This is a genomic window from Acinetobacter sp. YH12105, assembly GCF_013419095.1.
Taxonomy (GTDB): Bacteria; Pseudomonadota; Gammaproteobacteria; order Pseudomonadales; family Moraxellaceae; genus Acinetobacter; species Acinetobacter pseudolwoffii.
Genome location: NZ_VPAU01000007.1, coordinates 1 through 57468, shown reverse-complemented (window position 1 = coordinate 57468; position 57468 = coordinate 1). Strand labels below are relative to the sequence as shown.

The following is a 57468-nucleotide window of genomic DNA, read 5'->3' as shown; positions in this document are numbered from 1 at the left end:
TCGACCCTCGAGACCTTGCAGTATTCTCTCAACCTGATTCCCGTCAAGCTGGCGGCTTTGCTGCCAGACTTTTTGGTACTGCCAGTTCCTGAAGCCAATCAGCGGGTGATTACCCAAATTGGTGGGCGCTTGTTGGTACGAGAGGCAGAATATATCGGCCAGTCGCTGGATGATCTGAGTCTGTATCTGGATTATCAGCCCAAAGATTTGCATTATAAAGTTAGTAATCTGAATCAGGATCAGTTAAGTAGCCTAGAAGCACTGGTCACACAGGAGCAGTTAGAATCTTTTCAGTATGTCCTTCCTGTATTGAAAAAACCCAAACAACATGCGTTTAATGTATTGCCCAAAGCTAAATCTGAAGGTGCCATTTCCGGTTACTGGAAAGCATGTGCAGCTGTATTTCTGGGCATATTAGTCTTACAGTTTAGTTATGATGCGGTGCGCTGGTATCAATATAAAAAAGTGGCAAATCAGACCGCTGCACAGGCCGTTGATCAGTTCAAGTACTGGTTTGGGCAAAATTATCCGGTCACTGAGCAGAATATCAAAAGCCAGTTTGAAGGGCAGTTGCGTCAAAGCCAGATCGCCGATACACAGGCATTACAGCTGATTAGTCGGATTGGACCAGTCTTGATGCAGAACCAGATTGTGGCACAACGGATCAATTATGATGCGTCTGTGTTGAGTATGGAGCTCAAGGCCAATTCATCAGATACGCTAAATGCATTGACCAAGCAATTGGGTCAGCAAGGCTTTAAAGTGGAGCTGGGGAATATTCAGGCCAGCGGAACAGGTGCCATTGGGCTGGTGAGGGTGCAATAATGAAAGCCATCGAAGCGCTACAAAATCGCATGGATCAGTCTTTTGAAAAAATGAGTGATTATCTGGACAGTCTCTCGGCACGTGAACGGGTATTGGTGATTTTTACCACTATTTTTGTAGTTGTGGCTGCGGTCAGTTCAGCACTCTGGTATATGCATCAGGCAGCAGACACCCAGCAGAAACGTTTAAATCAGCTGAAAGATACCATTGTCTGGATGCAAAGTAATGCAGTCACCATAAAACCTGCTGGAGACATGCAGCTGGATGCCGCAGAGAAAGTACAGCGGGTGGCACAGCAACAAGGTCTTTCGGTTGCATCCCAGCAAATAGATGGAAAAATTCAATTGGCGGTCATGCATGAAAATTATGCAGTTTTGGCAAACTTCCTGACTCAACTGGCACAAATGGGTCTAAGTGTTGAGAAAATGGAACTAAATAATGAAGCAGGACAGATTAAATTAACCGCGACCGTGCAATAAACGGTAAAAATAAAGATTTGCAAAGCATGGTTTTTTTGTCAGCCTATGCCTATAATATGCCGACTTAAAAAGCAGTAGACTTTTCTAGATATGTTGTATTCTCTAGCCCGCCCTTTGTTGTTTTCTTTAGCACCAGAGCGTGCACATGAGCTGACACTATCACTATTAAAATCATCCCATAAAATGGGCTTGATGCGTCAAAATGTTACTGCAAAACCTGTAACCTGTATGGGAATCGAATTTCCCAATCCAGTAGGGCTTGCGGCAGGTTTAGACAAAAATGGTGCTTATATTGATGCCCTTGCTGGTCAAGGTTTTGGTTTTATTGAAATTGGTACCATTACGCCGCGACCGCAAGCAGGCAACCCTCATCCGCGTTTGTTCCGTCTGCCGCAGGCCAAAGCCATTATTAACCGGATGGGTTTCAATAATGATGGTGTAGATCAGCTGGTCGAAAATGTCAAAGCTGCCAAATTTAAAGGCATTCTTGGCATCAATATCGGTAAAAACGCTGATACTCCGGTAGAAAAAGCAGTAGATGATTACCTTATCTGTTTAGAAAAAGTCTATAATTATGCGTCTTACATTACCGTCAATATTTCTTCTCCCAATACCAAAAATCTGCGCAGTTTACAAAGTGGTGATGCACTGACCGAACTGCTTGAAACATTGAAAAACCGTCAGCTTGAATTGGCGCAGGAATACCAGCATTATGTACCTTTGGTCCTTAAAGTAGCGCCTGATCTGGACGAAACCGATATTGCCTTTATTGCCAAGCAGTTACTGCAATTCAAGATTGATGGTCTGATCGTGACCAATACCACACTGTCACGTGAAGGGGTGGAAGGTCTGGCGCATGCAGAGGAGGCAGGTGGTCTATCTGGCGCGCCAGTCTTTGAGAAAAGTACCGCATGTCTGGCTGCATTTGCTCAGGTGTTAAAAGGACAAATTCCCTTGATTGGTGTGGGTGGTATTCTTTCAGGCGCAGATGCTGTTGCCAAGAAACAGGCAGGTGCCAGCCTTGTACAAGTTTATAGTGGCCTCATCTATACTGGACCTGAACTTGTAAAAGATTGTGTAGACGCACTTTAAATCCTATGAATGCCATTGATATCTTTCTGCTGATTATCTTGCTCATTGGAGGGCTCAACGGTTTGCGTCAAGGATTTATTAAAGCCTTTGCGAACTTAGTGGGATGGATCTTTGCCCTGATTGTTGCGGCAAAATATTCAACGCTACTTGCGCCGTCTATGGTTGCTCTGAGTACAGATCCAGTCGTACAAAAGATAGCAGCCTTCGCCTTTATCGTCCTGTTAATTGTGGTTCTGACCTGGATCGTCACTGCGCTTTTAAACCGTATTTTAAAGAGTCTTAAACTGGGTCCACTTAACCGTCTGGCAGGTGGTGTCTTTGGTAGCCTGAAAGGCTTGCTGATTGTGCTGATTACCATGCAAGGCATTGGCCCGTGGGTAGAAAGCTCACCGCACTGGAAACAGTCCAAGTTTATTCAAGCCTTATTGCCTTATGCGCCTTGGGCGACTCAAATGTCGAAAGACGCCGCGAATGGTGCACTACAACATATCAAGCCTGAAGGGACATCGAAACCTTCAGCTGTATCATCTGAAACATCGTCCAAATCTGGAGCTGCAGATGAGTCTACAAATAATCCTTTTTATTAATCCTAGCTTGTCTGCGAGGTTGCTATGTGTGGAGTAGTTGGTATAGCTGGTAAATCACCCGTTAACCAAATGTTGTTTGATGCATTAACGATGTTACAACATCGTGGACAAGATGCAGCTGGGATCGTGACATGTGATGAAGGGCGTCTGTTCCTTCGTAAAGACAATGGGATGGTGCGTGATGTATTTCATACCCGTCATATGCGTGCCTTGAAAGGAAATTACGGGATTGGTCATGTGCGTTATCCAACAGCCGGTTCATCGAGCAGTGCAGAAGCACAGCCATTTTATGTGAACTCGCCGTATGGAATTACCTTGGCGCATAACGGTAATTTGACCAATGCCGAAGAAATTCACGATGACCTGTTCAAAACTGACTTGCGTCATATGAACACGGATTCTGATTCAGAAGTGCTGCTAAACGTGCTAGCGCATGAATTGCAAAAACATGGCAAATTGGTGCCGACTTCGGAAGATATTTTCCACGCGGTAACACGTGTGCATGAGCGTTGTAAAGGTGCTTATGGTGTGGTAGCAATGATTACCGGACAAGGTCTGGTGGGCTTCCGTGATCCGAATGGTATCCGTCCACTGATTTACGGTTCACGTGAAACTGAACAAGGCATGGAATATATCATAGCTTCTGAATCGGTTGCGATTACTGCGCTGGGCTTCAAAGTTGAGCGTGATATTCAGCCAGGTGAAGCGGTATTTATCGATTTACAAGGTAATTTCTTTACCAAGCAATGTGCGACCAATCCTGAATATCGTCCATGTATTTTTGAATATGTGTATTTTGCCCGTCCGGATGCCATTATTGATGGAATCTCGGTGTATAAAGCACGTCTGAAAATGGGTGAGAAGCTGGCGCAAAAAATTCTGCGCGAGTGGGGTGAAGAGCATGATATCGATGTGGTGATTCCGATTCCGGATACTTCACGTACTTCTGCATTGGAACTTGCCAACATGCTGGGTGTGAAATTCCGTGAAGGTTTCATGAAAAACCGTTATATCGGTCGTACTTTTATTATGCCAGGTCAGCAATTGCGTAAAAAATCGGTACGTCAAAAACTGAACCCGGTTGAGCTTGAATTTAAAGGTAAAAATGTACTATTGGTCGATGACTCGATTGTACGTGGTACGACCTGTAATGAAATTATCCAGATGGCACGTGATTCTGGCGCGAAAAAAGTCTTCTTTGCTTCTGCAGCACCGATGGTGAAATATCCAAACGTGTACGGTATCGATATGCCGGCAAAATCAGAGCTAATTGCCTCAGATCGTAGCGTCGAAGAAATTCGTGAAATTATTGGTGCAGACCGTTTGGTGTTCCAGGATCTGGAAGATTTAAAAGATGCAGTTCGAACCACCAAAGTGCCAGATCTGAAAGATTTTGACTGTTCGGTATTTGACGGCGTTTATGTCGCGGGTGGTATTGATGCGCAGTATCTGGATGATCTACAGCAAAAACGTAGTGACAGTGCCATGAAAGAAGGGAATTACATCGATGTGAATATCGATGCAGCTTCTGTGGATTTAACTGGCGTACGTGAAGTCTAAGCGCTTAAAATCATCATGAAAAAGCGGGAATTTCCCGCTTTTTTGTTTTATGATGAACCCATTGAAAATAATCTTAACTAGGGTTCTACATTGCGCAACGTAGGATATGATTTTATAAAAAACAAGAATATCGTATTGCCTGTAAGCTTCTGCTTGATTGCTGTGCTGTTAACTATTTTTATTATCAATACCGTTGTTGGTCTATTCGTTTTTTATGTTGATTCTACCCAGTCTATTTTCTGGCATATGCTCAGTCCTTATCTGATTGCGTTGCTGTTATGTGTGATGCTGATCTCGGTCATCTATGAATTTTATCTTTTCCGGAATGGCGGTTATTCGCTGGCAAAACAGATGGGTGCGCGCCGTCTCAGCCCGATGGAAAGTATTCCTGAGGAAAGTGCGGCACTGCAAATTACCCAGCAGCTGGCCGATACCTTTTTAATTGAACCTCCGGCGGTGTATGTACTGCCCGATGAAGTTGGAGTTAATACGCTGACGGCGGGTTTTAGCCCGCGAGATACCGCGATTATTCTGACTTGGGGTGCGGTACAAACTCTGGATAAAGTCGAGCTGTATGGTTTACTCAGTCACGAATTTAATAAAATTCTGTCGGGTGAAACTGCGGAAAATACCCGCTTAAAAATTTTGTATAGCAGTTTAACCACCTTTAGCCAGTGGGGCAGCAAAATTGCCAAATCTGGTTTCTATCGAACTGATATTCGACGTGAAAATAAGTTTGAAACCTTTTATGTCGCAATTGGCGCAGTAATCTGGCTGATTGGCAGTTTGGGGGTATTGATCACACGCTTTATTAAATATATTTCACTGGGTGGACGCACTTTTAAGAATGACCAGAAAACTCGCCGCCTGATTCAAAATGATGCCAATATCCAGACTTTACTCAGAATTCATGTGCATCATTCCGGTTCGCAAATCTATAGTGAATATGCCGAATCCATTTCCCATATGTGTTTTGCCAATTCCTTGAGTCCGCAAAACTGGTTGAATATTCACCCAAATATTAATCAACGAATTTATGAATTAAATCCTGCCCTGATTCAGGATTTGCAGCTCGAGAACTTGAAGAAACTCAAGAATCAGCCTTTATTCAGTTTATTTCGTTCTCTGGAAGAAGTGGTGCCCGAGACTGCGATGAGCTGGAGTTCGCCACAGCCTCTGCCGTTGTTGCGTCTATCTCCAATCAGCTTTGCAATTAAAGATGCGATCAAGCCACTGAATCCAGAGCTGCGGCTGAGTATGCCGCGTCCGGAGTTGCTTGAACGTGCATTGCAGACGGCGACCGGCTCGCGTGAAGTCATGGTTGCCATTTTGATGATTCGTCAATATCGTGAATTTATTCCGACTGAGGCTGAGGTGAGCCGCGCCATTGTAGATTCACTGCTGAATCTGGATGGGCGGGTGCATATTTCGATTTTCCAGCAAGCTTGTAAGAATATTGGCGGGATGCCCACCACAGTTGCACGTCAGTTTTTGATGAAACTGGCACGAATTATTCAGGAAGATGGTGAAATTGGCTTGCTCGATGCCTTATTGCTGGAATGTGTCAAATATGAACTGAATCTATTGCCCGCACATATTCCAACAGCTTTGGATGAAGTTAAGCCCCAGATTGTGCGTCTGATTGATGCCTTGTTGCATGTGCAGCAGATTAATAGCGGAAACCAGCTTGAGGTTCGCGAACGCATTTTAAACCGGATTTTGTCGGCTCGAGAATTGGACTTATACAATGAAATTTCTGATGAGCCGATTGATCTGGCGGAAATTCTGAATGATATTGCGGGACTTTTACTGCGTGAACGTCTCGGGATTTTGGGTATCGCAGAAGCCTGTTTGTGGAGCGACCGTATTGTGACTCAGGACGAACTGGATGTGATGGAACTGCTTTATTGGCGCTTGGGTTTTGAGGCAGAGCAGATTATTCAACAAATGTTGAAGAAAAACAGTTTAACCATTATGTAAAAAAGAAGACAACAATTCACAGTTTGAAACTGCATCTGTTATAACAGAGGCAGTGATTTAATTGAGTATTAAAAGTACAGTTTTTAGCAGGCAGATCGACTTTGTATTAGAATCCATCAGGATAAAAAAGAAAAGCGGAAAAAGTTCGGCAAAGTAGAGGCAATCCGGCTAAAATGTTCAGCCTGAAATTGGTGATGATGAAAAGATGATAGGGCATCAGCGTGACATACTGGCAACATTAGGAATTGATCTCTGGATTCCTAGGGACAGCGCATGTCAGCCACATCAGGTCTCGATCTGGCGTGATCAGGCCGCACCAGAATTTCACAGTGACATTGTCTTGCCTCAGTCCAAGCAGCCCGAGGTATTTACAGATCTATCAATTCCTGAGCCGGTTATTCAACCCGAAGCTGAAGTCATGCCTGTGGTATCAGTGCCCACGCCAGTACTGGTTCAGGAACAGCGTGAAATCATACAAATTCCGCCATTTAGTTTGCAGATTTTAAGTCTGGCCTATTGCAGTATTGTGATTGATGCGACTGCAATGACTGAAGAAACCCAGAATTTATGGACGAATATCCAGCGTGCAGTGGTCAGCGAGTTTTGTGAGCTGAACTGGCCATTTCCTTGGGCCAATGTTCAGGATGGGCGCGGTGTGGACTCTTATATTCAGGGTTTTCTCGATGGGATGAGTGCCGAGAAAAATATTATTTTTTTGGGAACTGTACCTTATATTTCAAATAGTAAAATAATCCAGTTGGCTTCTTTACAGGAAATGCTAGATCAGCCAATTCTGAAAAAATGTTTATGGCAGTTTATGCAAAATAGGTCTGCCAGCTTGAAATAATATGAGTTTGGAATAAAAAATATGAAACAAAAAGTGGTTGTATTTAGTCAGATCGATGCTGATATTCAAAATAAACTTGAACAACATTATGATGTCGCTTATATACAACCCAAGTTAGGCGATGTGAACCGGCAGCTTTTGCAGGAGGTTCAGGATGCCGATGGCATGATTGGTGCAGGTCGATTGCTGAATCGTGACAATCTGGCGACTGCCACCCGGCTTAAAGTCATTTCTAGTGTCAGTGTCGGTTATGACAACTATGAACTTGATTATTTAAATGAAAAAAATATCTATCTCAGCCATACCCCGCATGTACTGACTGAAACCACGGCAGATCTGGCTTTTACATTGCTGATGTCTGCGGCACGTAAAGTGGCCTATCTGGATCACTGGACCAAACAAGGACAATGGCAGCGTACTGTTGGTGAAGCACAATTTGGTCTGGATATTTTTGGAAAAACTTTAGGTATTATCGGTCTGGGTCATATTGGAGCTGCAGTTGCACGTCGTGGTTTTTATGGTTTCAATATGAATATTTTGTACCATAACCGCCGTGAAAAACCAGAATTGGCCCAAGGCCTGAATGCACAGTATTCTGACTTAGATGAACTATTACAGCGTTCCGACTTTGTCGTTATTGCGGTTGACTTAAATGCTGATTCCAAAGCGCTGATTACAGCGGCTGAGTTGGCAAAAATGCAACCACATGCGGTATTGGTGAATATTTCACGTGGCTCAGTCATTGATGAGCAGGCTTTAATTGACGCTTTAAAAGCCAAGCAGATTTTTGCTGCTGGTCTTGATGTCTATCAGAAAGAGCCTTTAAAAGAATCTGAATTATTTCAGTTGGACAATGTGGTTACATTGCCACACGTGGGTTCTGCGACGACTGCCACCCGTAAAAAAATGGCCGAATTGGCCTATCAGAATCTGGTGGATGCTTTAGAAGGGCGAGTGCCACGCTATGTGGTTAATCCTGAGTTTCAATAATATTAAATAACATTTTCTTGCGTATATGCCCATTTTTCAATGCTATATTCAAGGCAGCTTAGAACAATAGATTTAGAGATTTTTCATTGAAACGATTGGCGTTGGCGTGTGGCTTAACGATGTGCATGGTGACAGGGCATAGCTCTAGCCATGATTTTAATCAAGCGACTGCACACTTTTCTGTGCCTGATATTGGTACAGGCGTGGGTTTACTCGATCAGCAAAAAGAAAGAATGATCGGTGAAAAAGTCTATCGCGAAGTGCATAAGCAAATGCCAGTCATGCAGAATCCATGGCTGGAAGACCAGCTGCTGTCGGTATTTTCTCATATTCTCAGTCAGACTCAGTTACAACAGCCCATTGGTTTGCTGGTGATTAATGATCCACAAATTAATGCTTTTGCTGTGCCGGGAGGGCTGTTTGCTCTTAATGCTGGTTTAATCAATTCAGCCCGAAATATGGATGAAGTGGCGGGGGTGATGGCGCATGAAATTGCACATGTCACACAACGTCATTACAGTCGCTCTCAAGATGCTTTTAAGGGGCAGGGTTTGCTGGCATTGGCCGGAATTCTGGTCGGGGCATTGGTGGCCTCTCAGGCGGATGGTGATGCGGGTGCTGCGGTGATGATGGGTTCGCAAGCCGCGTTGATGGATAAACAGCTGACTTATAGTCGTAATCAGGAGCGTGAAGCAGACCGAATTGGCATGCAATATATGTATCGTTCGGGCTATAACCCGCATAGTATGGCTGACTTCTTCGAAGTCATGCATCGCTCGACCAGTCGCTTAAGCTTCCTGCCGGATTTCTGGTTCACCCATCCACTGACGACTGAGCGTATGAGTGAAGCACGTTTGCGTGCCAATCAGCTGCCTGCGGTCAAACCTAAGCTGAATGATCAGGACTTTGAGATTATCAAATGGTATAGCAGGGTGCTGTCTCACCAGACCAGTGAGGAGCAGCTCAGTTTGATGAATCGGCAGAATAATTTTGCCGGTCAGCTTGCTTTGGCTGCCTACCAGATACAGCAAAGTGATTTTCAGGCCGCACAGGCTGCTTTAGATCAGGCGAAAAAGCATAACCAGATGCATCCTTTATTGGTCTTGTTTCAGACTGATATTTACTTAGGTCAGAACCAGTTGAATGCAGCGCTGAAAAGTGTGGCTTCAGCAGCGCGAATCATGCCGGAAAACCGCGCGCTCAATTATAAATATGCAGAAGTCTTGATTCGTGCCCAGCAACCAGATCAAGCTAAACAGATTGTACAAAAATTTTTGAATGCCAATTCCCGCGATGTGAGCGGCTGGCGACTGATGCAACTGGCGACCAATGCAGAGCCTGCATCGGCAATCAAGGCCGCCAATGTGCTGCGTTATCGTGCAGAAGTAGAATACTGGTCCGGTTATGAGGAAACTGCCATCAAGTCATTATTACATGCACAGCGTACAGCGAAAAATAATCAATCTTTATCGGCAACCATTAACCAACGCCTGAAACAGATGCAGCAGGCACGTCAATATAAAATTTAAGCCTTAGTCAGGTTTTAAGCTTTTTATATCAGGATGATATGGTCAGGATATACTGAATCGGGCTACAATCTTTTTTAATGATCAGTGCGATTAAATCTGAAGCATGCTATGAAGAAAATATTATTGGGCATCTGTCTATTGGGGTGGAATTATGCGGTATTTGCTGCGAGTGCTGTTGAGTATGTAGATGCGGTAGAGCGTATTAATACTGACTATAAAAAGGAATCGCGTCAATTCTTGGGTGGTTTGAATCCGCAGCAACAAGGTTTTAGCGCAGCACAGAATTCACATTTTTGTAGTATTGTGCAACGTTATGCCGATCGCTTGTATCAGGCGGCTGACCAAAATCGTGCTTATCTGGATCGTCAGTTTCAGAAGATAACTAAACAGGATGTGATTATAGAAGTGAAATCTTCAAAAGAGATGCAATTGCTGAAACGTTATCAGGTTGACTGTTATTTGCAATAAGAATACGTTAAGAACTGTCTTTTATAAAAAGTCAGTTCAACGTTAAAGATCGAATATTAGAGAAGTGGGATTAAGCAAGTTTCGCTTTAATTTTAGCTGAAACTTGTGCAGGATCGGCGCGCCCGGCTATGAGCGGACGCAGAGAATTCATCACCTTACCCATATCTTTCATGCTAGTAGCTTCTTGCGCTGCAATCGTTTGCGCAATGATGGAATCAAGTTCTTCCTCAGTCATAGCTTCTGGTAGAAATTGAGATAATACCTCAACCTCGGCTTGTTCCTTACTAGCTAAATCTTCTCGACCAGCACCATCAAAGGCCTTGATCGATTCTTTACGTTGTTTAATTTGTTTTTCAATGACCGCAAGAACTTGAGCGTCGTCAAGTTCTTTGCGCTCATCGACTTCGATTTGCTTAATTGCCGCCTGTAGACCACGTATGACCGTCAGCTTGGACATTTCTTTGGCACGCATTGTTGCTTTCAAAACATCCGTGATTTGGTCTTTTAAAGTCGTCATTATTTAATCCAGGCAGTCAATCACAAATTAATCTTAGTAAAGGCGAGTCGTACGTACTGATTCACGCGCCAATTTCTTTTGGTAGCGTTTAACAGCAGCAGCTTTTTTGCGCTTACGTTCTTGAGTTGGTTTCTCGTAGAATTCACGCTTACGTACGTCAGCTAGAACACCCGCTTTTTCGCATGAACGTTTGAAACGACGGATAGCTACGTCTACTGGTTCGCCTTCTTTCAATTTAACTTGTGGCATGAAGAATCCTCATAAAGTTATGGATAAGATCGCAGGCCGAATGCCTGTGATCACAAGTGAAGGTCAGTATTTTACTCATTTACATCTCATACCACAAGCATATAATAGTGACTGCAATAGAATTGATACAGGTTATAGGCAGTTTAATGATCGTTTTAGGCTTGGAAACGTCGTGTGATGAAACAGGACTTGCGCTGTATGACAGCGAGTTGGGTTTACGCGGACAGGTGCTTTATAGCCAGATTAAACTGCATGCAGAATATGGCGGTGTGGTTCCAGAGCTGGCGTCACGTGATCATGTGCGTAAACTGATTCCATTAATGAATGAATTATTGGAGCAAACTGACGTCAAAAAATCGGAAATTGATGCCATTGCATATACGCGTGGGCCAGGTTTAATGGGCGCATTAATGACAGGTGCGTTGTTTGGTCGAACTTTGGCCTTTGCACTGAACAAACCGGCAATTGGTGTTCATCATATGGAGGGGCATATGCTCGCACCATTATTGTCTGAAACAGCGCCAGAATTTCCATTTGTGGCGCTGTTGGTCTCTGGTGGGCATTCACAGCTGATGGCAGCCTATGGCATTGGCCAGTATGAATTGCTGGGTGAATCGATTGATGATGCAGCCGGAGAAGCATTCGATAAAGTGGCGAAAATGATGGGTCTGCCCTATCCAGGTGGGCCAAACATTTCCAAACTGGCTGAACAAGGCAATCCTGCTGCTTTTGCTTTCCCACGTCCAATGCTCCATCAAGGGCTGGAATTCTCATTTAGCGGTTTAAAAACTGCTGTATCTGTACAAATGAAAAAACTGGGTGATGAAAACCGTGATGCAGATATTGCAGCAAGTTTTCAGGAAGCCATTGTCGATACCTTGGTTAAAAAGTCAGTCAAAGCATTGAAACAGACGGGCTTGAAGCGCTTAGTGATTGCCGGTGGTGTCAGTGCCAACAAGCGCTTACGTGAGCGTTTAGAAGCAGATTTAGCCAAAATTAAAGCGACTGTTTATTATGCAGAACCGGCACTTTGTACTGATAATGGCGCGATGATTGCCTTTGCCGGTTATCAGCGTTTGAAAGCAGGGCAGCAGGATGGCTTGGCGGTAACCACAACGCCACGTTGGCCGATGACGGAGTTAAAAAATCCTGAAGCGGTTTAAAGATAGATAGGAAAGGGGCGGAAAGCCTCTTTTTTATTGTCTTGGTTTTATTGAGTAGAAATTTTCAACAAATAATAAATTATTTTGACTCTGCCATAGTAAGTGTTTTCTTACAGATACCGTAAAATGGTTTAATCATATAGGAATCCCGCTCTATGATAGGCGGAATTAAGAATAAATTTAATTTTTTATAAAAGTGTACAAATAAAAAATATTTTTTATTTGTCTTATTTTTGATCATTTATGGTTTTAAATAAATAGAATAAAATTAAAATAGGGAGAGTGAGTGTTTTTATTGGTTATCTTCGCTTTTAAGCAAAGATTAGAGTAGTTTAAATGAATATATCTAAATATTTTTTTATTTTAGGTCTTGGTTTGTCTGCTATTGTTAGCTTTGAAACCCAAGCATACAATTATACATCAAAAGGGGTGGGTGCAGACAGAAGTAAAGCATGTAATCAAGCTGATGAGAAAATTCAACGTGGTTCGACTACTTCAGGTTGTATATGTTCAAATATTCAACAAACCTATTGGGTTTGTAAAATAAACTATGATAAGCCTAAGCCAGTTGTATATACTGCACCTCCGATTTATCAAGCACCTGCTCCTACACGACGCTCATATAATTTCAGTGCACCAGGTGTGTTATAAGTAAAAAAGGCACTATGTTTAACATAGTGCCTTTTAAACTTAAAAACCTGTTCCATTCGCTGGATCACATTTTTGCTTAAGAAATGTCATGGCATAGTTTACACGTGTCGCTATATCTTCACTTCCTAATGAAAAAATAGTGTATGGTTCATTATTTTTTAAGCGTATAGAAACAAGTTCTTTAGATTGTTTAACTTCTAAAACCTTTCCCCAATCAATTCCATTTTCGGTACTCCCTAGTCGTAAGTCAGGTCTTAGGGATACTACCGGTTCAACCATTGAACCACCATGATAAACTCTCAAAGATAAGCTATTATTATCATAATTTATTTTGCTAATACAACGATCAATAGTAGTTACGTTGGTAATTTTACTATAGCCTTCGAGTCGTGCTGATCCATCATGCTCATCAGCCATATCTGAAAAATATTTTTTTAAATCTCCAGATTGGATACCTTTGTCTGGTAATATAATCGTTAAAAATTTTTGTGCATTTGCTACAGTTTGCTCTGCTGCTATAAGTGGTGTTGTAAATAAAAAACAGCTGGACATAATAGTCAGAGACTTTAGGTAATTCATGTATAAAAAGCCAAATAAATAAATCGTTTTATTTTAAAATAAAACTCCTCTACTTTAAAGATTAGTATTTTTCTTTTTTTAGCAGTATTAGGTAATATATAAATACAACTTAAAAGCTTGATTTTTTGATTTTCAAATGAAGAAATATTTAATTTATATATCGTTCTTTACCACCACAGGTCTTTCTGCAGAATATGTAATGATTGGACCTCCTTCTGGAGAGTGGGGGCGAACCTATGGTGAAACTTATCAAAACTCGGTAAAACAAAAAGAAATTCAAAAACAGGTCGATTTGTTGGGTAAACACCGGACAGCAGAAGCTCAAAAAATGGTGGATCTTGCAGACGCAGCGCGTAAGGCAAGAGGTGAGAATACTGATTCAGTAATTAAAAATAATGATCAAAAAAAATCAGAAATTAAAAAAGAACAGTTAAGTTTAAGTGAAAAAGAAAAGGAGCTTAAACGTAAACTGGCTCAAGTCGAGAAAGAAGAGCAAGAAGCAAGAAAGAAAATTGAGTTATTACAATATCGTAATGCAGTACGTAATGGAACCAGTGTAGGTGCACTTCGTTGTGGGAGTTCAGGGCGTCCACGTGTGCATTTGGTGGGTGTAGTTGGACGTGCAACACGACCAGATCACGTGTATTCGGATTGCCGTTTGAAGCAGGTACAGTATCGTTGTCGTGGTGAAGGAAATTGGCAATTTTATACAAATAATTTATGGGTCTTAAGTAATGCATGTATTGGTATTGGTGATGACGTAATAGTAAATGTTCACTGTGATGCTGAACAAGTTGAAGTGCGACCAACACAATTTAGCTGTGATATTCACTAAGTTATATCCAGTAGCACAATATTCAGCTTTTATCTGTCAACTCATTTTATGAGGAATGGCAAATCTATGTATCATGTTTAGTTTCAAGGTTTTGATTAATAAGATAGTGTTTTTCAAAGAAGTATTGGAGAATTTAAAAATAAAATGAATGATAAAGGGATCAAGAATGATTCGTCCTGCGACAATTGAAGATGTGGCAGTTATTGCACAAGCGCATGTGCAGAGCGGGCAAGAAACCTGTCAGCAGATGCTCTATCTACCTATTTTGGCGGAATATAAGCTAGATACACGGCTTGCTTTATGATTGCAGGTGCTCAAGCTCAATAACCATATTCTATTGGTTACAGAAGGAGCAGGGCATATTCAGGGCTTTATTGATGTTTCGCTAAGTGAAGCAAAAGGCATTGCCAAAATTATAGCGTTATATGTATTGAAAGCTGCATAAAAGCGTAGGATTGGTCGAGTCTTGTTTAAAGAGGCATTAAAAGATATTCACCCAATGCAATATCCATAGATTTTACTCAATGTTTATGATCAGAACCCAGTCTGTCAGTTTGATGAACATATGAGAGCAAAATGCATTACTGCTGAAGATGTTAGCAATGAAGGTAAAAATCTCAAGGTTCTACATATCTATGGGACCGCGATGCATTTGCTGATTTAGATGGTTTGATTTAGTAGATTCAGAGTAAAAATTGCATGATACACAAGATAAAAGACTCGGCTTTAAAAGTCCGAGTCAGGTATTATGGCAACAACATGGTGTTGCACTTCAAATGCGAATCTAAGAAGGCCCAAAGCGATATTTACGTTGAGCCTGATCTTTTGAATTTTCTATTGTTCCAGATTATTCAACTGAGTTGCCCCAATCCAGTGTTTCGAGAACTGATAAGCGGCACGGCCTGAGCGTTGACCGCGTGCCTGACACCAGCGCAAGGCTTCGGCTCGGGTTTCCGGGGTCAATTCCATCTCAGCCTTTTTAAGATAATGCTCTACAATTTCCAGATATAAATTCTGATCCATTGGATAAAAAGACAGCCATAAGCCGAAACGGTCAGATAGCGAAATCTTCTCTTCAATTGCTTCCTGAGGATGTAGCTCAGTATATTGCGGAACATCGACCCGGGTGACAGGCGTATTTTCATGCATAAATTCTGGCAGTAAATGGCGGCGGTTACTGGTTGCATAAATCACAAAATTACTCGAACCCGATTGCAATGAACCATCTAATACACTTTTTAAACTGCGATAATTTTCATCTTCTGCGTTAAAGGCCAGATCATCGCAATAGACAATAAACTTTTCAGGGCGGTCTACAATCAGTTTTTGAATTTCCGGAAGTTCTGACAAGTCATCGCGTTCAATCTCAATCAGGCGTAAACCTTGCGCTGCGTATTCGGTCAGCAGGGCACGAACGATAGAGGATTTACCGGTGCCACGCGAACCAGTCAGCAAGACATCATTGGCAGGCAAGCCATTTAAGAACTGTAAAGTATTCTGGATGACTTTTTCTTTTTGTCGCTCAATCCCTTTTAAATCGGCCAGTTCCATCTGTCTAAGCTGATGAATGGGCTTGAGTTCACCCTGTTGCCATTTATAGGCATGTGCAGAAAAATCAGGAGCATGTTTCAGCTCGGGTAGGCTTTGCTGAAGTTGCAGCAGAACAGTCGAAAGGGTATTCAAGATATTGTCAGGTAACTCAATTTTCGCCATGATCTCAGCATTACAGATTTAAAATTATGTCTAGGATACTATCACCCTAAAATTCACAGTCAAAGCCTGAAAAGTGTGATAATTTGCTTAAAGCAGAGAATTTTCGCTATTGTTGTTATGAACAGATCGGTGCATATTTTCTACGCAGTGCAAGATGAATGAAAAATACAATATAGGGAAGAAGGCAGATGCTGTTTAAAGATTTTACTCAGGACATTAATCCACATCAGGCCTATCGTATTAAAAAACTCAAGCAGCAGCTGCAACAAGCTGAGTCCTATGAGGAATGGAAATATATTGCGCTAAAAATAGATGAAGAATCCGGGGCGCAAGAATGGAAATTCGACAATAGCTCTCCCTATTTTGATGCAGAAGTTATTGCGCATCGTTTGGGTAAATTAAGACGCTATAGACAACAGAAACGTACCCACGACCTGATGTATATTCTGCGCGAAGGTCTAAGCTACGATATCGCCAATATTGCCCATCCTTTATTGTTCACCGAAGCCTATGTCGGCACCAAAAGAATTATTGAAGATTATGTGGAGCAGGTTAGTCAGGGGCTGGCACATATCGCTTCAACAGACTGTAGCTGTTTAAATATTGAAGAAAAAATTGAATTTTTTAAAGGCTGTCAGCGTGCCTATGGTCAGCCGGCCCTGATGTTTTCCGGTGGCTCGACCTTGGGTCTGTTTCATACCGGCGTTTGTAAGGCTCTGATGGAGCAGGATTTATTGCCAAAGGTCATGTCAGGTTCTAGTGCAGGTGCCATCATGACGGCAATGTTGGGTGTATCCAAACCCTCGCAGTATGTCGATCTTTTGAAGGGGCATAATTTTTTTCATGAGGCTTTTCATTTCCGAACCATGGGTGAATTGCTGAAAGGCAATGGAGGTCTGGCAGATGTCAAATACCTGAAAAAATTTCTGGTCGAAAATTTAGGCGATCTGACCTTTGAAGAAGCACTCAAAACCTCAGGTCTGCATATCAATATTGCTGTTGCCCCTTATGATTCAGCACAGGATGCCCGTATTTTAAATGCCTATACTTCTCCGGATGTGCTGGTCTGGAGTGCGGTCTTGGCCTCTTGTGCAGTCCCTATTCTGTTTCCGCCAGTACGTTTGACCAGTAAGCGTTATGATGGTGAATATACCCCTTATATGGGAGCAACACGTTGGGTCGATGGCAGTGTACGCAGTGATTTTCCACAGGAAAAAATGGCCCGGCTGTACAATATCAATTACACCATCGCCAGCCAGGTCAATCCGCATATCGTGCCATTTATGCAAGATGATGTCGCACGTTTCCGCAAAGGTACCTTAAGCTGGCCACAACGGATTGTACGCCGTCAGGGTGCGGTGATTACCAAAGGAATGATGGATTTTGCCCGGGAACATGCCGGAAGCTTGCCACCTGTACGCCGCATACTCGATCACGGCTATGGGGTGGTCGATCAGCGTTATTATGGCGATGTGAATATTGTCGGTAAATATAGCCTGCGCCACTATAGCTATATGCTGCAAAATCCACGGCCCTATCTCTTTAAAATCTTGCAGCGCGAAGGCGAACGGGCCACTTGGCCAAAAATTTCCTTAATCGAGACTCAGGAACGGGTGGGGAAAACTATTCAGCATTGTCTGGAACTGCTAAATTATCAATATACTGCTGATCCAAAGCCTGAATATATTGCAACCACTTAATTTAGATCATCTTGATACTTTCGATTTTCAACCAAGAACCAAAACCCGCAGTCTGGGTTTTGGCCGACGCCTGTATTATGCTGCGGGTCAGCCCGCATTCTGGCTAAAAACTCAAGTGTCGACTAAATCTGACAGCTCAATATCATCTCCGCATGCAGAGCTGGGCTGGCAGCAGGAGCTGAATTTTTATCAAACGCATAGCCGTTCGAGTGATCTGAACTTTTTCCTTCCCCATCAAATTATTCAACAGCTATTCACCATTCAACATGAACAATTTGAACAGGCTTTGATTCTGGTCGATGCACCAGCACATTTTCAGATCATGCCAGATCAACTTTCTGTAACGCAGATTCGACAACATTTGCTGCAAGCGGTAGAACCTTTACTCTGCCTGCAACAGCTGGGCTATTTACATGCGGATTTAAAGCGGGAGCATTTTGTTGATGCTCAGGGCAGGGTATGTCTGCTTGATTTTGAACAAGTGCAAGCTCTGGATCAGAAAGTGGATGAGCTGAATGCCACACCACGTTATATGGCACCGGAATTATTCCAAGGAAAAGCCAAAAGCTTGCAGAGCGAAGTTTATGCTTTGGGCGTGATTTTTTATGAATGGCTGAGTGGACAGCGCTTGCAGGCAACTGACTATCTGGATTGGGCGTTTTTACATTGTCAGCGCCTAAAAGTTGAGTTGCCTGAACAAATTCAGATTTTTGAAAAGTTGTTAGCGCTGATGCTAGGCAAGCAAAAACAGCATCGGTTGGCAGATTTTAAAGCGGTTAAACACTACTTAGTGACTGAAATCGAATGAGAAAAATACAATAAAATCGGGATTGTTTCTTATTTAATCAAACGAGTGTTTTTTTCTTATAAACGGCTTGTCAGCTGGAAATGATCTCTATATTATACACAGCCATTGGGGACGTGGCGAAATTGGTAGACGCACTGGATTTAGGTTCCAGCGCCGCGAGGTGTGAGAGTTCGAGTCTCTCCGTCCCCACCAATTTACTTGAGCAATTGAGTAAACTGGCCGAGTAGAGGATTGGTGTAATGGTAGCATGACGGTCTCCAAAACCGTTCGTCAAGGTTCGAGTCCTTGATCCTCTGCCAAAGTTTGAAAAAATCCAACGCTAAGTTGGTACCCTGATGGGGACGTGGCGAAATTGGTAGACGCACTGGATTTAGGTTCCAGCGCCGCGAGGTGTGAGAGTTCGAGTCTCTCCGTCCCCACCATCATATTAAAGCAAGGCTGATGCCTTGCTTTTTTATTGCCTGAAATTTATACCAGCTTTTTTAAGCTGTAAAATTTTGCTGTCTTTTACGCATAGGTTTAGTCTGTTAAAGAACGTTAGAAAACGGGTCAATGCTCAGGAAAGGGCAGAACTTCAGGAAACTTTGTTTTATTAGATGCAATAATTGATATTATGCAAGTCAGCTAAAGTCTAAATTTGAATATGTGATTCTCCTGTGGTGCGTATTGATCTTATCTGTTTCGATGAAACTAGGCGACAACAGTGCAAATAGGTCAGTATTTACGCAACACTGAATTAATTGTTTAAATTTTGATATAAAAGTATTTTCCTGCTACAGAATTGCTTGTGAATCGGGTCTGATCGCTATAATATACACAGCCATGGGGATATGGCGGAATTGGTAGACGCACTGTGTTCAGGTCGCAGCGCCTTCTGGGCGTGAGAGTTCGAGTCTCTCTATCCCCACCATTATATTGAAGCAAGGCTAATGCCTTGCTTTTTTATTGCCTGAAATTTTATACAGCAATTTTCATTGATCTTATTCTTAAATCCTTATTTTGCTTGATAGAACGTGTGTGACGGAAGTTATATAAAAAGCATGGTTGCATTATTTTGAATGCCGAGGCCATAAAATATAAGGCTTGATCTGTAGTTTGTTTTTTATACATTTTGGTTTTTATGACACAAAATAAAGCTCAGACCTTTTAAAATACTGAATTTGTGGTTTCGTCTTCAAAGAGTCAAATTGTCTTGATAAATTTTATCAAAAGTAAAAAAATATAATTAACTGTTTAATTTCTAGCGGAATAGAATGTGATTGCTTGTAAAATCGCTTGTCAATGACGGTCTATCTCTATAATATACACAGCCATTGGGGACGTGGCGAAATTGGTAGACGCACTGGATTTAGGTTCCAGCGCCGCGAGGTGTGAGAGTTCGAGTCTCTCCGTCCCCACCAATTTACTTGAGCAATTGAGTAAACTGGCCGAGTAGAGGATTGGTGTAATGGTAGCATGACGGTCTCCAAAACCGTTCGTCAAGGTTCGAGTCCTTGATCCTCTGCCAAAGTTTGAAAAAATCCAACGCTAAGTTGGTACCCTGATGGGGACGTGGCGAAATTGGTAGACGCACTGGATTTAGGTTCCAGCGCCGCGAGGTGTGAGAGTTCGAGTCTCTCCGTCCCCACCATCATATTAAAGCAAGGCTGATGCCTTGCTTTTTTATTGCCTGAAATTTATTTAATCAAGATAAAAAGAAAAGCCCATCGAAACGGGCTAAAGATTGGAGAATAGAGTTGCTGAATCAGTGGAATAATTTATTTATTTTTTTGATTGAAAATAACCTGCATCAGGCTTTTAAATGATCTTCAAATTCCTCACCCAGCTGGATCGCGAGTGCATTGCCGGCCAGATCACAGGTGACCAGACCGTATTCTTTTTTGAAACTGAAACTGAAACCACGATCATCAGCCAGGGTGCGTACGGAATATCCTAATTTTTCTAACCATAGTCGAAATGCAATCAGATTTTTAGCTTTAACCACTTTTTTCACGAGATCACTCCTTCATCATTGTTCTATCTTAAATAAGGGTGAGAAATTTTGTTTTAAAGGGCAAATTCCCATATTTAATTAATTTAATCTAATTTGAATGTTTAGTGAACATCGTATGCTCGCTAAAGAAGCAGTTTATGACTTAAGTAAATGATTTTTATCATATTGAATAGGTTGTAACTAAATATTAAGTTTTTATAGCATGTAAATAAACTTAATTATACTTTAATTTCAAAGGCTTATTTTGCTATTGATCTAAATTTGAACTTTATCAACGCCATAAAATGTAAGAATAAGGGAATGCCGAAGCATCGGCATATTAAGCTTGCATTGATTATTTAATCGGATCATTAGCAGCTGCTGGTTTTCTGAGCTATCGTTTGAGATGCATGCCCTATACTATCAAAAATGTAATTCTTGAATTAAATACGATTGCCATGACTGAACTGACGATTGAACACAATGTGAATCAGAAAATTGAATGGATGCAGCAACAGGGCTTAGATCCGGTTGCTGTGATGCTGGGACATGAGGACTGGTTGAATTTTACAGTGCAATCGAAAGTAGCCTATACGCCGTTTGGTAGTGCACGTCGTTATCAACCGGCCTTAGCTGGTTTGCTGCTGGTACGTGTTGACGAAATGCAGGCAGTGCGTGTCGTCACTCAAGACGAACTGGATGCTTATGCGCAAAGTCACCAGATTCTTTAACATGGATCTTTAACTCTAGAACTGATCTTTCAGGGTTCTCAAGCGCTGAAACTCTTCCACACTATCCGCACGCAGGAAAGGATTGGTTTGTAATTCATCTTCAATGCTGCTTGGCAGCGTACACTGGCCTAACATACGCAAGCGTTCGATATGCTCGAAGCGTTCCAGAATTGCCTGATTGTCCGGTTCGACGTGTTTGGCAAACTGGGCATTCGACAGGGTATATTCATGCGTGCAATAGACCTGCGTACGCGGCGGTAAGGCTGCCAGACGTGACAGTGAATGATACATCTGTGAATAAGTACCTTCAAAAACCCGGCCACAGCCCATGGCAAATAAAGTATCGCCACAGAACAGCACATCAATCGCATCAATGAAGTAAACGATATGGCCTAATGTATGGCCTGGTACTGCGATCACTTGAACATCTGCCCCATGAAAGCTGAACTGTTCTTCATGCTCAAGTGGATGCGTGATAAACGGAATTTTACTGAGTTCTGCACGCGGGCCATAAACAGGCAGATTTTGTCCCTGAATTAAGCCGGGCACACCGCCAATATGGTCTTTATGCCAGTGCGTTAACCAGATTTGACTTAAGATTAAACCGTGTTCGGCACAATAATCTTGCACCAATCCTGCTTCGGTCGGGTCAATGACTACGACCTGATGAGAAGCCGTATGTTCCAGCAACCAGATATAATTTTGCAGCGAGTTCTGGACATCAATACAGTGAATTTTAAAAGGCATCATAGCGCATCAGACCAAATGAAGATTGAGAATAAAGTAGCATAATTTCAGATGCTCTGGGCTTGCAGATATTATCTGCTCATCCGGGATAATTTTTGTTTATGTCCCATTTAAAAAATCATAAGTCCGAATCATCAACGCTTACCGCCTTGCCAATGCTATAAAATTGTACACCAGTCACATGATGAGTACTTTTCCATTCTTCACTCACTACATGATAATGCCAGTGACTGTCGCGGAAGACTGATCATCGGCATAGGCCGCAATCAGCTTGCCAATAAACAGATCATGCATTTGCTGGTTATGCGGCCCGGGAATCAGCTCGCAGAGTATTTATGCAGCACAGCCTTGCCCAGAGAAATATCAAAACCAGAGAATTTAAATAGCCTTAGGCCAGATGGTGCCAATTTTTCAGGTACATCATGCAGGCTCAGCCTACCTAGCCGATAGGATTTTTCTAGGAGAATACTTTGAAGATGGGGGTTGGTCATACCGCATCATTCACTATATTGATGTATTTAAGTGGCTAGATTAGTTAGATTATTAGCATATTCAAGTTCACTCTTGCAAAAAAGCTTTTAAACTAGAGATTACTATATTCAGGACTTCAGAAAATGAAAATGTACCAGGTCGATGCGTTTACCACGGAACTGTTTAAAGGAAATCCAGCTGCAGTGATTGTGCTGGAGGACTGGCTCGAAGATGAACTGATGCAAAATATCGCCTTGGAAAATAATCTGTCTGAAACAGCTTTTGTGAAAATAATTGATGCAGAAAATTATGCTATTCGCTGGTTTACCCCGACCAAGGAGGTGGATTTTTGTGGTCATGCAACCTTGGCCAGCAGCTTTGTATTATTCAATCAATTTGGTACGGCAAAAACGATCCAGTTTCATGTGAAAGATCTGGGGATCTTTGTGGTTGATCAGGATACAGATGGCAAGATCAGAATGAACTTTCCAATTCGCCGCGCAGTAGCCGTCACAGAATATCCTGAAGCCTTAAGACAGGCATTGAGCAAACCGTTTAAGCAGGTTTATCTGAATGCACAAGGTTATATTGTCGAATATGAGTCAGTACAGGATGTGCTAGATGAATCACCTGATTTTGAATTATTAAAACAATTAAATGGCAAGCGTACCGCGATTACTGCTCAGAATAGCTTTTTAGATGTCGCGATTACCTCGCAAGATACACAATATGATTGTATTTCACGTTATTTTGCACCGAGTAACGGAATCAATGAAGACCCGGTCACAGGGTCTATTCACACCGGAATTGCGCCACTTTGGGCAGACAAACTGGGTAAAAATGAACTGGTCGCTTATCAGGCATCAGCGCGCGGTGGTGTACTTTATTGTGCTTTGCAAGATCAGGAACGAATTGAAATTTCGGGTTATGGCAAATTATATATGCAGGCTGAACTTTATCTTTAATCTCTGATTACATAGATATGCATGTCGTCAGGCAAGGCGGCATGTTATTTTAATGATTCAATTTAGAAAAGACTATTCAGAATAAGAATCATTCTCTAGAATGAGCGCGAATAAAAATTTACATTGAAAATCTGGATGAATAATGTTGGTACGTTATAAGAATTTAAGCTTGGCGATTTTGTTGTCGAGTTGTAGTGCGCTGAGTTTTGCACAACCTGTTTTGGTGAAAACTGAACAGAATGTGGAGGAATATCGTCTTGATAATGGTTTACGAATTATCCTGGCACCGAATGATAAAGAAAATAAAATTTTTATGAATACGGTGTATTTGACCGGTTCACTGAATGATCCTAAAGGAAAAGGTGGTCTGGCGCATCTGCTGGAACACTTGGCTTTTAAAGGCACTAAAAATGTCAAAGGTGATGAATTTCAGCGTCGGCTCGATCAATATACCTTAATGACCAATGCCAGTACCGATTATTATTCAACCAAATATACCAATGTCATTCGTCCTGAAAAAACGGCGCTAAGTGAAGTAATTTTCCTTGAAGCCGAGCGTATGGATCAGCTGGTTCTTCAGGAAAAATATGTACCGACCGAAATTGATATTGTAAAGCGCGAACGCGAAATTCGTCTGGATCAGCCATTTTCAGTACTCATGGATCAGGTGTTTAAGTCGGCTTATGGCAATCAGTATTTGGGCCGTTTACCGATTGGTGATCTGAATGAGCTGCAATCCATCAATATGCAGGAATTGAACCAGTTTTACCGGAGCTGGTATGCACCGAATAATGCCTTTATGGTGATTTCAGGCAAGTTTGATAAGGCAGAAGTATTAAAGCAGATTGATAGCCATTTCAGTCCGATTCAATCGCGAAGTGTACCGGCGCAAGTGAAAGTTCCGGCTTTAAAACCTGAGCAGATTCAACAGCGTGAATTTACTGTGCAAAAGGGCAGTGATCTGGCCAAATTCAATATTTACCTGAATGGCCCGGATGAAAAGATCAAGACTGCTTTGGCTGTTTCACCGACGCTCTATACCTTGCAACCGAGCGGGCATTTATATCAGAGCATGGTGGAAAGTGGAAAGTCGACCATGGTGCAATCTAGCACCTGGTTAGATAAAGACTTTAATCTGGTGTTTATGGGCGCGATCTATGCACCCAATCATCAGTCAAAAACTGTGGAACAAAGTTTGATTCAAGGCGTAGAGCAAAGCCAGCCATTTACCGAGGCCGAATTAAACCGAGTTAAAAATCTGACCCGCAATCAGGCTGATAATATTAAAAATAGCGCGACTGCTTTAGGTTCACGTTTAAGTGATTATGCCGTGGCTTATTCGGGTGACTGGAGCCAGTATTTTAAAGATCTGAATGCGATTGAAAACCTGAATGTGAGTCAGGTTAATCAGGTCTATAAAGGCTTTCTAAAACCTGAATATCGTATTTCTGGCAATATCCTGCCAACACCGGAAGATCAGAAAAAAGCGCAGGAAGTGACACAGACGGAAGCACCGAAAAAAACACTGGACCAACAGGCTGAGACAGAAGAGCCTTTAAAGGATGTCAGTGTTTATCAGGCGGAAGTGAAGCAGTATGTAGCGCAATCCAAGCAGTATTTATCTGCCAAGGACAAGCAGATTCAGCGTGGTAAGTTAAAAAATGGCATTAAATACGCGCTATTCCCAACCAATATTCGCGATGACAAGGTGTATGCCACAATTTCTCTGGATTTTGGGACTGCGCAAAGCCTGATGAATAAAGGCGAGATTCTGGATCTGACCGCGTATTTAATGCTGCGCTCATCGGAAAGCCAGAGCTTGCAGCAGATTGCTGACAAAATTATCGAAGTAGGCGGTTCAGCGACTGCCAGCCCATCGAGTAATGGCCTGAACATACAGATCAGTGCCAAAAAAGAGAAGTTTGCAGAGTTTTTCCAATATGTGGTTGATGTACTGAAAAAACCTGCATTTGAGCAAAGCCAGTTTGACTTGATCAAGGGTCAGACCTTATCCAGTCTGGATCGTCCTTATACCGAGCCAGATACGGTGTCGAGCCTGACTATGGCGCGAACCATTGAAGTGTATCAACCCGGTGACATTCGTTTCCATTTTGAACCTGAACTGGCCACCAGGCAGTTTAAAGCAGCCACTCGTGAGCAAGTGGTCGCTTTGTATCAGCAATTCTTTAAAACGCATCATGCACACATTGCAGTGACTGGGGAATTTCAGCCAAAATCTATACAGAAAATGCTGAAAAATAGTTTCGCGGACTGGAAAGCGGTACAGCCTTATGAACGCCTGAAATCAGAATATCGAAGCTATCCAGCCCAAAAAATTCATGCATTATCTGAACAACGTGAGTTCGGTAGTTATCAGGCATTGCTGACCTTCCCGGTGGGGGCAGACCATGCAGATGTACCTGCTTTACAAGTCTTCCGTCATATTCTGGGTGACTCTCAACTGTCTTCCCGTTTGGCTCAGGAATTACGTGAAAAAAATGCGCTGGTCTACGGTTTTAGTGCCCATGTTCAGTTTAATGAATGGGCCGATTCAGGTGCTTTGGCACTGGGTGCCAATTATACCGCAGGTAAATCTGCACAGGTTTCTCAAACGGTGCATCAGGTACTCAATGAGCTGTTAACACGTGGTGTAACTGAACAGGAAGTGGAAGCGGCCAAAGCCAGCATTTTGAAAAAACGTGTCAATGCACTGGAAGATGATCGCCGTATTCACAGTATGTTGGTTCCTCAACTGGAAAAAGATCGTAAGCTGATTTACCGTGAAAAACGTGATCAGGCGATTGCCCAACTGACGAAAGCCGACATTGATGCCGTGATTAAAAAATACATCAAGCTGGATCAGTTGGTCGAAGTGATGGCCGATCAATATGGAAAAGAAATCAAAAAATCATAGAATTGATCTACATTAAAAAAAGTCCTCCTCTAATAGGGGGATTTTTTATTCTTCAATATAATTAAAAGCTCTAATTTAAGTTGCTTTTCTGGTAAGCAGGATTCTACTTAAAACGCCAGATAGCACAGCACTGGGTAAGTTCCACCAGAAAGTGGCAAAAAGAAACAGGAAAATCCCAGCTGATACTAATATTGCTTCAACAGCGATATCTTTCTTAAAAGCGAAGTGAATAATATGTTGGTAATAATATGAGGCGATTAAACTAGAAAAGATTGCTCAGCAAGTATAGAAAAGCTTATCTGATCGGGGACTCGCGATCATTTCTTCCCAGAGCATACGTATTTTCCTACTTTTTTTAAGGATTCAGACTCTTATTTTTATAATTTATAAAATGCTTTCGCATTCTCATAAAAGATCGGCTTTAATGCGTTTTCATCATAGTCCTGAACAATATCGCTAAAAGCATCAATGATATTCACGAGTGAGCTGCTGACACTGTCCATTGGAAAGTTGGAGGCAAACATCAGGCGTTCAGAACCAAAGCAATCTAAGGCATGCTGAATCAGGGGAGCTGCACGTTCCAATAATTCCTGTTTAGTTGCCAGCCGTTTCTGCTGATGAAAATCATGACCCAGCACCGGCATAAACAGGCCAGACATTTTAGTCGATACATTTCTGCACTCGGACAGTTCAGCCAGTTGATCTTGCCAACTTGAAAATATCTGGGCGCGTTCTTGTTCAGTCTTGCCTGTAGCTTTGCTCACCTTGCCAAATAAGCCGGCAGGCGTACCGAGGTGATCCAGTGCGATGGGTGTTTTAGGAAAGGCTTTGGCCAGTGCAGTCACATCCGCAATCTGGCTCGAATAGACCCAGGCATCAAAACTTAAGTCTTGCTTGGCCAGTTCTTCAAATCCTTTCAGGAAGTTTTTATTACGGTAGAGATGCGGCTCATCTGTCCAGGCATGAATCCCTTTGTCTGGATGTACCGCAGCCATTTTACGGATGCCGCGAAATTTTGGAGAAGCTTCGCGATGCAATTGAATCAATTGCTTAAAGTTTTTCTGCCGCGGATCCGCCGTAGCGACAATGCCACCGAGCTGGATATTATGCTGATCAAAAGAAAGTCCGGCCACAAAACGGGTTTCATCCACCACGCCTGTACCTTTCTGATCATGCCAGCTGGCTTCAACATGCACAATTTGTTCGACTTCATAATGCCCTAGATCTTTGTTGTAGTTCGCAGGCAGATAAGGGGCGGTCAGATGCTCGGTCAGGCCAATGGTCTCAATCACATCTTTAGGTTTGAGCAGCCGCACCATTTTGTCCAGTAATTTAGGATATTTGCCAAACAGTTTTACGGCAAATGCTGCCGCGTGTGGGGTGTTGTACGGATCCCATTGGTGAATATGTGGGTCAATGATCGGGAAGGGAAGTTGCTGCATGCTATGCCTTGTTTTAGTGTATTTATTATTCAATTTATATGGGGCTAAAATCAGTTCGAAGTCAAGATGATAAATTAAGGCAAATAAAAAAGCCCCGCGGGGCTTTTCATATTTTAATCAATGATCGTGCTTGTGATCATGGTTATGCTTGTTGGCATGAAACTCTTCATTGTGACGGAAACGTAAATAGTTTTCGAACTGTTCACAGTATTCATCATAGTTATCTTCCAGCATCATTTGGAATTGCTGCATAATATAAGACATCACCTGATCTTTGGCATCGCGCATTTCGTTGCCATCTTTAAAGTTATTCGCTGCCACCCAGGTATTGAAACGGGCAGTACCAAATAACATGGCTGCACTGACTTGACCGCGCTTATCACTCGGTTTTTCCTGCGAGCCTTTTTCTACGCGACAAAACTCGTTGGCTTGTTGAATAAATTCATCAGCACGTTCAAAGAATGCCGCATTTAACGCTTCTTCTTCGGTTACATCGGTTGCTTCAATCTTTTGAACCATGAATTTTTCCTGACCATCATAAAATCTTAATGGCTAATTATAGGCAAAGCCTTGCAGAAACTAAACCTTTGCCTTAATCTAAAAATAGCCTAAGCATATAAAAGTGAATGCCATGCAGGATGCGATTGCGGTACAAAGTCTGAAAAGTGATATTGCCTTATTGCGCCAGAATATCTGGCCACCGGCAAATCTGGCCAATGTCGAAGGTCTGCCGATTTATTATGGAACCAAATCGCAGGTCGAAGAATATTACACCCAGTGGCTTGCTCTGATTGAAAGGGCGCAGGATCTGTTCCAACCTTTCATGGACGATGAAACCCTAGATGCTATCCATCTTCCCAGTCATTTAAACTTGCCGCTGTTTTATTTTCATGTTGACCGAATCAGGCTAAATAAAACCCGGGCCAAAGAATCTAAAACTTTTCGTGGTGTGGCCAGCCTGATTGAAAAATGCGGGCAGTTTGAACCCGAACAGATCGCAGCCATGCGACACTGGCTCGACAGTGACGATACCGCGGCTTTGGTGGCACACCGCGAATTTGTAGACTTACGTACTTATGTGTTTCAGCATGGTCAAAGTGAATATACACGTACCCGTTTTTATGTGAATGGTATCGTGCTGAGTGTCGAGCCACATTTTGAGCTGATCGATGCCCGTGATAAACCACGTAAGCAACGCAGTGATAGTTATAATGACCCTCTGGCCGATAATAATACCTGGAAAGTGTTTGGTAAATATCGCTAGCCCGGTTTTACCAGAAGGGTTTGGTATTTTCAGCAAACTGCTGTAAACGCTCGGCTGCTTCACTCGACAAACGCTGCTGTTCCGCGCTTATCCAACCCAGCACAAACCAGGCTTTGCTATTTTGCTTGACATACGGTCTAAACAGTTCGTCTGCCACAAACAGGTCGTTATAATGCCCCAAGCTTTCCTGTAAGGGTTTTAGGGCTTTCAGATAAGTTTTCACATCCTTTTCAGGAAATAAGCTCTGTAAAAATTCTACGTTATAGCGCAAGCGTTTCACCCGTTTACGCGTGCGATGCCGCGATTCAATATCCAGTTCCTGATAGTTTTCGGCATCCTGACAAATTTGCTGATGTAACTTGCTCAAACCTTTACACAAAATTTTATGCGAAGATTTGGCTTTGCTATGCGTTTTTTCCTGACTAAAGCTGAGTAGTTGCAGTATCAAGTCCACTGTAGCTGAATGTCTGAACAGCGCGCTAATATCTGGCTGTTTTTGTCGATGTGGTGGTAATTTTAATAAGGGTGAGCCGGCTTTTTCCAGTTGCGGAATCAGACTTTCTGCAAGGGCATCGCGATCTCGGGTAGAACCCAGTTGCTGAAAAATATCTCGCAGCTGTTCCGGCCATTCTGGCTGTACATGTTCAGTCACAGACTGGAAAATTTTAAAGGCACTGCGTAAGCGCCGGATCGCGACACGTGCCTGATGCACATGATCGCTGTTATAATGATCAGCGGCAATCGCAGTTGCATTCGGAAAAAGATGAGCCAGACAGTTGGCTACGATTTTCTTTAAAATAGTAGCAATCTGATCTTTCTGCTCAAGTTCTAATGGCAGCTGATGCTGCACAGGCAGACTTTCTTCACCCTGTAATAGGGCATAACCGCGTTCCGATTTACTCCGCGTATCCAGCCATAAATCATAACGTTGAATCCATGGCCGAATGAAATCAATCAATTCGCTCAATTGACCGGATTTTAGCTCAAATTCGACTTCATAAATATCAATGGCTTGATCCTTATGGCGAATTTCCCCTACATCAAAGGCAATCTCAATCTGGCTATTTTGATGTGTTTCGGTCAGCACATAACGCGCGACATCTGTTTCAAATTGCAGAATAAGCGGTATATCCAAATCGCCAAGCGCCTGTTTCAGGATTTTTTTTGCCGGTTTGTGTTTGCGATATAACTGAAAATCACAGCTTTCAGGTGGGCTTTTTAATGTATGTTCAAGTTCAAAACGTTCAAATTGCTGCTCAGTAGGTGCTTTCAGGGTTTGAATCCATTGCTGGTCTTCTAGACGTTGTCGCAAGGCGATTTGATTTTGTTGGAGTTGTTGTGCTTCAGTATCGAAGTAGCGCGCACATAAACGATGCCGAGTCGGCTGAAGCTTCTGGAAGTCCTGTTCAAATTGTGCACGTGACTGTGACGGAATCTGGAATTTAAGCTCTATTTCTGCCATCGGGTCATTCCTTCTCGATGTAGGTTATACAGATCAATATAGCTCAAAGATTAGCCACAGTGTGATGTGCTTCTGCAACAAAAAAAGCACGCCGTAGAGGGAGCGTGCTTTGAAATGTTCTTAAAGATATTTATTTGAGGAATTTACGGCTCACCAGGAACTGTTCTGTCGCCTCAAGCAGTTTCTGGGCATAGACTTCCTGTTTAGCAGTCAGCCAGCCTAATACAAACCAGTCACTCGCTTCCAGTTCAGTTTGCTGAATATACACTGCCGAAGAGGCCAAGGTTTGATATTCACCGGCTGCAAGTTGTGCATCATTCAGCGCTTTGCTGTACTTCTGCAAGTTTTTGACGTCATAGATTGTGGTTAAAATCGGGAAGCTGAATTTGAGTTCCTGAATCCGGCTTGCCAATTGATCCAGACTTTCAAAATTGTTAATTTCAGTCTGGTTCATCTGTTCTTGCAGCACTTTATACTGTTGTTGCAGCGTGGTTTGTGCAGCAGTTTTTAAATCCAGAGCAGCATGTTCATCTTCAGTTAAACTAAAAGTCAATAACTCCAGATAATGATGCACATTTTGCGTTGATTTGACTAGATTGCCCAGTTTTTCCTGAGCATACAGAATATCTTTACTCAGATTTTCCGCAGTGGTCGGATTTTGCAGGAAGCTGGCCAAGCTGTTTTGCATATGCTGCAAATGTTGTAAATGCTCGAACTGCTGCTTAAAGGCAGCCATTTGATGTGCCCATTTGTCCGAAAGCTGCGGATGCCAGTCTTTAAACAGCAGCAAAGTGAGATATAGCTGATCCAGTGCCAGTTGAGCCTGCTGAATATGTTCCTGCTGTGCAACCTGAGCTGAAATCGCGGCGATATTTGGCAATAAATGTTGCATCTGCTGCGCAATCAGACTGCATAGGGTTTTACCAGCGCTGTCTTTTTTACTGATCTGGAACTCTTTGGCGAAGGTGGCCGGGCTCACGCGTTGTGAGGTGGCCAATAAATTACCAATTTCTGCCTTGCTGCGTACATCGAGCCAGAGCTGATATTTCTTGACCCATTCAAAACTGAATGCCAATAAATTGTGTATCAACCCACTTTTTAGCTCAAACTCGACTTCATGTACCTCTTGTTCAGCATTTCGGGTACGGATCTGCCCAATATCCAGACTGACTTCGATTTGTGTGTCTTGGTATTCAATTACACGCAAGGTGCGGGCAATATCGGTTTCGAATTGCAGTTGTAGCTGATCAGACTGATTGCCGAGCGCATGGCTCAGAATCGCCTGTGCTTCTGGGAACTGGGTATAAATACTTAAATCCAGTTCAGGAGATTCAGTTAATTCCCCCAGATCATGATTATGTTCAAAGCGTTCAATATGGCTTTTACCGGCAGCTTTCAGGGTTTGCACCCAGCGCGTACCTTCCAGACGCTGACGTAGTGCTACCCCGTGCTGGGCCAGTTGACGGTCGGCAGTATCATAATATTTGGCTTGAAGCTGGATCTGTTGAGACTTTTTCGGATCAAGTGCCTTGAGCAGCGCAGTGCGTCGTGCCGCAGGAATCTGGAACTTGAGTTCAACTTCAACCATAATGATTTTCCTATCTGTTTAGTACACGCCAGCATGTACTGATATTTTTCGCTTTAATGAGATGCTGAAAATTCGGCGGGCAATCGCCGCAATTATATTTTTAGATGTATGCGTGGCAGATTGTAACCAAAATCAAAATGCATGTAAGACTTGACCTGCATATAAAAATATTGAACAGGAATTTAAATATTGGCTTTGAGCTGTTAATAGGGTTGCAAAGCGAGAGGAATTGCGGCTTTGCTTGGAAAATATCTAAGAATATTTGAGCAAATCAAGAGACTGTTAATTGGCCAAAATATACGCTAAGGTAAAAGAAAACATCAGGACGATGAGAAATGAACGTACAAGTACAGCCAGAGAATACCCATGTGATCGCGCATCAACCCCAGATGCCGATTGGCAATTATCATGAGTTTTACCGCTTTTATTTGACCGAACACCGGCATATGGTCAGTCGCCGTCTACATGTCGCAGGTAGCAGTATCGGCCTATATTGTTTTACTCAAGCCATTCGCCAGGGCAAACCACGATATTTTGCTTATGGTTTGCTTTCGGGTTATGCCTGTGCCTGGATTGGCCATTTTATCTTTGAACGCAATAAACCGGCCAGTTTTAAACAGCCGGTGTATAGCTTTATTTCAGACTGGCGTATGTTTGCGGATGTCCTGCGTGGTCGTCTCAGTCTGCTTGATCGCAAATACGATAAGATTTCAAGTTAAACTCAGGTAACTTTCATCGGATTGTGTGGCTAGGGAACATGATCTTTCGATAAAAGACTTGCAAGTCGCCATTTATTATTCTATTAATTGTGTTATTACTTATTCAGTTTGATGGAATTTGATCAAAAGTTATAGTTTACTGAATAAAACAGTTTTCCAAGCCTGGAGCGACCTTCTCCGGGCTTTTTTTATATCTCTATTTTTTAAATAAATTTACTGACTTCGTTGCCATTATTGCGTAAATATTCATAGAACAAGTCATGCGGATCATACATAAAGAAAATGATCCTTTCTAGCTTTGAAACGTCTCCCCACAAACGTATTATTCAAAACTAGAAAGGATCGGGTGTCACCAACACAGGTATTTATTTTTCTGGTTATTTTCTGTGTCTAACGCTATTTAAGTCTTTTCGCGCTAATTGGGCCATCCCTGAAATTGGGTATTTTTTAATCTTTTTGAGTTTAATCTTAAAGAGGCTTAACAATATTGAAAATTTAAAGGCAAAAAAAACCGCTCTTAGAATTTTGCAACTTCTCCACCAAGTTATCTGCAAAATCCTAAAAGCGTTTGTCGGAGGGCGTAAGCATTAACACTTTATTATTTTTGTTATAAAGCGATTAAAACCCATATTTTATAGTCGGTATATCCCTGAAAATGGTGATATTTTAGATTTAACTGGAAAATTGCGCTAAAAAACTGCAAATCTGTTGCTACCCGGTCGCGGAAACAGCAGGACTGCGGCAATTAAACCGAGTTATGCCTATAATAGAGCCATCCTAGCAAGTGGCGAGCAAGATGCGCGGTTTATATTTAATTACCAATGATGATCCCGTAGAACTTTTATTGGCAAAACTGGAAGGCGCAATGGCCAATGGCGGCATTGCAGTATTGCAATATCGCCGTAAAAAAGTCGCCAAACAAGATCAAATTTACGAAATCGAGTATATGAAAGCCATGTGTGCTGAATATGGTGTGCTTTTTGTGATTAATGATGATCTTGAAATGGCCGTTAAATACGGGGTGGGTGTGCATTTGGGTCAGGATGACGGGTCTATTGTCGAGGCAGTTGCACGCTTGCCGAAAAATGTCTTGATTGGTCGTAGCTGTAATAACTCGCTTGAGCTGGCTGAACGGGCCATTGCCGATGGTGCAAACTATGTGGCATTTGGTGCCATCTATGCCACCGACAGTAAACCTGAAGCCGGTAATATTGGCTTGGAAACCTTAAAACTGGCCAAAGAGAAATTGAACGTGCCTTTATGTGCCATTGGCGGTTTAACGGTTGAAAATTCCAAAGAAGTCATTGAGTCAGGTGCGGATTATTGCGCCGTGATTAGTGATATATTGGGCTTACCGATGAATGCCATTCCTGAACGTTTAGATGAATGGTCTGCGCTTTTTCAAGCTACAGCATAAAATTTTTTGATTGATTTAATTTTGAGTCGAGTGCCTTCATGAGCTTATCTCCAAAGCAAGAACAATTGTTCAAACAAGCCAATAAACATATTCCGGGTGGCGTCAACTCACCTGTACGCGCATTTAACGGCGTCGGTGGTACACCGGTCTTTATCGAAAAAGCCCAAGGCGCATATTTGTATGATGTAGACGGAAAACGTTATGTGGACTATGTCGGTTCATGGGGACCGATGATTCTGGGTCACGCCCATCCTGCAATTATTCAAGCCGTTCAACAGGCCGCAGTAGATGGTTTAAGCTTTGGTGCGCCAACAGTTCATGAAACCACGCTTGCCGATATTATTTGCGAGATCATGCCGTCGATTGAATTGGTACGTATGACCAACTCGGGCACGGAAGCCACCATGACAGCGATTCGTTTAGCGCGCGGTTATACCGGCCGTGACAAGATTGTAAAATTTGAAGGCTGTTATCACGGTCACTCAGACTCGCTTCTTGTAAAAGCAGGTTCGGGCTTGTTAACTAAAGGTGAGGGCGAAGCGACATCTGCGGGTGTGCCAGCTGATTTTGCCAAGCATACCATCACGCTTCCATACAATGACATTGCGACTTTAAAAGAATGCTTTGCCAAGTTTGGTGCTGAAATTGCCGGCGTGATTGTGGAGCCTGTGGCAGGCAACATGAATCTGGTGAAACCAATTGACGGTTTTCTGCAAGCGATTCGTGATGTTTGTGATGAGCATGGTTCAGTCTTTATCATCGACGAAGTGATGACCGGTTTCCGTGTTGGCTTAGGCGGTGCGCAGGCACATTATGGCGTAACTCCGGATTTAACCACATTGGGTAAAATCATTGGTGCAGGTCTGCCAGTCGGTGCCTTTGGCGGTAAACGTGAAGTGATGGAATGCATTGCGCCACTGGGTAAAGTGTATCAAGCAGGAACATTGTCGGGTAATCCATTGGCAATGCGTGCCGGGATTGAGATGTTCAAGCATCTTCGTGCTGAAGGTTTCTATGAAAACCTATCTGCGCAGTTGTCAAAACTTCTTGCAGGTTTACAAGCAGCAGCGGACGAGGCGGGCGTACCCTTTAAAACCCAACAGGTCGGTGGGATGTTTGGTCTGTACTTCACCGATCAGGAAGACATCACCAGCTTTGATTCGATGTTGAAATGTGATGTCGATGCTTTTCGTAAATTTTTCCATGGCATGTTGAATCGGGGTGTGAATTTAGCACCTTCTGCATTCGAAGCTGGCTTCTTCTCGGCTGCACACAGCGATGAAGATATTGAATTTACCATTCAGGCTGCGATCGAGACTTTTGCTGAGATGAAAGCTTAAATTTTAATTTTTTTAAAATCCTCCCTCTTGCGAAGCGGTGCTTTTCACCTTTTTAAAGGAGGGAGTTTTATCTGTACAAATAATAAAATTTACTCCTCTTTTCCTTGCGCCATATCTGACTCAGGGTTAGGGGAGATTAAATTCTAAAATTAGGGATATTCATTCATGCAAACCAAACATTATTTGACTCTAAGTGATGCGGAATTTCTATTGGATCACGCCCATCAATATGCAATTCAGAACAGCTTCAATGTCAGTATTGCCTTAGTCGATGAAACGGGCAATTTGCTTGCGATGAAACGTATGGATGGTGCAGCACCGATGACTGCAAATCTGGCCATTGAAAAAGCCAGATGCTCGGCGATGAGTCGTCGTCCATCCAAGCTGTTTGAAGATATTATCAAAGGCGGGCAGATGGGCTTTCTGACTATGGAAAGTTTCTCGGGAATGCTGGAAGGTGGCGAACCGATTCTGTATCAAGGGCAATTAGTGGGTGCGATGGGTGTATCAGGTGTGAAATCATTTGAGGACGCTGAGATTGCGCAGGTGGCGATTAAGAAGTTTTTGGCGCAGCAGGGCTAAACATTATACGCTTGAGAATGTACTTATCTTCTCAAGTCTAAGTTAAAAATAACTATCGGATAAGATAGTGATGCTGTTGTTTAACCATTTCATTATATTCTGTCGAGTTATACAGCTCTAAACAGCTCATTAATATGGCTGGCCTTGCTTGATTTTTATACACCTCAGTTTTTGCTTTCATAGATTGGTTTATATATTCTTTCAAATTTTTATACGCGGGTTCTTCATATGAACCCTGTTGGAAATACCCGCCCATCGCTAGAGCAGCCTCAGAACTGAGGGATTGATCCTGAGCCCTCGTCAGACAATAACTAAAGCCAAAATTTTTGATATTGAGCTCATCCTCATTTGATATGGATGGAATTAAGTCTTTTGCATAACATGCACTCATCACTAGACAACTAAAAAGTACAGCAATTATTTTCATTATCTTAAATTCCAAAACAGAATATCTGTGGTTCTTAGGCTCGGTGTATCATGAATAAAGTAGCAACTATCTCCACAATCATTTCCATTCCATAAAGTGACATGTCCAGAAGCATCTCCCCAACCAGAGACTTTAAAAATAATAATTCCTTTTTTCCCTTTTAATTGTGATGATAAATCCTGGTTATTTTGAGGCTTGAAGGAGAGATCTGCAGTTCCTAAATTTTGTTCAACAAAGCTGATCATCTCGCGAACCCTAAGTAAATAAGGTTTATGATCAGCGCCTCTGACTTTATAACCTCTGGTTGACTGTTTAATTGGCATTCCGCCGTAGTTGAAAGATCTACTTAATCTTAAAGCACAAGCATTTGCGTATCCTGTAGGATTTTCTTGATATAAAGCCATAGCTTGACCTCCCACCATAGAATACACATCACTTGCTGACATTTTTACCGGATAATATTTCCATAATTCGGAAAATAAAGGTCTTTTTGCTTGTATGGTCGAAGACCGACCACCAGCCCTTGCAGTTATACTCACCATATTTAATATTCCGTATCAATTAATATAGTTTTTCCTTTAAAAATATTTTTAAGCACTCCCTTACCTTCAGCATCAATATCAAGTGAAATCGTAAATGGATGAAATGAGTTTATCTCAGAAGATTCTGGTTTTATTTCTATATCAATAGTATCTCCTTGTGCATAACCTGAAGTTTCTATATGCAAATTCAAGTCATCAAAAAATCTAGATTTTCTTTTTAGAAGAATAAGGTTATCTCCATAACTCCAATAAATATTATTAATGATCTTTTCTTCTTTTTCTTCAATGTATTTAGTAGCTGTATCTGATATTAATTGATCAATTTTACTTGAGATAATACCATTACTTATGACAGCCAAATCAGAAGTTTTTAGAAATTTTGAACCACAAGTTGATGTGTCTCCTGCCGCAACAATGCTTCTACCCAGGACGACTATAAAGCCTCGGTTAGAAGCAAGAGCTTTCGCTAGGACATTACATTTAGGACAATAATGTACCATTCCATCCAAATGCACAGCTTTTCCTTCCACCAGAAAGGAAGGGTCGCCAAAAGTAATGATTCCCCCATGATCGGTTTTACAGCCGACTGTTATTAATGCTCTCATTATTATTTGGTTATTATTTTTATTAAAGACCATAATAACATGACAATATAAAATGAAAGGTTTAGTTTAAAATTCATTTAATCAGTTTGTATATAATGACTGAATGTATCTGAATATAGATACAAGCATTTTTGCTTTTAATTTTTTAAATATAGCCCTGTTGACTTTTAAAGTATTGAGTAACCCTCAATCTGAGTTAGCATATACAGTTACGAAAAAGCCGACTGTCTGAAGCCAAAGAGTCTCCCATGCTGTACCCAATGCCCAAAAAAATCCAACTTGCCCCATCTCAAGCCAAATGGCAGCTTGCATCGAACCAATCGGTTTTGGTCTTAGTCGGATTACAAAACTTGCGTATGCAACAGGGCATACAAGAAAGTGCACTCATGGCAAATTTGATTCAACTGACCAATAAAGCCAAAGCACTGGATATTCCCATTGTCGATTTATATGGTGATGACCTGATGCAGGGCATGCAACAGCTTGGTGAATATGCCTCCACGCATCCACAACTGATTTTTACAGGGCAGGTCACACCGATGCTCAAGCAAATCTTACCGCATTTGATGAGTGTGACAGATCAAATTGGTGTGGTCGATGACGCGATCTTATTGGCCAATCAGGAACAGCATATTCAGTGGATCGAAAATATTTCCAGTCAAGGTGTGCATCACTTAAATACTTATAGTCTGACCCGGTTGTGGGATTTAAGTGCGCCCTCAGACTATGTCTTATCAACCAAAGGTATTATGTTGGCTGTGGCAGAACAGCTAGACATAGATGCTCTGGAGATTGATCCCTATGTCGATTTAAGAAATTATGGATTGGACTCTGTAGCCGTGGTGAGTTTGGTCGGTGTATGGCGTGCACATGGTGCCAATATTCGTTATGAAGATGTACGACAGCATGCATCTTTGCATGAATTGGCAGGCTTCATTTTACAATCCTCAGGTTGATACGCTGCGATTGAGCATTTTTATGACCTAAATCGGAAATTTCATCAGCATTTACATAAAAGCGCATTGTAATTATGGGCGAAGCTTTCTATCATGGCCGCCTTGTTTTTCGCGATCAGCCTGGGATTGAACTTTGAGTAATTTTCTAACCGAACATCTGATACATTGTGATGACGATTTCATGGTCATCCACAAACCTGCAGGTTTACTCACAGTTCCCGGGAAAACAGAAGATTTACAAGATTGCCTGATTAACCGATTATTAAAAATAGAACCAAAAACCTTACTGATCCATCGACTGGATCGCGATACTTCCGGCATTCTCGTGTTTGGTCTCACAAAATGGGGACAAAAAACCATTTCCCGCCAGTTTCAGGAACGCCAGACCGACAAAACCTATCAGGCCGTGGTTGCCGGTACACTCGAAGGTGAAGGTAGCATTGAGGTGCCCGTGGTATATGACCCAAGCCGTCCGCCCTTACATATCGCAGATCCCGCACATAACAAGCCGGCCATCACGCATTGGCAGGCGATCGAACACTTTAATATTCAGGGACAAGCCGTGACTCGGGTGAAACTTACGCCAATTACCGGCCGTTCGCATCAGTTGCGTGTGCATATGCAATATCTGGGACATCCGATTATCGGCGATACCTTATATGCGACACCTGAACAGCAACAGCTCAGCTCGCGTCTACATTTACATGCTGAACGTTTGAGTTTTTATCATCCTCAAACAGATCAGCTGGTCGAATTTTATTGTCCGGCGCCGTTCTAGGAAATACTTCTTGAATCGGCGTGAATTATGCTCACTTTTTAGTGGGCTTTATGTCAAAATACATTGCTTGAAGGTGTGAAATTTTGCTCCAATGACGTTTCGTGATTGAGCCTAATATTCATAATCTTGTACTTAAGATAAAGGTGGAAAAATTGCAGCAATTTGCTATTGGTCAACGTTGGTTATCAGATACTGAAACAGAACTCGGTTTAGGCGTTCTTATTGATGTTGATGAGCGGTCGGTTAGCATTTTATTCCCGAAAAGCGATGAAACTCGCGTCTATGCACGTAGCAATGCACCCTTATCTCGTATCGTATTTAATGTGAAAGATGAATTACAGGATCAGGAAGGAACCAAATGGATTGTAGAATCCGTGGAAGACCGCAATGGCGTGGTGCGTTATCACGTCATTCGTACCCTGGAAGATGGGACTGAAGAACGTAAATCGCTGAATGAAACCCGCATTGGTGCCACCATCCAGCTGTCCAAGCCTCTAGACCGTCTACTGGCCAGTCAGGTCGATTATAAAGAATGGTATGACTTGCGCATTGAAGCGCTGCTGATGCAGGCCAATATGCAAAGCAGTCCACTGCGCGGTTTGGTCGGTTCACGTGTCGGCCTGATTCCGCACCAGTTGTATATTGCGCATGAAGTCGGTCAGCGTTTTGCTCCGCGTGTATTACTGGCCGATGAAGTCGGTCTGGGTAAAACCATCGAAGCTGGCCTGATCATCCATCAACAGCTGAAAACTGGCCGTTCTGAACGCATCCTGATTTTAGTACCAGATTCGCTGCAATATCAGTGGATGATTGAGATGCGCCGTCGTTTCAATCTTGAGTTCTCGTTATTTGATTTGACCCGTACTGCATCAATCAAAGAGCATGATCCTGAACAGAACCCATTCCTGACCGAACAAAAAATTATTGCCTCTGTCGATTTGATGGTCGACCATGAAGATCTGCGTGAACAGGCGCTCGAAGCCGGTTTCGACTTGCTGGTGGTCGATGAAGCACATCATTTGATGTGGAGCGAAGAAGATGGCGGTAATGACCGTTATGATCTGGTCGAAGAACTGGCTGAACATACGCCGGGCGTATTGTTATTGACGGCAACACCGGAACAGCTCGGGGTAGAAAGTCACTTTGCACGCCTGCGTTTACTCGATCCGCAGCGCTTTAACTCGCTGGATCGTTTCCTGGATGAAGAAGCGCAATATCAGCACACCGCTAAAATTGCAGAAGTGTTGATGTCAAATCTGCCACTTGAAGCAGAACATTTGACTGCGATTGAGGCCTTGTTGGGTCATTCAATTGAAGATCATCCTGAGCAGCGTTTCCGTGCCATTCACGAACTTTTAGACCGTCATGGTACCGGTCGTATCCTATTTCGTAATACGCGTGAAGCCATTCAGGGCTTCCCGGGTCGTGACTGTCAGCCGGCACCATTACCAGCACCGGAACACTGGTCGAAAGATGGTAAGTTGCGTGAGCAAATGTGGCCTGAAGAAGCCCAGCTCGATGGCGCATGGATGGAAGCCGATCCACGCGTGATGTGGCTGATGGAGCGTTTACGTACTGATTTAAAACACAAGAAAGTCTTGCTGATTGCACGTAGCGGGCCAGTGGTTGAAGCGCTGGAAAATGTACTTCGTCTACATGCCGGTATCCGTACTGCAATGTTCCATGAAGGCATGAGTCTGCTAGAACGTGATCAGGCTGCCGCTTATTTTGCTGAAGATTCGTATGGCGCGCAGATTTTACTTTGTTCGGAAATTGGTTCAGAAGGGCGTAACTTCCAGTTTGCATCTGACCTGATTCTGTTCGATCTTCCTGCCAACCCGGACGTTTTAGAACAGCGTATTGGCCGTCTGGATCGTATTGGTCAGGAAAACCGGATTCAGATTCATGTGCCGTATCTGGTGGGAACTGCGCAAGAACGTATGTTCCGCTGGTATAACGAAGCCTTGAATATTTTCGGCAATATTTCCCCAACTGCACAAACCTTGCAAGAAAACTTTATTGTTCGCTTGAAAGACTGTCTATTGGCAGACAAAGGTCAAGCGTTTGAAGACCTGCTGGAAGAAGTCAGCGTACAACGTGAAGCTTTGGAAGCTGAATTGCAGGAAGGTCGTGACCGTTTGCTAGAGTACAACTCTTGCCGTCCGGTGGTGGCACAGGAAATTGTCAACGCGCTTGAAGACTATGATGACAATACTACTTTGCCGATCTTCATGAAACGCTTTATGGCGTCCACGAATATTGACTTTGACGAGCAAAGTAACGGTACCGTGATCATCAAGCCGACAGATCAAATGCAGGTTCAAGGTTTGACACTGGATGAAGAAGGCATCACTGCCACTTTTTATCGTGATCAGGCACAAATCCGCGAAGATGCGCAATACCTGACCCTGGAACATCCATTCACTGAAAGTGTGATGGAAATGATCAATACTCAAGGCTTTGGTAGCACCAACGTTGCGGTATTAAAATCTGCGGCACTGCCACAAGGTTCGGTATTGCTGGAAGTCTGGTTCAAGGTCGATGTGGTTGCACCGAAAGCATTGAACTTGCCATCAAGCCTGCCGCAACAATTGGTTCGTGTGTTATTAAGCGAGAAAGGTCAGGATCTTTCACAAAAAATTGCGCCTGAAATTTTAAAACCGTATCTGCATCATTTAGATGGCAACAGCTGCCGCCAAGTAGTGAAAGCACGTCGTGATGTGATTGAGGCACGTTATCAGCAAGCACTTGAATTGGCACGCAGTGCATTGCCAAACTTCAAGCAGCAAGCCAAAGAAGTGTATGGTAATAAATGGCAATATGAAATTGACCGTCTGACCTATCTGAAACAGTTTAATCCAAGTATCCGTGAAGATGAAATTTCACGTTTACAGAAGTTGCAGAAAGAAGGTCTCGGCCTACTGGATGGTTTATCTGTGACGCCAGAAGCCATTCAGGTGATGGTAGTCGTCAAGCCTTAAGTTTTAAGCAATTAAAAAATGCAGCTTTCGGGCTGCTTTTTTTATGGCCGAAATTCGGCTTTTATATTGTTTTGGTCGGGGAATACTGGCCTGTCATTTTTCTTGTGTTTAAAATCAGTCTAACCAATAACCAGAAATAATAAACATGTCCAAAGCCTTTATTGGTCTGGGAGCCAAAACCACCCACGGTGGTATTGTGGTAGAAGGTGAGCCGTCTTTGATTATGAATGGCATCGCCGTACATTTAAATGGCATGACGCATTATTGTCCCAAATGCCAGACCATGGTCACCGCAATCTCCAGCGATTTATCTATTACTGTCAAAGGACGGGCAATGCTTATCGCAGGGGATAAGACCAGTTGCGGCGCGACTTTTCTAGCCATGCAGCATTTGACGGTATCGCAGAAATAAATCTTAAATTCGTTTAATAAAATAAGAAGAGCTGACTTCAAGGTCATGCTTTGAGCGTTTTGGCACTATCACATGACTTTTCAGATCAGTAAGCTCATCCGATGATTTCAGGATGAATACGCGCTGCGTTTGGAAAATAATGAAACAAGCCCTACATTTTACCCATGCCAATGGCATCCCTGCGGCAACCTATCAGAAATTTCTGGACTGTTTCCAGCCAGAATATGAGGTCAAAGCGATTCCCTTGATTGGCATGAAGTCGCAATATCCGATTACGCCAGACTGGCGCTATCTGGTCGATGAAGTCATTGCAGATATCGAGCAGCAATTTCCTCAGCAGCAGGTGGTGGGTCTTGGACATTCCTTTGGTGGTCTGGTGACTTTGATGGCAGCGTATCGACGTCCGGAACTGTTTTCCAAACTGTTAATTATGGATCCGCCATTTATTATTGGAAAAAACAGCGCCATGTTTGAACTGGTTAAAAAGCTGAATCTGAAAAGTATCGATCACTATACACCTGCAGGAATTACGCTAAAACGCAAGGATCACTGGCCATCGAAACAGGTCGCAGTTGATGCACTCAGATCAAACCGCTTATTTAGCAATTTTGATGAGCAATGTTTTGCTGATTATATCGAGAGTGGCATTCAGCCAGAACCTGAACGCGGTGGGGTGACTTTGAGCATTCCAAAACAGGTAGAAGCGGAGATTTTCCGGACTGTACCGGCATGGTGGTGGCGTACGCCAAGACGACCACCTGAAGTGCCGATTCATCTGATGACTGCAGAGCAGAGCCAGTTTTATCAGCAGGGTTTGCCGCAAGGCATGCACAAGATTTATCGGATCAATTATTCAGTGGTCGAGGGCGGACATATGTTTCCGCTTGAGTATCCGGAAGCCACTGCGGAGATAGTGAAAGCACAACTTGTACTGTTGTAATCGTCATAAAAAAGAGATGACTGGTACCACTACTGTTCCACAATTTTAACTAGGCTATAGTTTGAATTGTATGGAGTAATAAAAGCAATTAGATAGTGTTTTTAAATATCTGATATTTATACTTGGATATTGCGCAGCCTCATCTTCCCTTTAAAAGTTTCAATGGATTTGTGCAGGCGCAACCCTACTTTGGAAAGCCCCAAAGTAGGCAAAAGTCTCTTATTACCCATACACGACGTCCTGTCGTGATGGGTAATGTGTGGCATCCCTGCCACACGCGCGTAACTTAAAGCTAATCACTTTAACTTTGGGACAGTAATCCGTCTAGTACGTCTCTTTTTATATCATTTTACGCAAATTGGAAAATTAACGCAGCTGCGAATCTTCCAGATGGCGAGCGCCTTCCAGAATCATCCGAATCATGAGCATGGTCTGTTCGGCAATTTCCTGGCGGTCTTCAGCCGGCATGTCAATGACATTGGCCCCCATGTTAAACACCAGTTGAGTAATGGCTTTGGCGGCAATATCGGCATGTAATAACTTTCTATTATTCAGGCGTTCCAGACGAATCAAATCATCCTGCAATTCCTGCTGAAAATAATTTAACTGGCGTTCTACAGCCTGTTTATACGATTTTGAACCGGTATAACCTTCACGCAATAACAGGCTTAAATTGCCTTCATCTGCATCCAGCTGAGCAATAAAAATTTCGACCGAACTACGAATAATACTGCTTTGTCGGGAGGCTTTTAAGCGTGCTTCATGCAGAATCTGACGTAATACAATCCCGGCACGATCAATCAGCTCAATGGCCAGCTCATCAATATCTTTAAAATGACGATAGAAACTGTTTGGCGCAATACCGGCCTCACGTGCGACTTCACGCAGGCTCAACGATGCAATACTTTTTTGTGGACCAATCAGGTTTAATGCTGCCTGAAACAGTTCTTCCTTGGTAATGGTGGCCTTGCGACCGACACTCCGTACGATAATCGGCTCATCAATGCTTTTCGATTGTAGTAGAGATGCGTCACTGCTTATTTTCATTGAAGGCTCGTTCATCAATAGGTTCATGCATGAATCGTTTGATTATAACCGAGCACGACAGGCTTGTGAAATGAATGGAAACAATACACATGTATATACAAATATATATACATGTGTATAATAATTCAAAACCTCAAGATGATGTCGATAACGATGCATGTACTCCAAAAACTTAAAATGCCGTTGAATGCACTGTCTGACAGTGTCGTCGATCAGCATGCGATTAATTTCTGGATTCAGAAACTCAATCCGATATGGTCGTTGAATCAGCCATTGGGCAAGATTGTGCACAAGGAAAATGCTGCACAGGATATGCTGAGTCTGAAAATTCAAGTGAATCGTTTATTTAAGTTTGGTAAAGCGGGGCAACACCATCCGGTCTATGTGGTGGTGAAGGGCATCCGTTATGAACGTAGCTATAGTTTGACCCATGTAGATGCCCAGCATGTGTTATTGACTGTGAAAAAAGTCCATGCCGGTAAAGTCAGCACCTGGTTTGCAGAGCAGGCGCAAGTGGGTGATGTCATCGAATTTGGTCAGCCTTATGGCGATATGACTGTGCCTCAGCAGGCGAGTCCACTGATCTTGCTTGCAGCAGGCAGCGGGATTACCCCAATGCTGAGCATGCTGGAAAGCCTGAGCAAAAAGGGTGAGTTATCAACACCAGTGAGCTTGTGGTACTGGGTTAAAAAACATCAAGATGCAGCATTTAAAGCACGTTTCGAAGAACTTGCTCAGAAACATGCAAATTTCTCATTTCATGTTTATGCCACGCAAGAACAAGCTGCGGCAGCTCGTCTGAATGAAACTTATCTGACAGATTTGCAAAATCTGGAAAATAGCACGGTCTATTGCTGCGGCCCGTCAGGTTTTGTATCGACTGCAGAGCAGCTGTTTGCTTCAGCCAAAGAGTTTAAGGGTGAAGCCTTTAGCATGAGTCTGGCGGATCAATCCGATATCGGCTTTATTAATGTCACCCTGACTCAGTCGAAAAAAATTGTCAGTATTCCAAAAGGCCAGTCCATTTTGGTGAGTCTGGAACAACAAAATATCAAACCGACACATGGTTGCCGTATGGGCATTTGTAATAAATGCGCCTGCAATAAAGTGGAAGGTTCGACCAAGAATTTGGTAAACGGCGCACGAAATACTGAGCCAGGTAATCTGCTCAAAATTTGTGTTAACTCAGCGCAGACTGATCTAGTCATCGACCTATAAGCGAGTTTTATCCTATGAATATGCCAGTAAAATTTCAATATTTTAAAAATCCTAAAAACCGTGAATTATCACAAGTAGAACTCGATGAACTTGCACGTGAACTTGATGCGATCAAGCAAGAAGTGCTGGATGATTTAGGTGAAAAAGACGCGAAATATATCCGTCGTGTCTATTCAACCATCCGTTATTCATCAATTGCCGGTCGTGCGCTATTGTTTGCAGGCTGGTTCCCACCAGCATGGTTGCTAGGCACAGGTCTATTAGGCTTTGCCAAAATCATGGAAAACATGGAACTGGGTCACAATGTCATGCATGGTCAGTATGACTGGATGAATGATCCTAAAATGAATGGTCAGACCTATGAATGGGATATCGTAGGTACTTCGGATAACTGGCGTCAAACCCATAACTTTAAACATCATACTTATACCAATATTAAAGGTATGGATGATGATATCGGTTATGGTCTATTGCGTCTGTTCCCAGAACAGCGCTGGAAACCGGGTTATTTATTACAACCGATTTATGCGGTGCCATTCTGTTTGCTGTTCCAGTGGGGCGTGGCCATTCAGAACCTTGAATTGGGTAAATATTTCAAAGGTCGCAAAAGCAAAGAGCAGACCAAAGAAGAATGGCGCCCAATGCAGAACAAAATCGGTAAACAATTGTTTAAAGATTATGTGTTCTTTCCATTGATTGCAGGTCCTGCTGCTTTGCCAGTTTTGACGGGTAATATGGTGGCCAATGGTCTGCGTAATATCTGGACGTTCAGTATTATTTTCTGTGGCCACTTTACCAAAGATGTAGAGGTGTTCCCGAAATCGGTACTGCAAAATGAGAGCCGTGGTCACTGGTATATGCGCCAGATTCGTGGTTCATCTAACCTGACCGGTTCTGAAGCATTCCATATCTTGACGGGTCATTTAAGTCACCAGATTGAACATCATCTGTATCCTGATGTGCCTGCCCGTCGTTACCGCCAAATGGCGCCAAAAGTTCAGGCGGTGTGTGAAAAATATGGTTTGAACTACAACAATGCCAGTCTGGTAAAACAGTATGGCAGCGTAATCAAACGTATTGTGAAATATGCATTTCCGTTTAAGAAATAATATTTCTTAAAGCTAAAAACCACCTTATTTGAGGTGGTTTTTTTATGGATGAAGCTTATATTTAAACAAAAAAGTCTGGATGATTCAGTCATCAGATCTGCCTTAAAAGTATCATTGAGCGACAACTCATCTGTCATTTAAGTGCTTGTTAAAGATTATTATGGCGTATCAATAAAGCGGAAATTTTAAAGCCCTAATATGTCATTGAATCGGATGGTAGATTAATTTTTGGCAATTGCTGATCTTGTCCTTCCAGATAGCGTTGATGTGCCAAACTCAGCATTTCCTGATCTTCTTCGCTGTTACCATAGGCATAAATTTCAGCATAATCTTCCAGACGATATTTTTCTAAAATTCTCAGTTTCTTCTGCGCATTACTACAATCTGGAGTCTGATAAAATCCTGTTATTTTTCCAGCTTTGATTTCAACTTCGCTACACAGTAAATCGATATTTAAATAGGTACAGACCGGTTTCAAGTATAAATCCAGTGATGCTGAAACCAGCGCGATCTCATGACCCAGTTGCTGATGTTGCCGAAGTTGCTGCAACAGTTTTGGATTAAACTTAAAGACCAGCTGCTGGGCATAGTCCTGCGCCAGTTGTAAAATTTCTTCTGCATCGCTGTCCTTAAACATGTTGCCATACAATTTTGGACGCATCGCATGGGCAGGGTACAGCTTCAGATAATAGGCCTGAATCCAGGGCAGGAGACGAATGCCGCGTCTTAAAATATGCCGTTTTTTCAAGGCATAGAAAATGAACCCGGTAAAACTGTCGTCTGTATACAGGGTGCCATCAAAATCAAATAAGGCTAGAGTTTTAGGTGTTTGATTTTGCGCATGCATGTTTGATATCGACCATCGACACGGGTGGCAAACCAGTTGGTATTGTAATCACGACTCAGTTTTGGTCCAGAAATGACCACTTCCGGCATAATTGCATACATCGGATCTTTGCCTGTTTTTTCCTGATAGAGCTTGCTGATCCCACGATAGGTCATGGTATCTTCAAAATCTTTCTCTTTTTCTTTCTTTAAATCGGCGCGGATTTGACGTTCGGTAATAATAAAATTATTTTTCGCAAATACACTGATCAGCTCACGCTCGGATTGACTCTTCTGCGAACGGATCGCGCCATCTTTGTTATAGAGTAATAAATCGCCATCCAGATCGAGTTCAGCTTCAGTTAAATCATTGAGCATGCTCTGAAAAGCGGCATTCCGGCTGGAATACATGCCCGAGTTATAGTCTGCAAAACGGTAGATCGGTTTGTCATAATCTGCAGGATACATCATCAGACGATGAATCCCGTAATATAGGCCGCCATATTGCGTATATACATCGGAGCGTAAGGCTGCGATGTTGCCACCTTGACGTTTATATTCCTTGACATAACTAATATGCACTTGCATTGAACCCAAAGTGGTAATCGGATTCATTTTCTCGCCAATGTTCTGGCCGACCAGTTTTGCAGCACCGGTCAGTGCGCTGACATGGTAATGCTTCGACATATAGTCAAATATTTCACGATATAACTCATCCAGTTCGCGTTCGGTTTTTACCCGGCGCATCTGGCTTAAATAGTTATCTTCTGGGCTTGGATGGTTCTTGAGTACTTCCTGGAAATATCCCGCAACTGTTCCACCGATTGCTTGTCCGAGTTTATCTTTGAATTTTTCTTCAAGACGATCCTGAACTTCTTTAACCGCTTTTTCTCCCAGACCTGGTACTGTAGGGTCTGCCACAAAATTGGATTCCTGATCGACCACGGCCACAATCGTGCAGACATTTTCCTTGGTTTGAGGAATACCCAACTGTTCGGTGATGTCGTAAATATCTTGTGCCCAGGACTCACGCTGATTTACCCGACTCGGAATTGCTTTACGAATATGTTCAACTTCAAGTGTCGGTTCATCATCTTTTGACCACCATGAGCCATTGCCACAGCCGGCAAGACCCAGAGAAAGTGCAAGTACAGACAATGACTTAACAGAAAAACAATCAGCAAAAGTTTTATTCATGGTGTGGTAAATTAATTGAAAAGATGAGCGAATAAGGCAGATGCAGTATACTATGCCCATCAAAAAAGTGATGAATTTATATGTATATTGGTCCATATCAACTGTCCAACAATTTGATTGTCGCCCCGATGGCAGGTGTGACTGACCGTCCGTTTAGAACCTTGTGCAAGTATTTTGGTGCAGGTCATGCGGTCAGTGAAATGATGACCTCAGACAAAACTTTGCGTATGAGCAAAAAAAGTCTCTACCGTGCCAATTTTGATGGGGAGCTGGCACCCATCTCAGCCCAGATTGCCGGTTCAGATCCACAAGATCTGGCTGAGGCTGCGCGTTATCAGGTGGCCAATGGTGCACAAATTGTTGATATTAATATGGGCTGTCCAGCCAAAAAGGTCTGCAATCGATTAGCCGGTTCAGCCTTGCTACAGGATGAAGATTTAGTTGCCCGTATCTTGGATACCGTCGTGGCTGCGGTCGATGTGCCGGTGACTTTAAAAACCCGTCTGGGGTATTTAAATGGTCATGAAAATATCATGCGGGTGGCAAAACGTGCGGAAGATGCCGGAATTGCGGCGCTGGCTTTACATGGCCGTACCCGTGAAGATATGTATTTAAATACCGCACGCTATTCCCTCATTAAAGATGTAAAAGACATGTTGAATATTCCCGTGATTGCCAACGGAGATATTGACAGTCCTGAAAAAGCCAAATATGTACTGGATTATACCGGTGCAGATGCCATCATGATCGGACGTGCAGCACAAGGTCGTCCCTGGATTTTTCGTGAAATTGCCCATTATTTAAAAACTGGCCAAAATCTGGATGCGCCGAGTATTACAGAAGTTAAGGATGTTCTATTGGGACATTTGGCTGAGCTATATGAGTTTTATGGCGAGTATTCCGGTTGCCGAATTTCCCGGAAACATATTGCCTGGTATACCAAAGGTCTGCGTTCAAGCAACGAGTTTCGTCAGGGCATGTATCAGGTAGAAAATACAGCTGATCAATATCGTGTAGTAGAAGATTATTTTAATACTTTACTTGAACATGGTTTGACTATGAGTGATGTTCAGGTCGAACAGGTCAATTTATTAGAGACCAAATGATGGCAGGCTAGTAGGACGCAATCAAGAAATATATTTTGTGTGAAAACACTACCTTTTTTATCTTGAGCGCGTCAATTTTAGCACGCTGTTTACACTTCAGCCTGTCAAATACATAGCACAACATTTTGTTGACTTAAACCGGACAGGACTTGGACATTGCTTACTTAAACTTGTTCTATGATGGATTCATCTAATATGAACAGGAGGTGATCCTTCTTGTTTGTAGTCATCACCAAGGGAGATCTGTAATGACAAATACCAATCGTCCAGTCACAGAATTTAGCCATAAAACGTCAACGGAATTGCCACAAGAACGCAGCGAAGGCTTAAATATAGATCCTACTGATGCCAATGCACGTCCGGATTTAAATACTCCTGAAAAAGATAATCCGAATGTGCCAGATATGAATGAAGGCAAAGATAATCTGGCCGCGACCGGTGCGGGTACAGTAGGTGGTGCTGCTGTAGGGGCCGTTGCAGGTCTGGTCGGTGGTCCTCCAGGTGCAGTGGTGGGCGGCATTATCGGTGGTGTGGTTGGTGGCATTGCCGGTAATGATATTGCAACATCAGATCGCCAAAAACAGGCAGATAACTACCAGCATCCAGAAGTTCGAAGTGAGGCAGATAATTATCAGCATCCCGACCAGTTGATTGCCGAAGATAATTACTGGCGCGATGAGTATCATAATCGCCCGTATTTTAATGAAACGTGGAATACCTACAGCGATCTAGACTATGATCGTGACTATCGCGGCGCTTATCGCGTAGGTTATGAAAACCGTGCCATGTATGATCGTGATACAGATTTTGATCATGCGGAACCTGAACTACGGACCAAGTGGGAACAGGTGAAAGGTGAATCTCGCTTAAATTGGGAAGAAGCCAAGTTTGCAGTCAAAGATGCCTGGCATCGACTTACCCGCTAAGTCCGACTGAATAAAAAACCTCTCTAATTAGAGAGGTTTTTTATGCTGATAAATTTTAGAGATGTTTCATTTCCAGCACCAGCTGATTGATCAGATCAGACGCTTCCATTTCACGAATTTGTGCCACATTTGAGCCTGCCCAGAACGCGCCATAACCCTGATCGTCTTGTTTGGCTGCAGCAGCATGTAATTGCTTGGCCAGATCATAGGTATAAGGATAAGCCGGCACATCCAGACGATCGGGTGTGTCGACATCCATATGCCAGTGGTTGATGATTCCGCGAGCAGGGCGACCGGAAATACTGGCACTGACTTGAGTGAGTGGCTTGGAAAGCAGGGCTTTACGATAAGCCTCGTTGGCATTGGACGATTTGCACTGTACAAATGCAGTGCCAAGTTGCACGGCATCGGCACCGAAATCCAGCATTTGTCTTGCCTGTTGGCCGTCCATAATCCCGCCTGCCGCTACAATCGGCAGGGAACAATGCTGTTTGATCAGTTTCACCAGATTAGAGGTTTTGACCGAAGCATCGAATTTGGTACTGAAAATTCCACGATGACCGCCGGCTTCAATGCCTTGGGCAATAATAATATCAATTCCGGCAGCTTCGATGGCTTTGGCTTCGGCAAAATTGGTCGCAGAAACCATGGTTAAAATTCCTGCCTGTTTTAAGGCTTGAATCTGATGCGGATGCGGAATGCCAAAATGAAAACTGACCGCCCGTGGTTTGGTTTCCAGCACCAGATTCAGGAAGTCATCATTGTCTTTAAAGCTCGGATAAATACAGTTTAAATGCTCGGGTGGCTGCGCCCCATATTCAATAAATTTATTTTTAAACTGTGCGATCCATGCCTGCGCGACAGCTTCATCTAGGGGCACACTGTCATGACAGAAAAAATTCACCTGAAAAGGGCAGTCTGTCAATTCTTGAGTTTTTAAAATCTGTTGTCGTGCTGCCTCGATACTGCTGGCTCCCAAACCGAGTGAACCCAAGCCGCCTTGATTGGACACTTCAGCTGCAAGTTCAGCTGTAGAGACACCTGCCATCGGCGCCAAGAAAATAGGATGTTTAATTCCGAGATTTTCTAATAAAGACATAGATTTGCTCCTTGTTATGTTTTTACTTTGCCCTTGAGTTCAAAATTAAGCAAATCATATTGGTTATTTTATTTTGAAATACTTAAACTTTGCTTAGCTGTCATTTACATTTCTCACGACACGCTATGTCGCTAGCCAGGCAGATTAACTATAGCGCTGCAATTGAAGACTTTATAATAGCATTTTGGTCAAATCTTTCTGAGCTCATGTCTGATCGTATCCGTGAAAAACTGCAAATTTTAGCCGATGCTGCCAAGTATGATGTGTCCTGTTCATCCAGTGGAAGCAATCGTAAAAATAAAGACAAAGGGGTAGGAAATACCGGCAATGGTATTTGTCATAGCTATACCGAAGATGGCCGCTGCGTTTCCTTGCTGAAAATTCTATTTTCCAATGTCTGTATTTTTGATTGCTCTTATTGTGTTTCGCGCCGTTCCAATGACGTCAAGCGAGCAGCATTTACCGTGCAGGAAGTGGTGGATTTGACCATGAACTTTTACCGCCGTAATTATATTGAAGGTCTGTTTTTAAGCTCGGGTATTTTCAAATCGGCGGATCACACCATGGAGCGGATGCTACAGGTGGTGAAAAAACTGCGACTAGAAGAAAACTTTAATGGCTATATTCATTTGAAAACCATTCCGGGTGCATCTCAGGAAATCATTACCGAAGCCGGACTATACGTAGACCGGATGAGTATTAATCTTGAAATGCCGACTGAAGCCGGATTACAGAAATTTGCGCCTGAAAAAACCCATGCCGAAGTACAAAAAGATTTGGGGATTGTGCGGGATCGACTGATCCAGCTCAAAGATGAACGCAAATTGATTAAAACGGTGCCAAAATTTGTACCTGCCGGACAAACCACACAGATGGTGGTAGGCGCACATAGCGAAACTGACCAAGACATTATTTTAATGGCCGATCGGCATTACAAGGAGTTTAAGCTGAAACGGGTGTATTTTTCCGGCTATATTCCGATTAACCCTGAAGAAAAAGCCTTACCGGCTGTTGGTTCAGCGCCGCCTTTGTTAAGAGAAAACCGTCTATATCAATCCGACTGGTTAATGCGTTTTTATGAATTTTCTGCCGATGAAATTGTCGATGACCAGCATCCGAATCTGGATCTGGATATTGATCCCAAACTCAGCTGGGCCTTGCGACATCCTGAAGCTTTTCCAGTTGATATTAACCGTGCCGACTATAAAATAATTTTGCGTGTACCGGGTATTGGGGTACGTTCGGCCAAAAAAATTGTACAGGCACGCCGTTTTGGTCAGATTCATATCGATCAGCTAAAACGCATGGGTGTGGCATATAACCGCGCACAGCATTTTATCCGCTGTGCTGATACGCCAAAATTTAAGAAAGATCAGCAATCGCATCAGATCCGTCAGCAAATTTTACAGTCTGGCCAATCTAAATATCAGCAGCAGCTTTCACCACAGCTTGGACTGGCATTCTGATGGCCTGTTACTGTTTTGATGGCAGCATGACCGGCTTGCTCAGTTGTGTATTTCGGGCTTTTGAGTTTAAGGAACTGAATGCCCGCATCACTGCCAATCCACAAGCACAAAATGGCCTGTTTGATGAATTTATTCATGTTAGCTCTAATGATGAGCATGGACAGCGGGTCTGGCAGGGGCTCAAGCAAAAAGTCTCCTCCAGCAGCTTGCGTGCCTTTTACTATACTTTTCTGTCGGAACAAGAAGCAGCGTTTCAGATTCTATTTGATTTCGCGGTTTATGTATTTCAAAACCAGCGACCTGTCGATAAAGATTATGGTCATCATGCGGTTATCGGTATGTCGCAATGGGCCAAGCAAGTCGGACGGGAAAAGCACCGTATGGAGGCTTTTGTACGCTTTAAAAAGGCCAAGGATGGACTATTCCTGAGTCTGGTTAAGCCAGACTTTAATGTTCTACCGATTATTTCCCGACATTTTCAGGAGCGCTATCAGGATCAATCCTGGCTGATTTATGATGAGCTGCGCAATTACGGGATTTATTATGATTTAGAGCAGGTACATCAGGTCGAGATGAATGCTGAAGCAATTGATTCACAAATCCAGATTGGGCACAGTCAGTCATTCAGTATCGAACTGGATGATGATGAATGGCTGTATGATCAGCTCTGGAAAGATTATTTTAATAGTGTGAATATTCAGACACGTAACAATATGAAACTGCATATTCAATATGTACCGAAACGCTACTGGCGTTATATGAATGAGAAAACACTTTAAACAGTACATCTGGCATCTTTCAGGCATAATAAGCGTTTATATTTAGATTGAGTGCATAGATATGAAGGTATGGCTAACGTCATTGGCGCTGCTCATTGGATTAACCGCATGCTCGAAAGAGCCACAAAAACCGGTCGTCGATCCAGTCAAATATCAGGTTCAGACAGCGCAGGAATTGCAGCAACGTTTTGATGCACTCAATAGCCAATTGGCTCAGGATTTTCAGAAATTTAAAAAACTAGAAAGTATTGCTTTCTCACACCAGTTTCCTTTAGATGTGAACAATCTGCAAACTTTAAACCGTCATTTGGTCAGCAGTACGGCATTAAAACCAAGTAAAATTGCCTATTGCGATATGATGAATGCTTATTTTGCCGATATGTATCGTTTGGGGCATTATAATCTGGAACTGGTCGATGACATCCAATTGCCGAATGCTGCCAATGAAAATCTAAAAGACAATTTTTCGAATGCCGATCACTTCTATACTTTTATTCTGGATCGCTATACCACTTATCGTCAGGTTCAGCAGACCATGGGTTATGGTTGTAATTTAAAAGCCGCGCTTTAAATCTTAAAGATAAAAAAGCCCATCATTAAGATGGGCTTTTTAGTTTAAATAATTAACAACCTGTAATTTTTTCAGCTTGTGGTTTTTCTTCCGGGAAGAAAATTGGACGAAGTTTGACCCCAATACCATTACCGATAAAGGCAAACACCAGCCATAACCAGCCATGTAAACTGCCTGAAGCGATGCCACTGAAATACGCACCAATATTACAGCCATAAGCCAGGCGTGCACCATAGCCGAGCATGATGCCACCGACAACAGCAGCAATGAGCGAGCGTTTCGGAATGTTGAAATTCGGGGCAAACTTACCTGCCAGACTGGCTGCCAGCAAAGCACCGAGCATGATGCCAAAGTTCATCATCGAGGTAATATCAAACCACAACGACTCTGTAAGTGCTTTGGCATTGCCAGCTTTCTGCCAATAATCCCATGCAGTTACATCAACACCCACTAAAGTGGCGCCTTTTGCACCCCAAACTGCCAGGGCAGAAGTCACGCCCCAAGGACGACCTGCAAGTGCCAACGTCGCAAAGTTGAGCAGGGTCAGAATAATCCCGCCCCAAATCAGAGGCCATGGACCACGAATAAAGCGTTTCCAGCCTTGATGCTCACTGCTTGGTTCTACTTCCAGACGACCATGACGTTTCTTTTCGAAATAAACAGTCGCCGCAGCAATCAGTGCAAAAATAACAAAGCTCAGCAGTAATCCAGGCATCACCCCTAAACTCTGTACCAGAGAAATAGGTTCCAGATGAGGCAGGGCAAACCACCAGTCTAAGTGTGAGGTTGCAATCACAGAGCCGATACAGAAGAACAAGAGTGTTACCAGCATACGTGCACTACCACCACCAACGGTATACAGCGTACCCGATGCACAACCGCCACCGAGTTGCATGCCGATGCCGAAAATAAAGGCACCAATCATGACTGACATGGAAACAGGATTGACGTTACCTGTGACCGGGTTGCCAAACAGTTCACCCGCACCTAAAGCCGGGAAGAATAACAATACTGCTAGAGCGAGCATAATCATTTGTGCACGCAGACCACGACCGCGACGTTCCTTGATAAAGACGCGCCAACTCGAGGTAAAACCAAATGAGGCATGGTACAGGGTCATGCCTAGCGCACCACCGATTAAAAATAACAAGGCCTGATTTAAGCCAACGATCTGATAGGCACCGATTGTACCGATCACAAGTAAAATAAAAGCCACCCAGACCGAAATATTCGACCGTTGGGAAGCAGCAGCAATGACTGACATGGGAGATTAAATTTTAAAAATAAAGGCTGGTATTCTACTGAATTTCAGCTTAAATGCAGCCCATTTTGGCCAATGAGTGAGTATTAAGTCATTCTTATAGTTGATAAGTTTTATCACTTTATCTGATTGATGGGAGTGAATTATAAAAATAAATCTAATGGAACATTTCATTATTTTGTAATTCTCTATACTTAAGCAGCTTAAATAAATTGCAGATTTAATCGTATGGTTTTATGCCTATAGATCAGTATCGAGCATTTTTGAGTTTCTAGATTTTCAAATGAAGTACATAAAAAAGCCTGCAAATTGAATCGCAGGCTTTTTAAGCATTAAACTGAGAGCTAAAATCAGTTTTCAGCTTTTTCTCGAACATTGCCAGCACCTTCTTCAACCGCAGCTGCAGTGGCCGCAGTGGCTTTTCGTGCTGCTTCAGCAGTAGCATCTGCTGCTCGAGACGTTGCAGCAGCAGCTTCGTCAGCTGCTTGAGCTGTATTTTCCGCTGCATTATCCAAGGCTCTTTCAGTGTCTACCGCAGCTTCACGGCTTGCATCTTGCATATCATGACCGGCTTGATCTGCTGCATTTTCTAAATGCTCACCTGTCGTTGCCCCGGTTTCAGGTGCTTTATCTTTGTTACAGCCGACCAAGGCAACAGTTGCCACTAAACCTAAAGCAATCATTAATTTATTCATCGAGTAATATCCCTTGTTGTTGTATAGCTGCCAACTAATTTAACAGTCATTTCTTAAAGTTTATGCTAGAAAATAGATCAAAATTTGTTGATTAACTGTAACTTTTTTCAATACTTATGCTGCTTTAACTCGCTCAGGACTTATTTAGGGTCTGTTGACATTTCAAGTATAGAATTTACCCGATAAAGGTAGCCAAATAAATATACAAGCTAATGCAACTGCCCCCTCATAGCTACACTTTAGCTTATCATATCGTGTTGCTATTCCTCTGAACTGCTTTAACCTACAAAATGCATTCTCAACTAAGTGTCTGATTTTATATAAATACCAATCCATATGATC

General features: G+C 42.8%; 56 protein-coding genes, 7 tRNA genes and 2 pseudogenes (1 of these 65 only partly in view). 44 read left to right on the top strand and 21 right to left on the bottom strand.

Annotated elements, in window-relative coordinates:
- The 10 genes from gspL to FTU44_RS07515 all read left to right on the top strand — a co-directional run.
- Positions 1–825, top strand: the 3' portion of a protein-coding gene (gene gspL, locus FTU44_RS07560; RefSeq protein WP_100329786.1) for a type II secretion system protein GspL. It extends 315 nt beyond the left edge of the window; 825 of the gene's 1140 nt are visible here — the last part of the coding sequence; its start codon lies off the left edge, out of view; it ends in the stop codon at positions 823–825.
- Entirely contained in the window at positions 825–1304 is a 480-nt protein-coding gene (gene gspM / locus FTU44_RS07555; protein WP_100329785.1) for a type II secretion system protein GspM, read from the top strand. The genes gspL and gspM overlap by 1 nt, the downstream gene beginning before the upstream one ends.
- Positions 1305–1394: 90 nt before the next feature.
- Entirely contained in the window at positions 1395–2396 is a 1002-nt protein-coding gene (locus FTU44_RS07550) for a quinone-dependent dihydroorotate dehydrogenase (protein WP_180049987.1), read from the top strand.
- A 5-nt stretch (positions 2397–2401) separates the two neighbouring features.
- Positions 2402–2983 carry a CvpA family protein gene (locus FTU44_RS07545; RefSeq protein ID WP_005096581.1) on the top strand — a complete coding sequence of 194 codons (582 nt, stop codon included), beginning with the start codon at positions 2402–2404 and terminating at the stop codon, positions 2981–2983.
- Between the two features lie 24 nt (positions 2984–3007).
- On the top strand, positions 3008–4543 hold the full coding sequence (gene purF / locus FTU44_RS07540; RefSeq protein WP_100534938.1) for an amidophosphoribosyltransferase: 1536 nt from the start codon (positions 3008–3010) through the stop codon (positions 4541–4543).
- Between the two features lie 90 nt (positions 4544–4633).
- Positions 4634–6523: a M48 family metalloprotease gene (locus FTU44_RS07535; RefSeq protein WP_100358068.1), complete on the top strand. Its 1890-nt coding sequence runs from the start codon at positions 4634–4636 to the stop codon at positions 6521–6523.
- Positions 6524–6728: 205 nt separating this feature from the next.
- Positions 6729–7370 (top strand): hypothetical protein, encoded by a 642-nt coding sequence (locus tag FTU44_RS07530; protein WP_180049985.1) that lies wholly within the window; start codon positions 6729–6731, stop codon positions 7368–7370.
- A gap of 21 nt (positions 7371–7391) precedes the next feature.
- Positions 7392–8360, top strand: coding sequence for a D-glycerate dehydrogenase (locus FTU44_RS07525; protein ID WP_180049983.1), 969 nt, complete (start codon positions 7392–7394; stop codon positions 8358–8360).
- 86 nt (positions 8361–8446) lie between these two features.
- On the top strand, positions 8447–9889 hold the full coding sequence (locus FTU44_RS07520; protein WP_218949980.1) for a M48 family metalloprotease: 1443 nt from the start codon (positions 8447–8449) through the stop codon (positions 9887–9889).
- A 108-nt stretch (positions 9890–9997) separates the two neighbouring features.
- A complete protein-coding gene (locus FTU44_RS07515; protein WP_004729945.1) occupies positions 9998–10357 on the top strand; it encodes a hypothetical protein in 360 nt (119 codons plus the stop codon).
- Positions 10358–10427: 70 nt separating this feature from the next.
- Here FTU44_RS07515 and FTU44_RS07510 read toward each other — a convergent pair whose 3' ends face one another.
- Both FTU44_RS07510 and rpsU read right to left on the bottom strand, forming a co-directional pair.
- Entirely contained in the window at positions 10428–10874 is a 447-nt protein-coding gene (locus FTU44_RS07510) for a GatB/YqeY domain-containing protein (RefSeq protein ID WP_004729943.1), read from the bottom strand.
- 33 nt (positions 10875–10907) lie between these two features.
- Positions 10908–11123 (bottom strand): 30S ribosomal protein S21, encoded by a 216-nt coding sequence (rpsU, locus tag FTU44_RS07505; protein ID WP_001136722.1) that lies wholly within the window; start codon positions 11121–11123, stop codon positions 10908–10910.
- A 146-nt stretch (positions 11124–11269) separates the two neighbouring features.
- Here rpsU and tsaD point away from each other — a divergent pair, with 146 nt between their 5' ends.
- Both tsaD and FTU44_RS07495 read left to right on the top strand, forming a co-directional pair.
- On the top strand, positions 11270–12286 hold the full coding sequence (tsaD, locus tag FTU44_RS07500) for a tRNA (adenosine(37)-N6)-threonylcarbamoyltransferase complex transferase subunit TsaD (RefSeq protein WP_074382964.1): 1017 nt from the start codon (positions 11270–11272) through the stop codon (positions 12284–12286).
- A 336-nt stretch (positions 12287–12622) separates the two neighbouring features.
- Positions 12623–12937, top strand: coding sequence for a hypothetical protein (locus FTU44_RS07495; RefSeq protein ID WP_141667071.1), 315 nt, complete (start codon positions 12623–12625; stop codon positions 12935–12937).
- Positions 12938–12976: 39 nt separating this feature from the next.
- On the opposite strand, the gene FTU44_RS07490 is transcribed toward FTU44_RS07495, so the two are convergent.
- The gene (locus tag FTU44_RS07490) at positions 12977–13516 is read right to left on the bottom strand and encodes a hypothetical protein (RefSeq protein WP_074382963.1); all 540 of its coding nucleotides are present in this window, start codon (positions 13514–13516) and stop codon (positions 12977–12979) included.
- Between the two features lie 199 nt (positions 13517–13715).
- Here FTU44_RS07490 and FTU44_RS07485 point away from each other — a divergent pair, with 199 nt between their 5' ends.
- The 3 genes from FTU44_RS07485 to FTU44_RS15195 all read left to right on the top strand — a co-directional run bounded on the left by FTU44_RS07485 (position 13716) and on the right by FTU44_RS15195 (position 14796).
- A complete protein-coding gene (locus FTU44_RS07485) occupies positions 13716–14351 on the top strand; it encodes a hypothetical protein (RefSeq protein ID WP_074382962.1) in 636 nt (211 codons plus the stop codon).
- Between the two features lie 166 nt (positions 14352–14517).
- Positions 14518–14655, top strand: coding sequence for a hypothetical protein (locus tag FTU44_RS07480; RefSeq protein WP_157797501.1), 138 nt, complete (start codon positions 14518–14520; stop codon positions 14653–14655).
- Positions 14656–14661: 6 nt separating this feature from the next.
- Positions 14662–14796: a hypothetical protein gene (locus tag FTU44_RS15195; RefSeq protein WP_257222781.1), complete on the top strand. Its 135-nt coding sequence runs from the start codon at positions 14662–14664 to the stop codon at positions 14794–14796.
- 389 nt (positions 14797–15185) lie between these two features.
- Here FTU44_RS15195 and FTU44_RS07475 read toward each other — a convergent pair whose 3' ends face one another.
- Positions 15186–16064 carry an ATP-binding protein gene (locus tag FTU44_RS07475; RefSeq protein WP_159137925.1) on the bottom strand — a complete coding sequence of 293 codons (879 nt, stop codon included), beginning with the start codon at positions 16062–16064 and terminating at the stop codon, positions 15186–15188.
- Positions 16065–16252: 188 nt separating this feature from the next.
- Here FTU44_RS07475 and FTU44_RS07470 point away from each other — a divergent pair, with 188 nt between their 5' ends.
- The 9 genes from FTU44_RS07470 to FTU44_RS07430 all read left to right on the top strand — a co-directional run bounded on the left by FTU44_RS07470 (position 16253) and on the right by FTU44_RS07430 (position 20202).
- Positions 16253–17764 carry a DUF3336 domain-containing protein gene (locus tag FTU44_RS07470; RefSeq protein ID WP_180049981.1) on the top strand — a complete coding sequence of 504 codons (1512 nt, stop codon included), beginning with the start codon at positions 16253–16255 and terminating at the stop codon, positions 17762–17764.
- Positions 17751–18572, top strand: a complete 822-nt coding sequence (locus tag FTU44_RS07465; RefSeq protein WP_180049979.1) for a protein kinase — start codon at positions 17751–17753, stop codon at positions 18570–18572. The genes FTU44_RS07470 and FTU44_RS07465 overlap by 14 nt, the downstream gene beginning before the upstream one ends.
- A gap of 107 nt (positions 18573–18679) precedes the next feature.
- A tRNA-Leu gene (locus FTU44_RS07460) sits at positions 18680–18764 on the top strand.
- 33 nt (positions 18765–18797) lie between these two features.
- Positions 18798–18871, top strand: a tRNA-Trp gene (locus FTU44_RS07455).
- 38 nt (positions 18872–18909) lie between these two features.
- Positions 18910–18994: transfer RNA gene (locus FTU44_RS07450), tRNA-Leu, on the top strand.
- 402 nt (positions 18995–19396) lie between these two features.
- Positions 19397–19482, top strand: a tRNA-Leu gene (locus FTU44_RS07445).
- Positions 19483–19887: 405 nt separating this feature from the next.
- A tRNA-Leu gene (locus FTU44_RS07440) sits at positions 19888–19972 on the top strand.
- Between the two features lie 33 nt (positions 19973–20005).
- Positions 20006–20079: transfer RNA gene (locus FTU44_RS07435), tRNA-Trp, on the top strand.
- 38 nt (positions 20080–20117) lie between these two features.
- A tRNA-Leu gene (locus tag FTU44_RS07430) sits at positions 20118–20202 on the top strand.
- Between the two features lie 159 nt (positions 20203–20361).
- Here FTU44_RS07430 and FTU44_RS07425 read toward each other — a convergent pair.
- On the bottom strand, positions 20362–20565 hold the full coding sequence (locus tag FTU44_RS07425; protein WP_005096596.1) for a hypothetical protein: 204 nt from the start codon (positions 20563–20565) through the stop codon (positions 20362–20364).
- 437 nt (positions 20566–21002) lie between these two features.
- Between FTU44_RS07425 and FTU44_RS07420 the strand changes: the two genes are divergently transcribed.
- A complete protein-coding gene (locus FTU44_RS07420) occupies positions 21003–21275 on the top strand; it encodes a hypothetical protein (RefSeq protein WP_074383176.1) in 273 nt (90 codons plus the stop codon).
- Positions 21276–21290: 15 nt separating this feature from the next.
- Here the strand turns inward: FTU44_RS07420 and gloB are convergent, their stop codons facing one another.
- Complete coding sequence (gloB, locus tag FTU44_RS07415) at positions 21291–22025, bottom strand: hydroxyacylglutathione hydrolase (protein ID WP_100329732.1); 735 nt, start codon at positions 22023–22025, stop codon at positions 21291–21293.
- Between the two features lie 115 nt (positions 22026–22140).
- Positions 22141–22483 (bottom strand): annotated as a pseudogene (locus FTU44_RS15295) (flavin reductase); the annotation flags it as partial.
- Positions 22484–22636: 153 nt separating this feature from the next.
- On the opposite strand from FTU44_RS15295, the gene FTU44_RS07410 reads away from it, so the two are divergent.
- On the top strand, positions 22637–23458 hold the full coding sequence (locus FTU44_RS07410) for a PhzF family phenazine biosynthesis protein (protein WP_005096600.1): 822 nt from the start codon (positions 22637–22639) through the stop codon (positions 23456–23458).
- A 142-nt stretch (positions 23459–23600) separates the two neighbouring features.
- Entirely contained in the window at positions 23601–26372 is a 2772-nt protein-coding gene (locus FTU44_RS07405) for a pitrilysin family protein (RefSeq protein ID WP_180049977.1), read from the top strand.
- A 377-nt stretch (positions 26373–26749) separates the two neighbouring features.
- Here the strand turns inward: FTU44_RS07405 and FTU44_RS07400 are convergent, their stop codons facing one another.
- Positions 26750–27814 carry an amidohydrolase gene (locus FTU44_RS07400; protein WP_180049975.1) on the bottom strand — a complete coding sequence of 355 codons (1065 nt, stop codon included), beginning with the start codon at positions 27812–27814 and terminating at the stop codon, positions 26750–26752.
- Between the two features lie 117 nt (positions 27815–27931).
- On the bottom strand, positions 27932–28333 hold the full coding sequence (locus tag FTU44_RS07395) for a DUF3144 domain-containing protein (RefSeq protein ID WP_005096603.1): 402 nt from the start codon (positions 28331–28333) through the stop codon (positions 27932–27934).
- A gap of 112 nt (positions 28334–28445) precedes the next feature.
- On the opposite strand from FTU44_RS07395, the gene FTU44_RS07390 reads away from it, so the two are divergent.
- Positions 28446–29078 carry a hypothetical protein gene (locus FTU44_RS07390; protein ID WP_180050027.1) on the top strand — a complete coding sequence of 211 codons (633 nt, stop codon included), beginning with the start codon at positions 28446–28448 and terminating at the stop codon, positions 29076–29078.
- A gap of 7 nt (positions 29079–29085) precedes the next feature.
- Here FTU44_RS07390 and FTU44_RS07385 read toward each other — a convergent pair whose 3' ends face one another.
- Together FTU44_RS07385 and FTU44_RS07380 are read right to left on the bottom strand one after the other, a co-directional pair.
- Positions 29086–30540, bottom strand: coding sequence for a CYTH and CHAD domain-containing protein (locus FTU44_RS07385; RefSeq protein ID WP_180049973.1), 1455 nt, complete (start codon positions 30538–30540; stop codon positions 29086–29088).
- A 130-nt stretch (positions 30541–30670) separates the two neighbouring features.
- Complete coding sequence (locus tag FTU44_RS07380; RefSeq protein WP_100329727.1) at positions 30671–32128, bottom strand: CYTH domain-containing protein; 1458 nt, start codon at positions 32126–32128, stop codon at positions 30671–30673.
- 335 nt (positions 32129–32463) lie between these two features.
- On the opposite strand from FTU44_RS07380, the gene FTU44_RS07375 reads away from it, so the two are divergent.
- The 4 genes from FTU44_RS07375 to FTU44_RS07360 all read left to right on the top strand — a co-directional run bounded on the left by FTU44_RS07375 (position 32464) and on the right by FTU44_RS07360 (position 36186).
- Entirely contained in the window at positions 32464–32847 is a 384-nt protein-coding gene (locus FTU44_RS07375) for a DUF962 domain-containing protein (RefSeq protein ID WP_005171513.1), read from the top strand.
- A gap of 796 nt (positions 32848–33643) precedes the next feature.
- Complete coding sequence (gene thiE, locus FTU44_RS07370; RefSeq protein WP_179999552.1) at positions 33644–34264, top strand: thiamine phosphate synthase; 621 nt, start codon at positions 33644–33646, stop codon at positions 34262–34264.
- A 38-nt stretch (positions 34265–34302) separates the two neighbouring features.
- Positions 34303–35604 (top strand): glutamate-1-semialdehyde 2,1-aminomutase, encoded by a 1302-nt coding sequence (gene hemL / locus FTU44_RS07365; RefSeq protein WP_159137917.1) that lies wholly within the window; start codon positions 34303–34305, stop codon positions 35602–35604.
- A 165-nt stretch (positions 35605–35769) separates the two neighbouring features.
- Entirely contained in the window at positions 35770–36186 is a 417-nt protein-coding gene (locus FTU44_RS07360) for a heme-binding protein (RefSeq protein ID WP_005171507.1), read from the top strand.
- 52 nt (positions 36187–36238) lie between these two features.
- On the opposite strand, the gene FTU44_RS07355 is transcribed toward FTU44_RS07360, so the two are convergent.
- From FTU44_RS07355 to FTU44_RS07345, 3 genes are read right to left on the bottom strand one after another with little or no spacing between them, the layout of a single operon-like run.
- Positions 36239–36613: a hypothetical protein gene (locus FTU44_RS07355; protein WP_100355069.1), complete on the bottom strand. Its 375-nt coding sequence runs from the start codon at positions 36611–36613 to the stop codon at positions 36239–36241.
- Entirely contained in the window at positions 36613–37155 is a 543-nt protein-coding gene (locus tag FTU44_RS07350; RefSeq protein WP_005171502.1) for a type VI secretion system amidase effector protein Tae4, read from the bottom strand. The genes FTU44_RS07355 and FTU44_RS07350 overlap by 1 nt, the downstream gene beginning before the upstream one ends.
- 2 nt (positions 37156–37157) lie before the next feature.
- The gene (locus FTU44_RS07345; protein ID WP_159138062.1) at positions 37158–37760 is read right to left on the bottom strand and encodes a PAAR domain-containing protein; all 603 of its coding nucleotides are present in this window, start codon (positions 37758–37760) and stop codon (positions 37158–37160) included.
- A 248-nt stretch (positions 37761–38008) separates the two neighbouring features.
- Here FTU44_RS07345 and FTU44_RS07340 point away from each other — a divergent pair, with 248 nt between their 5' ends.
- From FTU44_RS07340 to FTU44_RS07320, 5 genes are all read left to right on the top strand, one after another.
- Complete coding sequence (locus FTU44_RS07340) at positions 38009–38716, top strand: phosphopantetheine-binding protein (protein ID WP_159137916.1); 708 nt, start codon at positions 38009–38011, stop codon at positions 38714–38716.
- Between the two features lie 133 nt (positions 38717–38849).
- Entirely contained in the window at positions 38850–39494 is a 645-nt protein-coding gene (locus FTU44_RS07335; protein ID WP_159137915.1) for an RluA family pseudouridine synthase, read from the top strand.
- 143 nt (positions 39495–39637) lie between these two features.
- Positions 39638–42475, top strand: coding sequence for an RNA polymerase-associated protein RapA (gene rapA / locus FTU44_RS07330; protein WP_100534957.1), 2838 nt, complete (start codon positions 39638–39640; stop codon positions 42473–42475).
- Between the two features lie 145 nt (positions 42476–42620).
- Positions 42621–42887, top strand: a complete 267-nt coding sequence (locus FTU44_RS07325; RefSeq protein ID WP_100328728.1) for a PAAR domain-containing protein — start codon at positions 42621–42623, stop codon at positions 42885–42887.
- 139 nt (positions 42888–43026) lie between these two features.
- On the top strand, positions 43027–43827 hold the full coding sequence (locus FTU44_RS07320) for an alpha/beta fold hydrolase (RefSeq protein WP_180049971.1): 801 nt from the start codon (positions 43027–43029) through the stop codon (positions 43825–43827).
- 366 nt (positions 43828–44193) lie between these two features.
- Here FTU44_RS07320 and fabR read toward each other — a convergent pair whose 3' ends face one another.
- Positions 44194–44874 carry an HTH-type transcriptional repressor FabR gene (fabR, locus tag FTU44_RS07315; protein WP_005096625.1) on the bottom strand — a complete coding sequence of 227 codons (681 nt, stop codon included), beginning with the start codon at positions 44872–44874 and terminating at the stop codon, positions 44194–44196.
- A gap of 153 nt (positions 44875–45027) precedes the next feature.
- On the opposite strand from fabR, the gene FTU44_RS07310 reads away from it, so the two are divergent.
- Positions 45028–46092, top strand: a complete 1065-nt coding sequence (locus FTU44_RS07310) for a flavin reductase family protein (protein ID WP_034608544.1) — start codon at positions 45028–45030, stop codon at positions 46090–46092.
- Between the two features lie 14 nt (positions 46093–46106).
- Positions 46107–47201 carry an acyl-CoA desaturase gene (locus FTU44_RS07305; protein ID WP_005096627.1) on the top strand — a complete coding sequence of 365 codons (1095 nt, stop codon included), beginning with the start codon at positions 46107–46109 and terminating at the stop codon, positions 47199–47201.
- Positions 47202–47394: 193 nt separating this feature from the next.
- On the opposite strand, the gene FTU44_RS07300 is transcribed toward FTU44_RS07305, so the two are convergent.
- Both FTU44_RS07300 and FTU44_RS07295 read right to left on the bottom strand, forming a co-directional pair.
- Positions 47395–48048: an HAD family hydrolase gene (locus FTU44_RS07300; protein ID WP_005096629.1), complete on the bottom strand. Its 654-nt coding sequence runs from the start codon at positions 48046–48048 to the stop codon at positions 47395–47397.
- Positions 48015–49223, bottom strand: a complete 1209-nt coding sequence (locus FTU44_RS07295) for a DUF1615 family protein (protein ID WP_005096631.1) — start codon at positions 49221–49223, stop codon at positions 48015–48017. Before FTU44_RS07295 ends, FTU44_RS07300 begins: the two co-directional genes overlap by 34 nt.
- An 80-nt stretch (positions 49224–49303) precedes the next feature.
- On the opposite strand from FTU44_RS07295, the gene dusB reads away from it, so the two are divergent.
- On the top strand, positions 49304–50329 hold the full coding sequence (dusB, locus tag FTU44_RS07290; protein ID WP_180049969.1) for a tRNA dihydrouridine synthase DusB: 1026 nt from the start codon (positions 49304–49306) through the stop codon (positions 50327–50329).
- A 248-nt stretch (positions 50330–50577) separates the two neighbouring features.
- Positions 50578–51255, top strand: a complete 678-nt coding sequence (locus FTU44_RS07285; protein WP_180049968.1) for a hypothetical protein — start codon at positions 50578–50580, stop codon at positions 51253–51255.
- A gap of 55 nt (positions 51256–51310) precedes the next feature.
- Here FTU44_RS07285 and FTU44_RS07280 read toward each other — a convergent pair whose 3' ends face one another.
- Positions 51311–52354 carry a nitronate monooxygenase family protein gene (locus tag FTU44_RS07280; protein WP_180000366.1) on the bottom strand — a complete coding sequence of 348 codons (1044 nt, stop codon included), beginning with the start codon at positions 52352–52354 and terminating at the stop codon, positions 51311–51313.
- 206 nt (positions 52355–52560) lie between these two features.
- Here FTU44_RS07280 and FTU44_RS07275 point away from each other — a divergent pair, with 206 nt between their 5' ends.
- The 3 genes from FTU44_RS07275 (at position 52561) to FTU44_RS07265 (ending at position 55170) form a co-directional block, all read left to right on the top strand.
- Positions 52561–53820, top strand: coding sequence for a putative DNA modification/repair radical SAM protein (locus FTU44_RS07275; protein ID WP_180049966.1), 1260 nt, complete (start codon positions 52561–52563; stop codon positions 53818–53820).
- Positions 53820–54599, top strand: coding sequence for a TIGR03915 family putative DNA repair protein (locus FTU44_RS07270; RefSeq protein ID WP_159137862.1), 780 nt, complete (start codon positions 53820–53822; stop codon positions 54597–54599). The genes FTU44_RS07275 and FTU44_RS07270 overlap by 1 nt, the downstream gene beginning before the upstream one ends.
- A gap of 61 nt (positions 54600–54660) precedes the next feature.
- Positions 54661–55170, top strand: coding sequence for a hypothetical protein (locus FTU44_RS07265; protein WP_005096639.1), 510 nt, complete (start codon positions 54661–54663; stop codon positions 55168–55170).
- Between the two features lie 52 nt (positions 55171–55222).
- Here FTU44_RS07265 and FTU44_RS07260 read toward each other — a convergent pair whose 3' ends face one another.
- The 3 genes and pseudogenes from FTU44_RS07260 to FTU44_RS07250 all read right to left on the bottom strand — a co-directional run.
- Positions 55223–56434 carry a YeeE/YedE family protein gene (locus FTU44_RS07260; RefSeq protein ID WP_005096641.1) on the bottom strand — a complete coding sequence of 404 codons (1212 nt, stop codon included), beginning with the start codon at positions 56432–56434 and terminating at the stop codon, positions 55223–55225.
- A gap of 347 nt (positions 56435–56781) precedes the next feature.
- Entirely contained in the window at positions 56782–57126 is a 345-nt protein-coding gene (locus FTU44_RS07255) for a hypothetical protein (protein WP_005096643.1), read from the bottom strand.
- 162 nt (positions 57127–57288) lie between these two features.
- Positions 57289–57468 (bottom strand): annotated as a pseudogene (locus FTU44_RS07250) (IS5/IS1182 family transposase); the annotation flags it as partial.

Excerpts from the sequence above, each read along its gene's own strand:
- FTU44_RS07490 (WP_074382963.1), bottom strand. The coding sequence starts at position 13,516 with ATGAATTACCTAAAGTCTCTGACTATTATGTCCAGCTGTTTTTTATTT.
- FTU44_RS07475 (WP_159137925.1), bottom strand. The coding sequence starts at position 16,064 with ATGGCGAAAATTGAGTTACCTGACAATATCTTGAATACCCTTTCGACT.
- rpsU (WP_001136722.1), bottom strand. The coding sequence starts at position 11,123 with ATGCCACAAGTTAAATTGAAAGAAGGCGAACCAGTAGACGTAGCTATC.
- FTU44_RS07550 (WP_180049987.1), top strand. The coding sequence starts at position 1,395 with ATGTTGTATTCTCTAGCCCGCCCTTTGTTGTTTTCTTTAGCACCAGAG.
- FTU44_RS07295 (WP_005096631.1), bottom strand. The coding sequence starts at position 49,223 with ATGAATAAAACTTTTGCTGATTGTTTTTCTGTTAAGTCATTGTCTGTA.
- FTU44_RS07280 (WP_180000366.1), bottom strand. The coding sequence starts at position 52,354 with ATGTCTTTATTAGAAAATCTCGGAATTAAACATCCTATTTTCTTGGCG.
- FTU44_RS07470 (WP_180049981.1), top strand. The coding sequence starts at position 16,253 with ATGCTGTTTAAAGATTTTACTCAGGACATTAATCCACATCAGGCCTAT.
- FTU44_RS07255 (WP_005096643.1), bottom strand. The coding sequence starts at position 57,126 with ATGAATAAATTAATGATTGCTTTAGGTTTAGTGGCAACTGTTGCCTTG.
- FTU44_RS07285 (WP_180049968.1), top strand. The coding sequence starts at position 50,578 with ATGACAAATACCAATCGTCCAGTCACAGAATTTAGCCATAAAACGTCA.
- FTU44_RS07270 (WP_159137862.1), top strand. The coding sequence starts at position 53,820 with ATGGCCTGTTACTGTTTTGATGGCAGCATGACCGGCTTGCTCAGTTGT.
- FTU44_RS07345 (WP_159138062.1), bottom strand. The coding sequence starts at position 37,760 with ATGAGAGCATTAATAACAGTCGGCTGTAAAACCGATCATGGGGGAATC.
- FTU44_RS07310 (WP_034608544.1), top strand. The coding sequence starts at position 45,028 with ATGCATGTACTCCAAAAACTTAAAATGCCGTTGAATGCACTGTCTGAC.
- FTU44_RS07350 (WP_005171502.1), bottom strand. The coding sequence starts at position 37,155 with ATGGTGAGTATAACTGCAAGGGCTGGTGGTCGGTCTTCGACCATACAA.
- FTU44_RS07305 (WP_005096627.1), top strand. The coding sequence starts at position 46,107 with ATGAATATGCCAGTAAAATTTCAATATTTTAAAAATCCTAAAAACCGT.
- hemL (WP_159137917.1), top strand. The coding sequence starts at position 34,303 with ATGAGCTTATCTCCAAAGCAAGAACAATTGTTCAAACAAGCCAATAAA.
- FTU44_RS07300 (WP_005096629.1), bottom strand. The coding sequence starts at position 48,048 with ATGCATGCGCAAAATCAAACACCTAAAACTCTAGCCTTATTTGATTTT.
- FTU44_RS07530 (WP_180049985.1), top strand. The coding sequence starts at position 6,729 with ATGATAGGGCATCAGCGTGACATACTGGCAACATTAGGAATTGATCTC.
- FTU44_RS07355 (WP_100355069.1), bottom strand. The coding sequence starts at position 36,613 with ATGAAAATAATTGCTGTACTTTTTAGTTGTCTAGTGATGAGTGCATGT.
- FTU44_RS07375 (WP_005171513.1), top strand. The coding sequence starts at position 32,464 with ATGAACGTACAAGTACAGCCAGAGAATACCCATGTGATCGCGCATCAA.
- dusB (WP_180049969.1), top strand. The coding sequence starts at position 49,304 with ATGTATATTGGTCCATATCAACTGTCCAACAATTTGATTGTCGCCCCG.
- FTU44_RS07515 (WP_004729945.1), top strand. The coding sequence starts at position 9,998 with ATGAAGAAAATATTATTGGGCATCTGTCTATTGGGGTGGAATTATGCG.
- FTU44_RS07510 (WP_004729943.1), bottom strand. The coding sequence starts at position 10,874 with ATGACGACTTTAAAAGACCAAATCACGGATGTTTTGAAAGCAACAATG.
- FTU44_RS07390 (WP_180050027.1), top strand. The coding sequence starts at position 28,446 with ATGCAGGATGCGATTGCGGTACAAAGTCTGAAAAGTGATATTGCCTTA.
- FTU44_RS07380 (WP_100329727.1), bottom strand. The coding sequence starts at position 32,128 with ATGGTTGAAGTTGAACTCAAGTTCCAGATTCCTGCGGCACGACGCACT.
- FTU44_RS07325 (WP_100328728.1), top strand. The coding sequence starts at position 42,621 with ATGTCCAAAGCCTTTATTGGTCTGGGAGCCAAAACCACCCACGGTGGT.
- gloB (WP_100329732.1), bottom strand. The coding sequence starts at position 22,025 with ATGATGCCTTTTAAAATTCACTGTATTGATGTCCAGAACTCGCTGCAA.
- thiE (WP_179999552.1), top strand. The coding sequence starts at position 33,644 with ATGCGCGGTTTATATTTAATTACCAATGATGATCCCGTAGAACTTTTA.
- FTU44_RS07320 (WP_180049971.1), top strand. The coding sequence starts at position 43,027 with ATGAAACAAGCCCTACATTTTACCCATGCCAATGGCATCCCTGCGGCA.
- FTU44_RS07405 (WP_180049977.1), top strand. The coding sequence starts at position 23,601 with ATGTTGGTACGTTATAAGAATTTAAGCTTGGCGATTTTGTTGTCGAGT.
- FTU44_RS07410 (WP_005096600.1), top strand. The coding sequence starts at position 22,637 with ATGAAAATGTACCAGGTCGATGCGTTTACCACGGAACTGTTTAAAGGA.
- FTU44_RS07360 (WP_005171507.1), top strand. The coding sequence starts at position 35,770 with ATGCAAACCAAACATTATTTGACTCTAAGTGATGCGGAATTTCTATTG.
- FTU44_RS07545 (WP_005096581.1), top strand. The coding sequence starts at position 2,402 with ATGAATGCCATTGATATCTTTCTGCTGATTATCTTGCTCATTGGAGGG.
- FTU44_RS07385 (WP_180049973.1), bottom strand. The coding sequence starts at position 30,540 with ATGGCAGAAATAGAGCTTAAATTCCAGATTCCGTCACAGTCACGTGCA.
- FTU44_RS07260 (WP_005096641.1), bottom strand. The coding sequence starts at position 56,434 with ATGTCAGTCATTGCTGCTGCTTCCCAACGGTCGAATATTTCGGTCTGG.
- FTU44_RS07340 (WP_159137916.1), top strand. The coding sequence starts at position 38,009 with ATGCTGTACCCAATGCCCAAAAAAATCCAACTTGCCCCATCTCAAGCC.
- tsaD (WP_074382964.1), top strand. The coding sequence starts at position 11,270 with ATGATCGTTTTAGGCTTGGAAACGTCGTGTGATGAAACAGGACTTGCG.
- purF (WP_100534938.1), top strand. The coding sequence starts at position 3,008 with ATGTGTGGAGTAGTTGGTATAGCTGGTAAATCACCCGTTAACCAAATG.
- fabR (WP_005096625.1), bottom strand. The coding sequence starts at position 44,874 with ATGAAAATAAGCAGTGACGCATCTCTACTACAATCGAAAAGCATTGAT.
- gspM (WP_100329785.1), top strand. The coding sequence starts at position 825 with ATGAAAGCCATCGAAGCGCTACAAAATCGCATGGATCAGTCTTTTGAA.
- FTU44_RS07525 (WP_180049983.1), top strand. The coding sequence starts at position 7,392 with ATGAAACAAAAAGTGGTTGTATTTAGTCAGATCGATGCTGATATTCAA.
- FTU44_RS07480 (WP_157797501.1), top strand. The coding sequence starts at position 14,518 with ATGATTCGTCCTGCGACAATTGAAGATGTGGCAGTTATTGCACAAGCG.
- FTU44_RS07395 (WP_005096603.1), bottom strand. The coding sequence starts at position 28,333 with ATGGTTCAAAAGATTGAAGCAACCGATGTAACCGAAGAAGAAGCGTTA.
- FTU44_RS07485 (WP_074382962.1), top strand. The coding sequence starts at position 13,716 with ATGATTGGACCTCCTTCTGGAGAGTGGGGGCGAACCTATGGTGAAACT.
- FTU44_RS07495 (WP_141667071.1), top strand. The coding sequence starts at position 12,623 with ATGAATATATCTAAATATTTTTTTATTTTAGGTCTTGGTTTGTCTGCT.
- FTU44_RS07265 (WP_005096639.1), top strand. The coding sequence starts at position 54,661 with ATGAAGGTATGGCTAACGTCATTGGCGCTGCTCATTGGATTAACCGCA.
- FTU44_RS07400 (WP_180049975.1), bottom strand. The coding sequence starts at position 27,814 with ATGCAGCAACTTCCCTTCCCGATCATTGACCCACATATTCACCAATGG.
- FTU44_RS07275 (WP_180049966.1), top strand. The coding sequence starts at position 52,561 with ATGTCTGATCGTATCCGTGAAAAACTGCAAATTTTAGCCGATGCTGCC.
- FTU44_RS07420 (WP_074383176.1), top strand. The coding sequence starts at position 21,003 with ATGACTGAACTGACGATTGAACACAATGTGAATCAGAAAATTGAATGG.